Annotated in this window: 51 protein-coding genes (2 of these 51 running past the window's edge); 29 read left to right on the top strand and 22 right to left on the bottom strand. The window is 70.8% G+C overall.

Going from position 1 to position 56,361, the window contains the following annotated elements; all coding sequences use genetic code 11:
* Positions 1-716, top strand: partial view of an alpha/beta hydrolase gene (locus ABZ823_RS03030; RefSeq protein WP_361653043.1) — the 3' portion only. 145 nt of this gene lie to the left of the window's left edge; the window shows 716 of its 861 coding nt (coding positions 146-861); its start codon lies beyond the left edge, outside the window; the stop codon is at positions 714-716.
* 72 nt (positions 717-788) lie between these two features.
* Here ABZ823_RS03030 and ABZ823_RS03025 read toward each other — a convergent pair whose 3' ends face one another.
* The gene (locus ABZ823_RS03025) at positions 789-2,474 is read right to left on the bottom strand and encodes a glycoside hydrolase family 18 protein (protein ID WP_361653653.1); all 1,686 of its coding nucleotides are present in this window, start codon (positions 2,472-2,474) and stop codon (positions 789-791) included.
* A 350-nt stretch (positions 2,475-2,824) separates the two neighbouring features.
* Here ABZ823_RS03025 and ABZ823_RS03020 point away from each other — a divergent pair, with 350 nt between their 5' ends.
* The 15 genes from ABZ823_RS03020 (at position 2,825) to ABZ823_RS02950 (ending at position 16,543) form a co-directional block, all read left to right on the top strand.
* Complete coding sequence (locus ABZ823_RS03020) at positions 2,825-3,685, top strand: hypothetical protein (RefSeq protein WP_361653041.1); 861 nt, start codon at positions 2,825-2,827, stop codon at positions 3,683-3,685.
* Between the two features lie 94 nt (positions 3,686-3,779).
* Positions 3,780-4,493: a Flp pilus assembly protein CpaB gene (cpaB, locus tag ABZ823_RS03015; protein ID WP_361653039.1), complete on the top strand. Its 714-nt coding sequence runs from the start codon at positions 3,780-3,782 to the stop codon at positions 4,491-4,493.
* A gap of 105 nt (positions 4,494-4,598) precedes the next feature.
* Positions 4,599-6,212 (top strand): AAA family ATPase, encoded by a 1,614-nt coding sequence (locus ABZ823_RS03010; protein ID WP_361653037.1) that lies wholly within the window; start codon positions 4,599-4,601, stop codon positions 6,210-6,212.
* Complete coding sequence (locus ABZ823_RS03005; protein WP_361653035.1) at positions 6,209-6,610, top strand: TadE family protein; 402 nt, start codon at positions 6,209-6,211, stop codon at positions 6,608-6,610. Before ABZ823_RS03010 ends, ABZ823_RS03005 begins: the two co-directional genes overlap by 4 nt.
* Positions 6,611-6,627: 17 nt before the next feature.
* Positions 6,628-7,968, top strand: coding sequence for a CpaF family protein (locus ABZ823_RS03000; protein ID WP_361653033.1), 1,341 nt, complete (start codon positions 6,628-6,630; stop codon positions 7,966-7,968).
* Between the two features lie 25 nt (positions 7,969-7,993).
* A complete protein-coding gene (locus ABZ823_RS02995) occupies positions 7,994-8,941 on the top strand; it encodes a type II secretion system F family protein (RefSeq protein WP_361653031.1) in 948 nt (315 codons plus the stop codon).
* Between the two features lie 13 nt (positions 8,942-8,954).
* Entirely contained in the window at positions 8,955-9,863 is a 909-nt protein-coding gene (locus ABZ823_RS02990) for a DUF5936 domain-containing protein (RefSeq protein WP_361653029.1), read from the top strand.
* Positions 9,860-11,164 (top strand): histidine kinase, encoded by a 1,305-nt coding sequence (locus ABZ823_RS02985; RefSeq protein WP_361653027.1) that lies wholly within the window; start codon positions 9,860-9,862, stop codon positions 11,162-11,164. The genes ABZ823_RS02990 and ABZ823_RS02985 overlap by 4 nt, the downstream gene beginning before the upstream one ends.
* Entirely contained in the window at positions 11,157-11,888 is a 732-nt protein-coding gene (locus tag ABZ823_RS02980; RefSeq protein ID WP_361653025.1) for a response regulator transcription factor, read from the top strand. Before ABZ823_RS02985 ends, ABZ823_RS02980 begins: the two co-directional genes overlap by 8 nt.
* A 323-nt stretch (positions 11,889-12,211) precedes the next feature.
* Positions 12,212-12,820: a pilus assembly protein TadG-related protein gene (locus tag ABZ823_RS02975; RefSeq protein ID WP_361653651.1), complete on the top strand. Its 609-nt coding sequence runs from the start codon at positions 12,212-12,214 to the stop codon at positions 12,818-12,820.
* A 15-nt stretch (positions 12,821-12,835) separates the two neighbouring features.
* Positions 12,836-13,426, top strand: coding sequence for a hypothetical protein (locus ABZ823_RS02970; RefSeq protein WP_361653023.1), 591 nt, complete (start codon positions 12,836-12,838; stop codon positions 13,424-13,426).
* Between the two features lie 6 nt (positions 13,427-13,432).
* Positions 13,433-14,077, top strand: a complete 645-nt coding sequence (locus ABZ823_RS02965) for an OmpA family protein (RefSeq protein WP_361653021.1) — start codon at positions 13,433-13,435, stop codon at positions 14,075-14,077.
* Positions 14,078-14,178: 101 nt separating this feature from the next.
* Positions 14,179-14,754, top strand: a complete 576-nt coding sequence (locus tag ABZ823_RS02960) for a dihydrofolate reductase family protein (protein WP_361653019.1) — start codon at positions 14,179-14,181, stop codon at positions 14,752-14,754.
* A gap of 40 nt (positions 14,755-14,794) precedes the next feature.
* Positions 14,795-15,667 (top strand): LLM class flavin-dependent oxidoreductase, encoded by an 873-nt coding sequence (locus tag ABZ823_RS02955; protein WP_361653017.1) that lies wholly within the window; start codon positions 14,795-14,797, stop codon positions 15,665-15,667.
* A gap of 93 nt (positions 15,668-15,760) precedes the next feature.
* Positions 15,761-16,543, top strand: coding sequence for a class I SAM-dependent methyltransferase (locus tag ABZ823_RS02950; RefSeq protein WP_361653015.1), 783 nt, complete (start codon positions 15,761-15,763; stop codon positions 16,541-16,543).
* A 167-nt stretch (positions 16,544-16,710) separates the two neighbouring features.
* Here the strand turns inward: ABZ823_RS02950 and ABZ823_RS02945 are convergent, their stop codons facing one another.
* Positions 16,711-17,046, bottom strand: a complete 336-nt coding sequence (locus ABZ823_RS02945) for a DUF192 domain-containing protein (RefSeq protein ID WP_361653013.1) — start codon at positions 17,044-17,046, stop codon at positions 16,711-16,713.
* 650 nt (positions 17,047-17,696) lie between these two features.
* On the opposite strand from ABZ823_RS02945, the gene ABZ823_RS02940 reads away from it, so the two are divergent.
* From ABZ823_RS02940 to ABZ823_RS02925, 4 genes are all read left to right on the top strand, one after another.
* The gene (locus ABZ823_RS02940; protein WP_361653011.1) at positions 17,697-18,470 is read left to right on the top strand and encodes an isoprenyl transferase; all 774 of its coding nucleotides are present in this window, start codon (positions 17,697-17,699) and stop codon (positions 18,468-18,470) included.
* Between the two features lie 322 nt (positions 18,471-18,792).
* The gene (locus tag ABZ823_RS02935) at positions 18,793-20,118 is read left to right on the top strand and encodes a PhoH family protein (RefSeq protein ID WP_361653009.1); all 1,326 of its coding nucleotides are present in this window, start codon (positions 18,793-18,795) and stop codon (positions 20,116-20,118) included.
* Between the two features lie 396 nt (positions 20,119-20,514).
* Entirely contained in the window at positions 20,515-21,231 is a 717-nt protein-coding gene (locus tag ABZ823_RS02930) for a transglycosylase SLT domain-containing protein (protein WP_361653007.1), read from the top strand.
* A 172-nt stretch (positions 21,232-21,403) separates the two neighbouring features.
* Complete coding sequence (locus ABZ823_RS02925; protein ID WP_361653005.1) at positions 21,404-22,738, top strand: AI-2E family transporter; 1,335 nt, start codon at positions 21,404-21,406, stop codon at positions 22,736-22,738.
* A 112-nt stretch (positions 22,739-22,850) separates the two neighbouring features.
* Here the strand turns inward: ABZ823_RS02925 and ABZ823_RS02920 are convergent, their stop codons facing one another.
* On the bottom strand, positions 22,851-23,384 hold the full coding sequence (locus ABZ823_RS02920) for an alkyl hydroperoxide reductase (RefSeq protein ID WP_361653649.1): 534 nt from the start codon (positions 23,382-23,384) through the stop codon (positions 22,851-22,853).
* A 4-nt stretch (positions 23,385-23,388) separates the two neighbouring features.
* Positions 23,389-23,943, bottom strand: coding sequence for a peroxiredoxin (locus ABZ823_RS02915; RefSeq protein WP_361653003.1), 555 nt, complete (start codon positions 23,941-23,943; stop codon positions 23,389-23,391).
* A 158-nt stretch (positions 23,944-24,101) separates the two neighbouring features.
* Here ABZ823_RS02915 and ABZ823_RS02910 point away from each other — a divergent pair, with 158 nt between their 5' ends.
* Complete coding sequence (locus ABZ823_RS02910) at positions 24,102-25,058, top strand: LysR substrate-binding domain-containing protein (RefSeq protein ID WP_361653647.1); 957 nt, start codon at positions 24,102-24,104, stop codon at positions 25,056-25,058.
* Positions 25,059-25,138: 80 nt separating this feature from the next.
* Here ABZ823_RS02910 and ABZ823_RS02905 read toward each other — a convergent pair whose 3' ends face one another.
* From ABZ823_RS02905 to ABZ823_RS02890, 4 genes are all read right to left on the bottom strand, one after another.
* Positions 25,139-27,469 carry an ABC transporter permease gene (locus ABZ823_RS02905; protein WP_361653001.1) on the bottom strand — a complete coding sequence of 777 codons (2,331 nt, stop codon included), beginning with the start codon at positions 27,467-27,469 and terminating at the stop codon, positions 25,139-25,141.
* Positions 27,466-28,155, bottom strand: coding sequence for an ABC transporter ATP-binding protein (locus ABZ823_RS02900; protein WP_361652999.1), 690 nt, complete (start codon positions 28,153-28,155; stop codon positions 27,466-27,468). Before ABZ823_RS02900 ends, ABZ823_RS02905 begins: the two co-directional genes overlap by 4 nt.
* Positions 28,152-28,676 (bottom strand): PadR family transcriptional regulator, encoded by a 525-nt coding sequence (locus ABZ823_RS02895; protein WP_361652997.1) that lies wholly within the window; start codon positions 28,674-28,676, stop codon positions 28,152-28,154. The genes ABZ823_RS02900 and ABZ823_RS02895 overlap by 4 nt, the downstream gene beginning before the upstream one ends.
* A gap of 143 nt (positions 28,677-28,819) precedes the next feature.
* Positions 28,820-29,062 (bottom strand): hypothetical protein, encoded by a 243-nt coding sequence (locus ABZ823_RS02890; RefSeq protein ID WP_361652995.1) that lies wholly within the window; start codon positions 29,060-29,062, stop codon positions 28,820-28,822.
* Positions 29,063-29,405: 343 nt separating this feature from the next.
* Between ABZ823_RS02890 and ABZ823_RS02885 the strand changes: the two genes are divergently transcribed.
* Entirely contained in the window at positions 29,406-31,796 is a 2,391-nt protein-coding gene (locus ABZ823_RS02885; RefSeq protein WP_361652993.1) for a transglycosylase domain-containing protein, read from the top strand.
* A gap of 102 nt (positions 31,797-31,898) precedes the next feature.
* On the opposite strand, the gene ABZ823_RS02880 is transcribed toward ABZ823_RS02885, so the two are convergent.
* The 5 genes from ABZ823_RS02880 to ABZ823_RS02860 form a co-directional block, all read right to left on the bottom strand.
* A complete protein-coding gene (locus ABZ823_RS02880) occupies positions 31,899-33,362 on the bottom strand; it encodes a catalase (RefSeq protein WP_361652991.1) in 1,464 nt (487 codons plus the stop codon).
* A gap of 144 nt (positions 33,363-33,506) precedes the next feature.
* Complete coding sequence (locus ABZ823_RS02875; protein WP_361652989.1) at positions 33,507-35,648, bottom strand: SpoIIE family protein phosphatase; 2,142 nt, start codon at positions 35,646-35,648, stop codon at positions 33,507-33,509.
* Positions 35,649-35,922: 274 nt separating this feature from the next.
* A complete protein-coding gene (locus tag ABZ823_RS02870; RefSeq protein ID WP_361652987.1) occupies positions 35,923-36,615 on the bottom strand; it encodes a DUF402 domain-containing protein in 693 nt (230 codons plus the stop codon).
* A gap of 84 nt (positions 36,616-36,699) precedes the next feature.
* Positions 36,700-38,085, bottom strand: a complete 1,386-nt coding sequence (locus ABZ823_RS02865) for a class II fumarate hydratase (RefSeq protein ID WP_361652985.1) — start codon at positions 38,083-38,085, stop codon at positions 36,700-36,702.
* Positions 38,086-38,312: 227 nt separating this feature from the next.
* On the bottom strand, positions 38,313-39,980 hold the full coding sequence (locus ABZ823_RS02860) for a fumarate hydratase (RefSeq protein WP_361652983.1): 1,668 nt from the start codon (positions 39,978-39,980) through the stop codon (positions 38,313-38,315).
* A 190-nt stretch (positions 39,981-40,170) separates the two neighbouring features.
* Between ABZ823_RS02860 and ABZ823_RS02855 the strand changes: the two genes are divergently transcribed.
* Both ABZ823_RS02855 and ABZ823_RS02850 read left to right on the top strand, forming a co-directional pair.
* A complete protein-coding gene (locus ABZ823_RS02855) occupies positions 40,171-40,857 on the top strand; it encodes a DUF1707 domain-containing protein (RefSeq protein ID WP_361652981.1) in 687 nt (228 codons plus the stop codon).
* 162 nt (positions 40,858-41,019) lie between these two features.
* Positions 41,020-41,391 (top strand): WhiB family transcriptional regulator, encoded by a 372-nt coding sequence (locus tag ABZ823_RS02850; RefSeq protein ID WP_361652979.1) that lies wholly within the window; start codon positions 41,020-41,022, stop codon positions 41,389-41,391.
* Positions 41,392-41,492: 101 nt separating this feature from the next.
* On the opposite strand, the gene glpX is transcribed toward ABZ823_RS02850, so the two are convergent.
* Complete coding sequence (gene glpX, locus ABZ823_RS02845) at positions 41,493-42,527, bottom strand: class II fructose-bisphosphatase (RefSeq protein ID WP_361652977.1); 1,035 nt, start codon at positions 42,525-42,527, stop codon at positions 41,493-41,495.
* Positions 42,528-42,653: 126 nt separating this feature from the next.
* On the opposite strand from glpX, the gene ABZ823_RS02840 reads away from it, so the two are divergent.
* A complete protein-coding gene (locus tag ABZ823_RS02840; protein ID WP_361652975.1) occupies positions 42,654-43,175 on the top strand; it encodes a DUF4245 domain-containing protein in 522 nt (173 codons plus the stop codon).
* An 82-nt stretch (positions 43,176-43,257) separates the two neighbouring features.
* On the opposite strand, the gene ABZ823_RS02835 is transcribed toward ABZ823_RS02840, so the two are convergent.
* From ABZ823_RS02835 to xseA, 3 genes are all read right to left on the bottom strand, one after another.
* Positions 43,258-43,848, bottom strand: a complete 591-nt coding sequence (locus ABZ823_RS02835) for a malonic semialdehyde reductase (protein ID WP_361652973.1) — start codon at positions 43,846-43,848, stop codon at positions 43,258-43,260.
* 201 nt (positions 43,849-44,049) lie between these two features.
* On the bottom strand, positions 44,050-44,292 hold the full coding sequence (locus ABZ823_RS02830) for an exodeoxyribonuclease VII small subunit (protein ID WP_361652971.1): 243 nt from the start codon (positions 44,290-44,292) through the stop codon (positions 44,050-44,052).
* A gap of 9 nt (positions 44,293-44,301) precedes the next feature.
* The gene (gene xseA / locus ABZ823_RS02825) at positions 44,302-45,519 is read right to left on the bottom strand and encodes an exodeoxyribonuclease VII large subunit (RefSeq protein ID WP_361652969.1); all 1,218 of its coding nucleotides are present in this window, start codon (positions 45,517-45,519) and stop codon (positions 44,302-44,304) included.
* Positions 45,520-45,619: 100 nt separating this feature from the next.
* On the opposite strand from xseA, the gene ABZ823_RS02820 reads away from it, so the two are divergent.
* Both ABZ823_RS02820 and ppgK read left to right on the top strand, forming a co-directional pair.
* Positions 45,620-46,615, top strand: a complete 996-nt coding sequence (locus ABZ823_RS02820; protein WP_361652967.1) for a 4-hydroxy-3-methylbut-2-enyl diphosphate reductase — start codon at positions 45,620-45,622, stop codon at positions 46,613-46,615.
* A 319-nt stretch (positions 46,616-46,934) separates the two neighbouring features.
* Positions 46,935-47,681, top strand: coding sequence for a polyphosphate--glucose phosphotransferase (gene ppgK / locus ABZ823_RS02815; protein WP_361652965.1), 747 nt, complete (start codon positions 46,935-46,937; stop codon positions 47,679-47,681).
* Between the two features lie 57 nt (positions 47,682-47,738).
* Here ppgK and ABZ823_RS02810 read toward each other — a convergent pair whose 3' ends face one another.
* On the bottom strand, positions 47,739-48,416 hold the full coding sequence (locus tag ABZ823_RS02810; RefSeq protein ID WP_361652963.1) for a DUF6542 domain-containing protein: 678 nt from the start codon (positions 48,414-48,416) through the stop codon (positions 47,739-47,741).
* 203 nt (positions 48,417-48,619) lie between these two features.
* On the opposite strand from ABZ823_RS02810, the gene ychF reads away from it, so the two are divergent.
* A complete protein-coding gene (ychF, locus tag ABZ823_RS02805) occupies positions 48,620-49,708 on the top strand; it encodes a redox-regulated ATPase YchF (protein WP_361652961.1) in 1,089 nt (362 codons plus the stop codon).
* Between the two features lie 129 nt (positions 49,709-49,837).
* Here the strand turns inward: ychF and ABZ823_RS02800 are convergent, their stop codons facing one another.
* From ABZ823_RS02800 to ABZ823_RS02790, 3 genes are all read right to left on the bottom strand, one after another.
* On the bottom strand, positions 49,838-50,101 hold the full coding sequence (locus ABZ823_RS02800) for a type II toxin-antitoxin system RelE/ParE family toxin (protein ID WP_361652959.1): 264 nt from the start codon (positions 50,099-50,101) through the stop codon (positions 49,838-49,840).
* Positions 50,094-50,363: a type II toxin-antitoxin system Phd/YefM family antitoxin gene (locus ABZ823_RS02795; RefSeq protein ID WP_019434848.1), complete on the bottom strand. Its 270-nt coding sequence runs from the start codon at positions 50,361-50,363 to the stop codon at positions 50,094-50,096. Before ABZ823_RS02795 ends, ABZ823_RS02800 begins: the two co-directional genes overlap by 8 nt.
* A gap of 1,058 nt (positions 50,364-51,421) precedes the next feature.
* On the bottom strand, positions 51,422-52,039 hold the full coding sequence (locus ABZ823_RS02790) for an RNA polymerase sigma factor (protein ID WP_361652957.1): 618 nt from the start codon (positions 52,037-52,039) through the stop codon (positions 51,422-51,424).
* Between the two features lie 321 nt (positions 52,040-52,360).
* Here ABZ823_RS02790 and ABZ823_RS02785 point away from each other — a divergent pair, with 321 nt between their 5' ends.
* Positions 52,361-54,658 (top strand): peptidoglycan recognition protein, encoded by a 2,298-nt coding sequence (locus tag ABZ823_RS02785; RefSeq protein WP_361653645.1) that lies wholly within the window; start codon positions 52,361-52,363, stop codon positions 54,656-54,658.
* A 169-nt stretch (positions 54,659-54,827) separates the two neighbouring features.
* On the opposite strand, the gene ABZ823_RS02780 is transcribed toward ABZ823_RS02785, so the two are convergent.
* Positions 54,828-56,361 carry the 3' portion of an amino acid permease gene (locus ABZ823_RS02780; RefSeq protein ID WP_361652955.1) on the bottom strand. It continues 1,106 nt past the right edge of the window, so only the last 1,534 of its 2,640 coding nucleotides appear in the window; its start codon lies off the right edge, out of view — the gene reads right to left on this strand; the stop codon is at positions 54,828-54,830.

Below are 56,361 nucleotides of genomic sequence, written 5' to 3'. Positions count from 1 at the left end.
TGATCCGGCTGGATCTTCGGGGCACCGGCCGGTCGGCGGCCCCTGAGGACACCGCCTCCTACCGCTGCGACCGGCTCGTCGACGACGTGGAGGCCCTGCGCGAGCACCTCGGTCTGGACGGCATGGACCTGCTCGCGCACAGTGCCGGGGCCAACCTCGCAGCGTCGTACGCGAGCCGTCACCCGGAGCGTGTCGGCCGGCTCGCGTTGATCACGCCGAGTGTCATGGCCGTCGGTATCGCGGTCACGGGAGACGTCCGGCGTGAGACGGCACGGCTGCGCCGGCACGAACCATGGTTCCCGGCCGCCTACGCGGCCCTGGAGGAGATCGTGGCGGGCCGCGCCACGGGTGACCACTGGCAGGCCGTCGCCCCGTTCTTCCACGGCCGCTGGGACGAGCCGGCGCGGGCCCTCGAGGCCGCCGACGGCGAGCAGAAGAACAGCGAGGCGGCTGCCGCCTTCGGTGCCGAGGGCGCATTCGAGCCCGACGCCACCCGGGCGGCGCTCGCGGGGTTCGGGTCGCCCGTGCTGCTGCTCGGCGGGGAGGTCGACCTGAATGCTCCTCCCCGTGCGGTGGCCGAGTACGCCGCGCTCTTCCCGCACGCCGAGCTCGTCCTTCAGCCCGGGGCCGGTCACTACCCCTGGCTCGACGACGCCGACCGCTTCACGGCGACCGTCGAGGCCTTCCTGGCCCGGACGGCCGCACCGGCACCGTGAACCCGGAGCACCGGAAGGCGGACGCCCGGCCTCCGGAGGCCGGGCGTCCAAGGTGCGGTGTCAGGTGAGGAGTCAGGGCAGCGCGTGGACGTGCGGGCCCACCGTGCTGGACCAGGCGTTGCCGGCCGCCGCGTCCCAGTTCGTCGACCAGGCCATGGCGCCCCGCAGGTCGGGATAGGTCTTCGACGGCTTGAAGGAGCCGCAGCTCGTGGCCTTGGCCAGGCAGTCGAGGGCGTTGTTCACCACCGCCGGGGAGACATAACCGCTTCCCGCCCCGCTCGGCGAGGCGGGGACGCCCAGACCCACCTGGGACGGGGACAGTCCGCCCTGGAGCTGGACGCAGGCCAGAGCCGTCAGGAAGTCCACCGAGCCCTGGCTGTAGACCTTGCCGTCACAGCCCAGCATGGAACCGCTGTTGTAGTACTGCGTGTTGACGACCGTGAGGATGTCCTTGACGTTCAGCGCCGTCTGGAAGTAGGCGCTCGACGTCGACTGCATGTCGATCGTCTGCGGGGCCATCGTGATGACCAGCGACGATCCCGCCTTCGACGACAGTTGCCGCAGCGCCTGCGTCATGTACGTGGCGTTCAGACCGTTCTCCAGATCGATGTCCACGCCGTCGAAGCCGTACGTCTGCATCAGCGAGTAGACCGAGTCGGCGAAGTTCGCCGCCGACGCCGCGTCGCTCACCGACACCGTGCCGTTTTGCCCGCCGACCGAGACGACCACCTTCTTGCCGGCCGCGTGCTTGGCGGCGATGTCCGCCTTGAACCGGTCCACCGTGTAGCCGCCGAGGCCGGAGGAGTCCAGGGTGAAGGACACCGCGCCCGGCGTGCTCGTCGCGTCCGCGAACGCCACCGCGATGATGTCGTACTGCGACGGCACGTCCGAGAGCTTCTGCACCGTCGCGCCGTTGTTGAAGTTCTGCCAGTAGCCCGTCACCGCGTGCTTCGGCAGTCCCCCGCCTCCGCCGCCGCCGGACGAGGGGGCGGTCGTGGCCGTCACCGGTGCCGACTTCGGCGACTCGCCCGCCGCGTTCGTCGCCGTCACCTGGAAGGAGTACGACGTCGACGGGGACAGGCCCGTCACCGTGGCCGAGGTGCCGGTCACGGCGGACACCCTGGTACCGCCCTGATAGACGTTGTAGCCCGTCGCGCCCGACACCGTGTTCCAGGACAGGGAGGCCGACGAGGACGTGGTGGAGGAGACCGCGAGACCCGTGGGGGCCGCGGGCAGGGTGGGTGACGGGTCGCCCCCGCCGCCCCCGTCCGGGCCGAACACCGACACGTCGTCCGCGTAGTACGCCGCCTGGCCGTACCAGCCGTGCAGGTACACCCTCACCGAGGTCGTAGCGGCGCCGGTGGTGAAGGTCGTCGACAGCTGCTTCCAGCTCGGCGAGTCCGGCGTCCACGTCGAGACGTCCGTCGTGCCGGTGCCCGTCGCGCCCAGGTAGGTGTAGCCGCCCTGCACCCACGCGCTCAGCGTGTACGTCGAGTTGGGCCTGACCGCCACGGTCTGGGTGCACTGCGCGTTGTCCTGGCCCGCCGGGGCGGCCTTCAGCGCGGCCGTGCCGCCGTGCACCGGGGACGGCACCGTCGTACCGCTGCCGGCCGAACAGGTCCAGTCGGCGAGGCCGGACTCGAAGCCGGCGTTCTTCGCGTTGTTCAGGTCCGCGGCGGCCGCGTGCCCGGCGCCCAGGAAGGTGAGGGCGAGGGCGGCGACGGCGGCCCCGGCCAGGGTCCGTCTGCGGCGGAGCATGCCTGGTACGCGGTCCACTTGGGCCTCCGATGGGGGAGAGGGCAGGGGGGAGGGAGGGCACTGCGGAACGGTGGCCACCGCCTGATGAGATGAATTTGGTCCAGACCAATTCGGATGTCAAGGCCTCCGGCGCCGCCAACGCCCTTGGCCGAGCGCCGAGTTGCGGCATATGCGCCTACTCTGTGTGGATCATGCTCGCACCTTCGGTGAGATGATCTTCCGGATTCGGTGTTGAGCGGGGCATGCCGTGGATATGGTGCTGTTGCAGGACGATGCAAGAGGACGTCACAGGGGCCAACTGAGGCGGTGGTCGACCACCCCGCCGCAGTGAACGGGGTGGTGTTGCAGCCGTGCCGACCGCGATAGCCGTCACCAGTCCCGACCTGGTGCTCCCACCGCTCGACCGGCAGACGCCGCCCGCCGCGGTCCAGCCCCAGCCCACGCTCGAGCAGTCCCTGAACGGCATGCACGCCCTCATCGAGCAGCACGGGTACGTCATCGCGCTGCACGCCGCGTCGGGCGACGACCCGGCCGTCCAGCGGCTGCGCACCGTGCGCTCGGTCCTGGAGAGCGACCGCATCGCGCTGCTCGGCCTCGATCTGCCCCCGCTCGGGCTCGCCCTGCTCGCCCAGCAGCTACGCCGGCTGTCGGTCTGTGACTTCAGCCCGGGCGTACTGGCGTCGTCCGCACGGCTGCTCGCCCACTACGTCTACGCCGGTGCCCTCCTCGGCTCGGTCGCGAAGCTCGACCGCGTGCCCGTCTCGCTCGCCGCACACGCCAAGTCCTGGGCCTCGAACTCCCAGTTCGCCGTACTCGCACATCCCCGGCCGCAGCTCGTCCGCGTCGGGCAGGGGGAGTTACCGGGCCCTGAGTTCGGCACCCGGATGGTCGTCGCCTCCGGCCAGCCGCCCTCGGACTGGGTCACCGCCTCCCTCGCGCCCGCATGGCGCGTGCAGGGTGTGGCGACCGTGCCCCTGCCGAAGGACTCCGGGCGCTGGTGGGGGACCCAGCGGCTCGTGGAGTTCGCCGCGGGCCTGCACGACGTGTCCGTGCTCTACCAGCTCGTCTCGTCCGTACGACGCGAGGTGTGCCACTGGTGCGGCCTCGAACTCATCGGAGACCGCTGCGGCTTCTGCGCCGCACCCCTGCCGCCGCCCCCCGAACAGCAGCCGGTCGCCGCCGCCCGCGCACTGCCGCGGGGCGGCACATGAGCCCCGTGCGCACCACCGCTTGACCGCTGACCGTCCCCCTGGCCGGACAGCGGACCGCCCGACCGCTCGGCACGTCCCTTCGAGGTGAGATGTAGTGAACGCACGCCAGCGCCGCGGCGTCATCCTGCTGGTGCTCTCGGCGCTCGCCGCCGTCGGCGCCTTCGCCGGAGTCCTGTCGGTGATCCGCGACGTGAACTCGAAGGTGGGGCCGGAGGTCACGGCGTACCGGCTCAAGGGCGACATCCCGCCGTACCAGCCGCTGACGGCCGACCGGTTCCAGCAGATCTCCATGCCCCGGCGCTGGCTGCCCGCGACCGCGGTCACCAGCCTCTCGCAGATCCGCGGCAAGATCGCCGTGACCCGGCTGGAGAAGGGATCGCTGCTCCAGAGCGACATGATCGTCGACCGGCCCGCCCTCCAGGCGGGACAGCAGGAGATCGCGATCATGATCGACGCGTCCACCGGTGTGGCCGGCAAGATCGACCCCGGCTCGCGGGTCAACATCTACGCGACCTTCAAGGCGCAGAACGACAAGAGCAAGGACGAGTCCAAGGTCATCGTGACCAATGCCCGCGTCCTCGACGTCGGCAGGCTCACCGCCCTCGACCCGCAGCAGTCCAGCGACGAGCGCCGCCGCAACGCCACCGAAGCCGTCCCCATCACCTTCGCGCTCGACACGGCGGACGCCCAACGGGTCGCGTACGCCGAGTCGTTCGCCGAACACGTCCGGCTCGCCCTGGTCGCGGGCGGCTCCCAGACCACGGTCACGCCCGGCGACCGCACGTACACCCTCGACCAGGACAAGTAGGAGGCCACGCATGAGGTCCGTCCCGGTCCCCGGCGGTCCCGTCCGCAGCGGTCCCGCCCCCGGCGGCACTGTTCTCGGCGGTCCCGTCCTCGGGAGGTTGCGCCGATGACCATCCGCATCCTCCCCGCCGTCGGCGACCCCGACGCGATGCGCGCGCTCACACCCCTGATCGGCCAGCTCCCCGACGCCGAGCCCGCCCAACCCGTGCAGGACTCCACCGCCCTGCTCGACACCCTGGCGCGGCTGGCCGGCGAGTCCCTCGACGAACTGCCGGAGGTCGTGCTCGTCCACGAGCGGATCGGACCGGTCCCCGCGCTCGACCTGATCCGGGACCTGGTGATGCGGTTCCCGGCGGTCGGGGTCGTCCTCGTCACCGCCGACACGAGCACGGGCGTCCTCACCGCCGCTATGGACTCCGGCGCCCGCGGCATCGTCCCCCTCCCTCTCGGCTACGACGCCCTCGCCGAACGCGTCCAGGCCGCCGCCGCCTGGTCCGCAGGGATGCGCCGCCACCTGGGCAGCGGGGCCCCCGAGGTGTACACCGGCCCCGGCGGGACCGTGGTGACGGTGACCGGCGCGAAGGGCGGTGTCGGCGCGACGGTCACGGCCGTTCAACTGGCCCTCGCGGCACGGGCGTCGGGCCGTACGGTCGCCCTGGTCGACCTCGACCTCCAGTCCGGCGACGTCGCCTCGTACCTGGACGTGCAGTTCCGGCGCTCGGTCGCCGACCTCGCCGCGATCACGGACATCAACCCCCGGGTCCTCCAGGACGCCGTCTACGCCCACGACAGCGGTGTCGGGCTGCTGCTCGCCCCCGCCGAGGGCGAACGCGGCGAGGAGGTCACCGACCGGGTGGCCCGCCAGGTCATCGGCGCGCTGCGCTCCCGCCACGACGTGGTGATCGTCGACTGCGGCGCCCAGATGAACTCCGCGACCGCCGCGGCCGTCGAGGTCGCCGACCAGGCGCTGCTGCTCGTCACCCCGGACGTGGTCGCGGTCCGCGCCGCCAAGCGGATGGTGCGCCTGTGGGACCGGCTCCAGATCCGCAAGGCCGAGGAGACGCTCACGGTCGTCAACCGCCACTCACGCGGTACGGAGATCCAGCCGGCCCTCGTCGAACGCATCACCGGCACCAGGGTGGCCCGCGCCGCGGTCCCCGCGTCCTTCAAGGAGCTTCAGTCGGTCGTGGACGCCGGGCGCCTCCAGGACCTCGACGCCCGCTCCACGGTGAAGCAGGCGCTCTGCGCACTGGCGGCCGAACTGGGCCTGGTGACGGCGCAGGAGGGCGGGGGCGGACGGCGGCGGAAGGCGCCGTCGGACCGGGGAGCGCTGACCCTGTGGCGCAAGGGCGGGGACCGCGGCGCGGTCACCCTGGAGTTCGCCGGGATGTTCCCGCTGCTGCTGGTCGTGATGGCACTGCTGTGGGAGTGCGTCCTGTACGGCTACACGTACTCGCTGGCGGGCAACGCGGCAGACGAGGCGGCGCGCGCGGCCACGGCGGCCTATGCCGTGCACGGCGATGTGGCGGCGGCGTGCCGGTCGGCGGGGGCCGCGCATCTGCCGGGCGCCTGGAGCGGCGCGGACATCCACTGCGGGCAGGAGGGGCCGGTGATGAAGGCGACGATACGGGCGGACGTCCCCCTGTTCTTCCCGGGCGTCGTCCCGGGCTGGCCGGTGGAGGGAAGCGCGGGCGCGGCGCTGGAGGGGAACGGCCGATGAGGGCTCTTCCGCGCCGTACGGCGATCCCCCGGGGGCGGCGAACGCGCCGCTGCGACGACCGGGGCGTCTCCATGCTGGAATTCGCCGGCTTCCTTCCCATCCTCCTGGTCATCGGGATGGCCGCCATCCAGCTCGGCCTCATCGGCTACGGCATCAACCAGGCCGGCACCGCCGCCCGCGCCGCCGCCCGCGTCGCCTCCCAGAACGGGGACGGCGCCGCGGCGGGCACGGCGGCCGTCAGCGGCTGGCTGCGCCCGAGCGTCTACGCGCCCCGAGGCGCCGGCACGACCACCGCCAGGGTCACCGTCACCGTCCCCTCCGTCATCCCCCTCTTCGACGCCTGGCCCGTGACCCGCCACGCCACCATGCCCAACGACCCCGACTCCGCCACCCCGTAGAGGAGTTGACGACCGGTATGAGTCTGCGCTCCCGTATCGCCGCCCCCGACGACGGCGGAGCCGCCCGCGAGGACGGACACCTCGTCGTGGTCTACCGCGCCAAGCTCCTCGAAGAGATCGACCTCGCCGAGATGTCCGGCCTCGCGGCGGCCGAACGCCGGGTCCGCCTGGAGCGCGTCCTCGGCCACATCATCAGCCGGGAAGGGCCGGTCCTCTCCTCCGCCGAGCGCTCCCAGCTGATCCGCCGGGTGGTCGACGAGGCCCTCGGCCTCGGTGTCCTCGAGCCGCTCCTCGCCGACGCGTCCATCACCGAGATCATGGTGAACGGCCCCGACTCGATCTTCGTGGAGCGGGCGGGTCGCGTCGAACAACTCCCGCTGCGCTTCGCCTCCACCGAGCAGCTGATGCAGACGATCGAACGCATCGTCTCGACGGTCAACCGGCGCGTCGACGAGTCCAACCCGATGGTCGACGCCCGCCTGCCCACCGGCGAACGCGTCAACGTCATCATCCCGCCGCTCGCCCTGACCGGGCCCACCCTCACGATCCGCCGCTTCCCGCGTGCCTACACCCTCCCCGAGCTCATCGGCCTGGGCTCCCTCGACGAGCAGATGCTGATGCTGCTCGCCGCGTTCGTCCGGGCCCGCTTCAACCTCATCGTCAGCGGTGGCACGGGCACCGGGAAGACGACCCTCCTCAACGCCCTGTCGGGGCTCATCCCGGCGCACGAGCGCATCATCACCATCGAGGACTCCGCCGAACTCCAGCTTCAGCAGGAGCATGTGATCCGGCTGGAGTCCCGGCCACCGAACGTCGAGGGCAAGGGCCAGATCACCATCCGCGACCTGGTCCGCAACAGCCTCCGCATGCGGCCCGACCGCATCATCGTCGGTGAGGTCCGCGGCGGCGAGACCCTGGACATGCTCCAGGCGATGTCGACGGGCCACGACGGCTCGCTCGCCACCGTCCACGCCAACTCCGCCGAGGACGCCCTGATGCGGTTGCAGACCCTGGGCTCGATGTCCGAGGTGCTGATCCCGTTCGAGGCGCTCAAGGACCAGATCAACTCGGCGGTGGACGTGGTCGTCCAGCTCGCCCGGTACGCCGACGGCTCCCGCAAGGTGGTCGAGATCGCCCTCGTGGTCTCCCACGGCCGGGAACAGTTCCGCGTCGCCACCGTGTCCCGTTTCGTCCCCCAGCCCCTCGCGGCCGACCGGATCGTCCGCGGCCGCTTCGAGCACCTCCCACTGCCCCGGCCGGTCGCGGAGAAGCTGTACGTCGCCGACGAACCGCTCCCGCCCGCCTTCGGCGTCGCGGAGGCCATCGACCCACTGAACACGCGGCAGGCCCTCGGATGACCCCCGCTCACGTCAGGAGCGCGCCATGAACGACCCCGCCCTCCTCGCCCTCGGCGCCACCGTCCTCACCGGCACGCTCGCCGTCGCGGGCGTCCACCTGTTCGCCTCCGGACGGGCCCAGCGGCAGGCGCTCGTCGACCGGCTCTCCGGCAACCCGGCGGGCCCCCCGCGCACGGCGGCCGGCCGCGTGCGGCGCTTCACCGCCGTCGACCGGCGGCTGCGCCGCACCCGTCTGGGCCGCATCCTCCAGCTGCGCCTGTCGGCCACGGGACTCGATCTGACGCCGGGGGAGTTCTTCACCTACGTCGCCGCCGTCGTCGTCGCGCTCTGGCTGATCGCGGCGTCGACGCTGGCGCCCTTCTTCGGCCCCCTTGCCGCCCTGGTCGGCGTCTGGAGCGCGGCCGTCTTCCTCAACTGGCAGCGCCAGAAACGCATCGAGGCCTTCATCAACCAGCTCCCGGACGTGGCCCGCCTGCTGGCCAACGCCACGGCCGCCGGCCTCGCCCTGCGCACCGCCCTCGCCATGGCCGCGGAGGAACTGGAGGCCCCGGCCGGCGAGGAACTGGCGCGCGTCGCCGACCAGCTGATGCTCGGCCGCTCGATCGACGACGCCCTCGGCGAACTCGCCGAGCGTCTGCCCTCCCGCGAACTGATCGTCCTGGTCACCACGCTCGTCCTCGCCAACAAGGCGGGCGGCTCGGTCGTCAACTCGCTGCGCAACCTCACCCAGACCCTGGAGGACCGCAAGGAGACCCGGCGGGAGGTCCGCACCATGCTGTCCGAGGTCAACGCGACGGCCTTCACGGTACCGCTGCTGGGCCTCGGCTCCCTGGTCCTGGTCAACTCCTCGAACGAGGGCGCCCTCGCCCGTGTCACCGGCTCCCCGCTCGGCCAGGGGCTGGTCCTTGTCGCGCTCGGCCTCTACATGGCCGGCTTCTTCGTCATCCGCCGTCTCGGCAAGATCGAAGTCTGAGGAGGGGCCTGCGATGACCGCCATGACCGGGATGCTGCCCCTGCTCCTCGCCCTGCTGACGGCCGTCTCCGTCACCGGGATCCTCCTCGGCATCCGTATGATCCGCGCCGACGCGAAGCTGCCGAGCGACCTGGCGCTCGCACTGGAGGTGGGCGCCACTCGGGTCTCCAAGGCGGGCTCGGCGGTCGACCGCCTCGGCATGCGGTTCGCCCCGCTCGTGCTGCGCCTCATGGGGCCGCGCCGCGTCGACGCCAAACGCCGCCGCATCGACATGGCCGGGAACCCGGGCGGCCTCACCCTTCAGCGGTACGCCGCACGCCGGGCGGTGTACGGCGTCTTCGGCCTGGTCGTGGGCCTGATGTTCCTCTCGAACGGACAACTGCTCTTCGCCGCGCTCACCTTCGCCTTCGGCCTGCTCGCCGCGGACGCCCTGATCTGGCAGGCCATCCGCGAACGCAAGGAGGTCATCGACCGCACGCTGCCGGACTTCCTGGACGTCCTCGCGGTCGTCGTCTCGGCAGGTCTCGGCTTCCGCCAGGCGCTGGACCGGGTCGCCGAGAAGTACGAGGGGCCCTGGGCGGACGAACTGCGCATCACCCTGCGCCAGATGGACATGGGCGTCAGCCGCCGGCAGGCCTTCGACGAACTGCGCCGCCGCAACTCATCCGAGCAGGTCGCCCAGTTCGTCTCCGCCCTCCAGCAGGGTGAGGAGCTGGGCTCCCCGATCGCGGAGACGCTGATCCAGCTGGCCACCGACATGCGGCGCACGGACGCCCAGAACGCCCGCCGCCGCGCGGCCAAGACGATCCCCAAGGCCACGCTGGTCACCCTGGTCTTCATGCTCCCGGCGACGATGATCCTCATCGCCACGGGCATGTTCCTGGGCGCGGGGACGGATTTCGGTTCGATCCTGGGCCGATGATGCGCAGCCGGACCGGTCACCCCACCCCCGGGTACCTGGAGGACGACGCCCCGCCGCCCGCCAGCGTCCGCCTCCAGCTGGGCGCACTCCAGGCCCTGTGCCGCCAGACCGTGGCCGTACGCCTCGCCATGGTCGTGATCGGAACCCCGTTCGCCCTGTCCCACACGCCCTCCGGCGCCCCCCGCTACGCCGTCCTCGCGGCCGCCGTCCTCGGCGTGATGACGTCGTACGCCCTGCTGCGCGACTGGGACCGCGTCGGCCCGCGCCTGCTCGCGCACCCGACGCTCATGGCGCTGGACCTGCTCTTCGTCGCCACCCTCCTGCTGACCGCGTCCCCGGCCTCCCCGCTCGCCTACGCCACGGTCTGCACACCCCTGCTGTCCGGCCTGCTCTACGGCTGGCGCGGCGCCGGCGTCCTCACCGGTCTGCAACTGGCCGTCGTGCTCGCGGTGTTCCGCGCCTGGGAGCACCGCCCCGGCGCCGGTGTCAGCACCCTCCTCATCGCCGGGTTCTGCGCCGCCGCGGGCGTCATCGGGGTGACCCTGCGCAATCTGATGTTCCGCTTCGGCGCCGCCAGCGAGGCACTGTCGGAGGCGAACGCCCGTCTCGCGGCGACGGAGGCCGTCGAATCCGAACGCGCCCGGCTGGCCCGGGAGATGCACGATTCGGTCACGAAGACCCTGCACGGACTGGCGCTGGCCGCGGAGGCGCTCGCCGCCTCGGCCGAGAACCACGACCCCGCAACGCTCAAGCGCCAGGCGAGACTGGTGGCCGACGCGGCACGCCGCGCCGCGACGGAGTCCCGCGACCTGCTGTCGGACCTGCGCCACCGCACCCACTTCACGACGGGACGCTTGGACCTGGCCGCCGAACTGACCGTGCGGGCACGGCAGTTCTCCGCCCGCGACGGCGCCGAGACCGACCTGAGGCTGCCGGACACCCCGCTGATGCTGCCGTACGCGACGGCCCACGACGTGCTGTCCATCGTCTCCGAGGCACTGGAGAACACCCACCGCCACGCCCGTGCCACCCGCGTACGCATCGAACTCGAAGCCTCCGGCGTCGCGGCGTTCGATCTGCGCATCGGGGACAACGGTGTCGGCCTGCCCCCGACGGCCGTGCCCGAGAACCTGGCGAAAACCGGCCACTTCGGCCTGCTGGGCATGGCGGAACGCGCCGCCTCCCTGCGTGGCCGCCTCCGCCTGGGCCGCTCACCGCTCGGCGGCGCCGAGATCCATCTGCACATCCCCGTTCCCGCCCCCGCTCCCCACCGCCCCCAAGAGGAGGCCGCCCATGCCTGACCAGGCACTTCCCGGTCCGCCGCTGCGCGTCCTCGTGGCCGACGACAACCCGGTCGTACGGGCGGGCCTGACCGCCCTGCTGTCCGTCCACGGTGACATCGACGTGGTGGCGGAGGCGGCCGACGGCGAGCAGGCCCTCGCGTACGCCGCCCGGCACCACCCGGACGTCGTCCTCCTGGACCTCCGTATGCCCGGCACGGACGGCCTGACCGCGCTGCCCCGACTGGCCCGTACGGCCCCCGTGATGATGCTCACGTACAGCGGGGAACCCGAGGTCGTGGCGGAGGCGCTGCGCCGCGGGGCCTCCGGCTATCTCGTGCACGGCGAGTTCACTGCGGCCGAACTGGTCGCCGCGGTGCGGGATCTGCGGCAAGGGCGCCACCCTGTCTCGTCTTCGCTCGGAGTTTCCTACGAACCGAAACGAAGCACTTCGCACCTGCAACCGCCTGTGGCACATTCGTCGAAGGCTCGGCCCGCCCGCACGGGGGGCCTGCGGCGCCGTGCCGCGGGATGGCTGGACTTCGGCCTGAGCTCCAGGGAGGTGGAGGTCATGGATCTCATCGCGGCCGGCATGAACAACCGGCAGATCGCCGCCGCCTGCTTCATCAGCGAGAAGACGGTCAAGAACCACATCAACCGCATCTTCGCGAAGCTGCACAGTTCTTCGCGCAGCGAGGCGATCGCCCACTGGCTGGGGACGGCCCGGGAGGGGTGGAGCCGATGACCCGTCCGGCGTACGGAAGTTGGGCCCCTGGACCCACTCCCGGTGAGGACGCTTTCACGTACGGTGCGTGGGTTGGTCGTAGCCGCATCGGGCGGGAGGGCAGGGGCCGTGGTGACAAGGACGAGGCACAGGATCGGCACGTGGAAGCGGACCGTGGCATCCCGGATGCGGGGGGCCGGACGGGATGCGGGGGCCGGGTTCGTGGAGTACGCCGGGCTGATGATCATCATTGCCGGGATCTTCACAATGATCGACGGCCTCGGACTCGACGGCGCGATCTCGGGGGCGATCATGAATGCGGTGACCAACGTCATCGGCGGCGGCTGACCCCTCCACGCCGACTCACAGACAGCGGACAGACGCTCCCCCTCTACATCTGGCTAACGGGGATCCTGCTGTTCGCCGCGATCGCTTTCTTCGTCTTCGCCCAAGCAGCGTCCGCCCGCAATGGAGCTCAATCCGCGGCGGACGCTGCTGCGTTGGCAGCCGCACAGGACTCTCGCCAGGAGTTGATGGCGGGCCTGCAGGGCGCCATCGGAAAGAATGACGACTGGCTGAAGTGGCTTCGAGGCGAAGGCCTCCAGGGCACGGGAGCGAGCGCCGCGGCCGAGCGGCTGGCCGCCGACAACGACTCGACCGTACAGGGCGGCGCCGTCCCCACCACCGTCAATGGCTTTCCCGGATACCAGGTGGAGATCGAGACCCGCTACACGGTGGGGAAGTCCATCATTCCGGGCACGGAGACACGGCACGCGAGGGCCGAGGCCGTCGCGGTGATTGAACCGCGCTGCATCGTCCCGTCGGACGCCGATCCGAAAAAGCCCGTCCATCTCGACTGTGACGGCCAGTCCGTGGACGTCGACCCCGCACATTTTGGTTCGGACGACCTTCCTGACGCGTCCGTGCTGTTCTCTGTGCATCTGGCCAAATGAAAGGAAGCCGTACCGATGGACTTTCCGCGCACCATGAGGGGCCGCAGGGTGCTGAGCGCGGTCGCGATCACGACCGGGCTGGTCCTCACGGTGGCCGGTTGCGGTGGGGGAAGTGACGGTAAGTCGGACAAGGGAGCATCGGCTTCGTCGGCACCCGCCCGAAGCGGTGGCGGCGACCAGGAGCAGTCCCAGGCGCCTCAGCCGGACACGGTACTCGCCGAGGTCAAGGGAGAGAACGGACTGGCGCTGACGGTGACCTCCGCGAAACGTGACAACGGGGGCTTCGTCACCGTCGAAGGGACCGTCACTAACAACACGGGCACGCTCTGGGTGGCTGCGAGCTGGCGCGGTGACGAGCGGGAGCTGGCCAGGAACGGTGGATCCATCGCCGGGGCCAGCCTGATCGATCAGAAGGGCAAGAAGAAGTACCTGATCCTCCGCGACACCTCGGGACGCTGCCTCTGCACGCAGTTCACCGGCGGAGTCAGGGAAGGGGCGACCGCGCAATGGTTCGCCCAGTTCCCCGCCCCACCCGAAGGCACCGACACCGTCGACTTCCAGGTCGGTGCCATGCCCCCCGCCTCCATCGAACTCTCCCGGGGGTGAACGGCCATGCCCCTCCCCCTCCGTGCCGTCACCGCCCTCTCCCTCCTCACCGTGCTGGGGCTCGCCGGTGGCCCCCCGGCCGCCGCCGATGACAGTCCCAGCGCGCCCCCCGGTACCGTCACCACCTCGCCGCCACCGACCGTCGACCCCGGCAGCCCGGGGCTGAAGCTCTCCGACGGGGCCACCCTCGCGCCGGCCAAGGTGCTCGACATCAAGTCCGTCGTGGAGGACCTCGGCGGTGAGGAGCGCCGTGAGGACACCAACGAGAACGTCACGTTCGCGCTCCAGGCGGAGGTGCTGTTCCCCAAGGACAGCAACAAGCTGAACCCGGAGGCCCGCTCCCGCATCGACGCCATCGCGGACGAGATAAGGAAGCAGAGCGCCACGAACGTCCGCGTCTTCGGCTTCACCGACAACCTGGGCTCGTACGCCCATGGCCTGGTCCTCTCCAGGAAGCGCGCGGAGGCGGTCCACGACCGGCTGGCCGCGCGCCTGGGCGGGACCGTCACCTTCGAGGTGCGCGGCTACAGCGAGGACTACCCGATCGCCGACAACTCCACGGAGGAGGGGCGCCGCAAGAACCGCCGCGTGGAGGTGTCGTTCCCCAGGGGGGAGCCCTCCTCGGGTTCGGCGGGTACCGCCGGGGGCTGAGCTCCGGGTGCGAATCACCCGGAGCAGCCTCCCCCTGCGCGCGGCGCCGCTGCGCGATGCTCGTGCCGTCCGGATGGTCGGCGTCGGAACCGGGAGCTGCCATGAGAAAGATCGTCCTGATGATGTCCATGTCCCTGGACGGCTTCATCGAGGGCCCGAACCGTGAGATCGACTGGCACCTTGTCGACGACGAACTGCACCAGCATTTCAACGACGTGCTGAAGGAGATGGGCGCGTTCCTGAACGGGCGTGTCACCTACGAGCTCATGGCCGATTTCTGGCCCACCGCGGACGCCGATCCGCACCGCTCGGGGCCGATGATGGAGTACGCCCGGATCTGGCGGAACATGCCGAAGGTCGTGTTCTCCCGGACGCTCCAGCACGCGGGCTGGCACACCACCATCGTCAGGGAGGTCGTGGTGGAGGACGTCCTCGCGCTCAAGGCGCAGGAGGGCGGCGACCTCGCGCTCGGCGGTGCCGCACTGGCCGCCGAGTTCCTGCGGCACGACCTGGTGGACGAGTTCCGGGTGTACGTCCATCCGATCCTCGTCGGCCGCGGGCAGCGCCTCTTCGCCGAGTCCGACGAGCTGACCGCCCTGCGCCTCATCGACTCCCGCCGGTTCGGCAACGGTGTCGTGCTGCTGCACTACGAGCGCCCCAGGGAAGGCGGCCGTTAAAGGTGTTGTGCGCTCCGGGCCCGCTCGGTAGGAAGGCCGCATGACTGGACTCGGTGCCTTGTTCCGGCCGCAACTGCCCCCCGAGCGGCTGCACGCGTTGGCCCGGCTGGCCGACGAGTCGGCCCTCGAGGAGCTGTGGCTGTGGGAGGACTGCTTCCTGGAAGGGGGCGTCTCGGCCGCGGCCGCCGCGCTCGCCTGGACCGAGCGGCTGCGCGTGGGCATCGGACTGCTGCCCGTCCCGCTGCGGAACGTCGCGGTCACCGCGATGGAGGCCGCCACGCTGGAGCGCATGTTCCCGGGCCGGGCGGTCCTCGGCGTCGGGCACGGCGTCCAGAGCTGGATGGGACAGGTCGGCGCCCGTGCCGAGTCGCCCCTGACGCTGTTGCGCGAGTACCTCGACGCCCTGCGGGCCCTGCTCCGCGGCGAGCGCGTCACCACGGACGGGCGGTATGTGAGGCTCGACGCCGTCGCGCTGGACTGGCCGCCCGCGGAGCCGGTCCGCGTTCTCGCCGGGGCCACCGGACCGCAGTCGCTGCGGCTTTCCGGGCAGGCGGCGGACGGGACGGTCCTGACCGCGTCCACCACGGCTGAGGGCGTACGGCGGGCCCGCGCCCTCATCGACGACGGGCGGGCGGCGGCCGGCCGTACCGACCCCCACCACGTCGTCGTCTACCTGCTCACCGCCACCGGCCCGGACGCTGCTGCCCGCCTCAGGGCCGAGCTCGACGCGACGGGCCTGGGTTCCGTGCCGGACCTCGGTGTCGCGGGGGACGCGGGCGCCGTCGCCAAGGCCGTCCGGCGGCTGGCGGAGGCGGGTGCCGACACGGTGGTCCTCCAGCCCACGGGCGACGAGCCGGACCCCGAGGGCTTCGTACGGTTCGCGGCCGGGGAAGTCCGCCCGCTGGTGCCGTAGTCCGCCCCTCGGCGGTGCCAGGCAGGAGCCTGGGCGGTCCCGACGCCGTTATTCGGTCGCGCCCCCGGGCCGGGCGCTGAAAGCATCGCCCGTGTGAGCGGCGACCGTACGTTCGAAGAACTCGTCCGGGAAGCCGTCGACGCCTCCGTCGACGGCTGGGACTTCTCATGGTTCGAGGGAAGGGCGACGGAGGAGCGGCCACCGTGGGGTTACGCGCGTTCGATGGCGGAGCGGCTCGCGCGCGCCTCCGCCGCGCTCGACATCCAGACCGGCGGAGGAGAGGTCCTGGCCTCGGCCCCGACCCTGCCGCCGGTCACCGCCGCCACCGAGGGCTGGCCGGCCAACGTCGCCCGGGCCACCGCCCTGCTCCATCCGCGTGGTGCGGTGGTCGTCGCCTCGCCCGAGGACGCGCCGCTGCCCTTCGCGGACGCCGCCTTCGACCTCGTCACCAGCCGGCACCCGGTGCGGACGTACTGGCGTGAGATCGCTCGTGTCCTGCGCCCCGGCGGCACGTACTTCTCGCAGCAGGTCGGCCCGGCGAGCGCGTTCGAGGTCGTCGAGTACTTCCTCGGGCCGCAGCCGGAGGAGGTCCGCGGCGCGCGGGATCCCAGGCACGCGCGGGCAGAGGCCGAAGCGGCCGGTCTCGAGGTCGTCGACCTCCAGGAGGCCCGGCTGCGTATGGAGTTCCACGACATCGGCACGGTCGTCCACTTCCTGCGCAAGGTGATCTGGATGGTGCCCGATTTCACCGTGGAGCGGTACGAGCCCCGTCTGCGGTCCCTGCACGAGCGGATCCGCTCCGAGGGACCCTTCGTCGCCCACAGCACCCGCTTCCTGGTCGAGGCCCGTAAACCCGGGGCACAGGAGTCCCCGTGAGGGGGCGAGCGCCCGGGGTTTCCACATCGTTATCGAGCGCGGCTCGCGTCGCCCGTGCGGCTCACGTTAAGTTCAGACCAAGGTAATTCGCGTGAGCAAAGCTGCGCGGGCGGTACCGCGCAGTGGAGGGGGCTGCGCGGTGCCCTGCTCCCGGGGCCGACGCGCCGTCAGACGTCCCGAAGGGCGATGCGGCTTCCGCGTCGTACGCCCCAGTGCTCCATCGCTCCGGCCTCCGCCTCCAGAACGTGGCGCGCCCACGGACGAGGCAGGCCGATCCGCCCCGGCCGCATGCTCCTCACCGCCACCACCCGCAGGTTCCGGTCCAGATACGCGACGTCGATCGCGAACCGCATCCCCAGGGTGTGCACCGCGCCGGCCGGGCTGAGCAGCAACGCGCCCTCGATCCCCTCGCGTCCGAGCAGCCCGCGCCGCCGGTCGCGCGCCGACCGGGCGACCTCCAGGGGTACCGGTGCGATCGCCTCCGCCGTCGTGAACGTGGCCATGGCGGCCACGTTAGCGGCGGCGTCAAGTTGCCGTTCCTCGCGCGGGTCACCCACCTGGAGTACGCCGCACGGTGTCCTCACTTGCCCCACCATGCTACGCACATCCCTTAGATCCCCTTGGATCCCTCGGGATTCGGCCGGTTTTCCTTGGAATCCCCCGTGATTCGGCCATGATTCGGTGCGGAATCAACGCCTCCGGGGCCACCAGGGCGTCGCCGGATGATTTCGGAGAGTAGTTGTGGCCCGCCAATGCAGGCGCCGGCCCTTACGAAGGGTTATGGTGGAAACCCCCCCTCGGGCCGGTCCGTCTCCCCCCCACGGACCGGCCCGTTTCTCTTGCCCCCTCCGGCGCCCCTGGGCCGGCCCCGGCCGCCCTCGGCAGGGCAGGGCATGACCCGCCCTTCGGCCGGGAAACCGTATGAGCGTGGCGCACCCACCGACCCCCGCGCCGGGCGTGCGCATCGCGCCCGGCGGCCCGGAAGAGGCGATTGCGGAGCCGCCGTTCACCGGTGCGGCGCCGGGGCGGGCCGCCGACACCTGTGGGCGGAGCCCCGGTTGTGCGGGGGTAGGCTTCGCCTCCGGGGGCCGCCATCCGACGGGAGCGCACCCGCCCGCACCTGTCTGATCCGCACGGAGGGGCTGACAATCACGTGAACCTGCGCGACAAGCTGCGCGGCCTGCTGGTCAGGTTGTACGCACGCCGGGTGGAAGGCCACCTGGACCACGCTCAGGTGCCCAAGCACATCGGCGTCATCATGGACGGCAACCGGCGCTGGGCGAAGGCGGCGGGCTCCACCACGGCACAGGGCCACCAGGCCGGCGCGGACAAGATCGAGGAGTTCCTCGGCTGGTGCGCCGAGACGGACGTCGAGGTCGTCACCCTCTGGCTGATGTCGACGGACAACCTGAACCGGCCGAAGGAGGAGCTGGTCCCGCTCCTGGGCATCATCGCGGACACCGTGCGCTCGCTCGCCGCCGACGGCCGCTGGCGTGTGCACCACGTCGGCGCGCGCGACATCGTGCCCGCGCATGTGCAGACCGCGCTGAAGGAGGCCGAGGAGGCCACGGCGCACATCGACGGGATACTCGTGAACGTCGCCGTCGGGTACGGGGGCCGCCAGGAGATCGCCGACGCCGTCCGCTCGATGCTCCTCGAGGCCCACGAGAAGGGCACCTCGATGGAGGACCTCGCCGAGTCAGTGGACGTGGACCTGATCGGCCGGCACCTCTACACCAGCGACCAGCCGGACCCCGACCTCGTCATCCGGACCAGCGGCGAGCAGCGGTTGTCCGGTTTCATGCTGTGGCAAACGGCCCATTCGGAGTACTACTTCTGCGAGGTCTTCTGGCCGGCCTTCCGCAAGGTCGACTTCCTGCGCGCACTGCGTGACTACGCGGCGCGACACCGCCGCTACGGCGGCTGAGCACCCCCCGGTCACCCGATCGGGTGCCCGCCGGGAGGGGGACGTCACGAGGAGTTCACCGGGGCGCCGCCGTACGCCCTGGCATGGCAGCGCGTGTTCGAGGGCATAAACGAAACAGGTCGACACCCGAACCACGGGTGTCGTATCTCAGCGGGCGGCTCGGGGTCGTCCGCCCGGGAGGCCCTTTGCACCAGCCCGACCGTGCGGTCACCGTACGGAGGAAGCGGCGGAGGGCCGGTTCCCGGCCCGTGCATCGAGGCCGGCAACCGGTCCAGTTCCTTCTCGTCGCTCCCCGACCTCATCCGAGGGGGTACGTCCTTCCGTGGTGACCAGCACAAAGCGCCGCAAGCTCGACCGGCGCACCTACGTTCTCGACACCAGCGTCCTGCTGGCCGACCCGAATGCCATGAGCCGCTTCGAAGAGCACGAGGTCGTGCTCCCGGTGGTCGTGGTCACGGAGCTGGAGGCCAAGCGGCACCATCCCGAACTCGGCTACTTCGCCCGGCAGGCCCTGCGCCTGCTCGACGACTACCGGGTGCGGTACGGCCGTCTCGACGCCCCCCTTCCGATCGGGGACCTCGGCGGGACCCTCCGGGTCGAGCTCAACCACTCGGACCCCAGCGTGCTGCCCACCGGCTACCGCCTGGGTGACAACGACTCCCGCATCCTCGCGGTCGCCCGCAACCTCCAGGCGGAGGGGTTCGACGTCACCGTCGTGTCGAAGGACCTCCCGCTGAGGATCAAGGCGTCCTCGGTCGGGCTGCTCGCCGAGGAGTACCGCGCGGAGCTGGCCATCACGGACTCCTCCGGCTGGACCGGCATGTCCGAACTGACCCTTTCGGCCGAACAGGTGGACATCCTCTTCGAAGAGGGGCACGTGCATGTCCCCGAGGCCGCCGACCTGCCCGTGCACACCGGCCTGACGATCCAGTCGGAGCGGGGCAAGGCACTGGGCCGTGTCACGGCGGAGGGCGACGTCCGTCTCGTGCGCGGGGACCGGGAGGCGTTCGGCATCAAGGGCCGTAGCGCCGAGCAGCGGATCGCCCTGGACCTGCTGCTGGACCCGGACGTGGGGATCGTGTCGATGGGCGGCCGGGCCGGGACCGGCAAGTCCGCGCTGGCGCTGTGCGCGGGCCTGGAGGCGGTGCTCGAGCGCCGGCAGCACCAGAAGGTGATGGTCTTCCGGCCGCTGTACGCGGTCGGCGGGCAGGAACTCGGCTATCTGCCCGGCACCGAGGCCGAGAAGATGAGCCCCTGGGCGCAGGCGGTCTTCGACACGCTGTCCGCGGTCACCACCCGCGAGGTCATCGAAGAGGTCACCGCGCGCGGGATGCTGGAGGTCCTCCCGCTCACACACATCCGCGGCCGTTCGCTGCACGACGCCTTCGTGATCGTGGACGAGGCCCAGTCCCTCGAACGGAATGTGCTGCTGACCGTTCTGTCCCGGATCGGAGCGAATTCCCGGGTCGTTCTGACGCATGACGTGGCCCAGCGGGACAACCTGAGGGTGGGCCGGTACGACGGAGTCGTCGCCGTCGTGGAGAAACTGAAGGGGCATCCGCTTTTCGCGCACGTCACGCTGACGCGGTCCGAGAGGTCCCAGATCGCGGCCCTTGTGACCGAAATGCTCGAAGAGGGGCAGATCTGAACCCCACGTCCAACGTGAGGTAATCACCCACCCATTGGCGCCGCCCGGCAAAGGTCCAGAGCCTAGCCGGGCGGCGCTTTGGTGTGCGGCTATTTCCGTGAATCCCTTGGGCCAAACGAGGTGTGAGCTTTCACACTCAGCGCAGAATTGCCACCCGGCGTCCGGTTACGGCAGAGTCTCACTCCTGTCAGGCCCCGCATACGACACAGCTGTGCCCCCAGCGGTACTGCACAACCGAAGCACCAGAACTCCATAGAGCCGTCGTATGCCGCCCGAGCACCATGCGGCGCTTCCTTCACGGAAGTTGCCCACCGGGCCCGTGCCTCCCGTGACCCCGCAGTTGGGAGGCCAGCGTCAGGGGCACGATTGCGTCCGCCAGGGTCACCGAAGCGGGCGATGCTGGAAGGAAACCGTGTGAGCCGGATTTCGGTCCGGGGATTCGCAGTGGCCTCGGCCACGGCGGTCACCGCTGTCGGCGCCGTCACCGGTGTTGCCTCGGGCAGCACTGGACAGCCCTCGATCGACGCCGAGGCGACGGCCAGCGAGACGACGCTCCTCGCGGACATACCCGCGGGACAACAGGCCCAGGTGCAGACCGCGTCGCTGACGCAGCAGGCCGACGCCCAGGCCATCGCCGCGGACGCGAGCGCCAAGAAGGACGCCGAGGAGGCGGCCCGCAAGCAGGCGGCCGCGGACGCGGTGGCCAAGCAGAAGGCCGCTCAGGCGGCCGAAGAGGCGGCCAAGGCCCGCAAGGAGGCCGAGGCCAAGGCCAGCCGCGACGCGAGTCGTGACGTGTCCAGCTTCCCGGTCCAGAGCTCCTACTCGGTCGCGCAGATCCAGGCGATGGCGCGTCAGATGGTGGGGGCCGGTCAGTTCCAGTGCTTCAGCAACATCGTCGACCACGAGTCGAGCTGGAACTACCGGGCGGTCAACGCCTCCTCCGGCGCCTACGGTCTCTTCCAGGCTCTGCCCGGCTCCAAGATGTCGTCCGTCGGCGCCGACTGGCAGACCAACCCGGCCACGCAGATCAAGTGGGGCCTCAACTACATGAACGGCCGGTACGGCAGCCCGTGTGAGGCCTGGTCGTTCTGGCAGGCCAACCACTGGTACTGAGCCGCTGGTCCGCCCGCGGCCGGTCACTCAACCTCACGCAGCCCCTCACCGTCTATGGGTGAGGGGCTACGGCCGTTTACGGCCACCGGCGCCCGCCATGTACGGTCTGAGACGACGACTCCAGGGGGGAGTGGTGGGAGGCACCCGGGGACACGGGGGAAGAGGACGGATCATGTCGCAAGTGCCAGGCTGGCTGGCTCGGATCGGGAGCGGGCTCACCCACATGAGTGAGCGGCTGGACGAGCGCCGCGCCGAGGTGGCGAAGGAGCACACCGAGCCCGACCCACCCCCCGCGGTGGACCACGTGCCGCCGCCGGCGCCCGCCGCGCAACAGCCGCGCCCGCACCCCGTGGAGGCGGTGCCGTGGGGTGTGCGGGTCGCGGCCGAGGCGGGCTGGCGGGTGCTCGTCCTCGCGGGCACGGTCTGGGTGCTGATGCGGGTCATCAGCGCCGTGCAGCTGGTGGTGCTCGCGTTCGTGTGCGCGCTGCTCATCACGGCGCTGCTCCAGCCGACCGTGGCGCGACTGAGGCGTCACGGTGTGCCGCGGGGGCCGGCGACCGCGCTGACCGCCATCCTCGGCTTCGTCATCATGGGGCTGATCGGGTGGTTCGTGACCTGGCAGGTCATGGAGAACATCGACTCGCTGTCCAACCAGATCCAGGACGGCATCGACGAGCTGCGCAAGTGGCTGCTGCACAGCCCCTTCCACGTCACGGACAAGCAGATCAACGAGATCGCGAAGAACCTGCGGGAGGCGATCGGCGCCAACACCGACCAGATCACCTCGGCGGGCCTCGAGGGCGTGACGGTGATCGTGGAGGCGCTGACCGGCATCCTCCTGACGATGTTCTCCACCCTCTTCCTGCTCTACGACGGCAGGCGCATCTGGGAGTGGACGCTGAAGCTGGTGCCGGCCGCGGCGCGGCCGGGAGTCGCGGGCGCGGGTCCACGGGCGTGGCGCACGCTGACCGCGTATGTGCGCGGCACGGTGATCGTGGCCCTGATCGACGCGATCTTCATCGGCCTGGGGATCTACTTCCTGAACGTCCCCATGGCCGTGCCGCTCGCCGTGTTCATCTTCCTGTTCTCCTTCATCCCCCTGGTGGGTGCGGTGGCATCGGGCGCGCTGGCGGTGGTGGTGGCGCTGGTGACGCAGGGCGTCTTCACCGCCATCATGACGCTGGTCGTGGTGCTCGCCGTCCAGCAGATCGAGGGCCACGTCCTGCAACCGTTCATCCTGGGCCGGGCGGTGCGGGTCCACCCGCTGGCGGTGGTGCTGTCGGTGACGACCGGCGGGATGGTCGCCGGGATCGGCGGAGCCGTGGTGGCCGTACCGCTGGTGGCGGTCACGAACACCGTGGTGGGCTATCTGCGGTCGTACGCGAGCGGCTTGGTGGCGCCGCCCGGCCAGCGGACGGACGACGGCTCGACGGCGCACGCGGACCCGGAGGAACCACCGATGGAGGAACCGCCGATGGAGGAAGCCTCCGCGTCGCCGTCCGCGTAGCGGCCGGGTGCTTCCGGCGCGCCGCGCGGGCATGCGAAAAGGGGCCCGCACCCGGCCGATGCCGGGTGCGGGCCCCTTCGCGTGCGGCCGCTGCTCGGCCGCGGTCAGGCCATCACTCGGCCAGGACCGCCTCCGCGTCCAGCGTCACGCCGACCGCCTGGACCACCGAAGCGATCTTGAAGGCCTCCTGGATGACCTCACGCTCGAGGCCCGCCTTGCGGAGGACCTGCTCGTGGGAGTCCAGGCACATACCGCAGCCGTTGATCGCGGACACGGCGAACGACCACAGCTCGAAGTCGACCTTGTCGACCCCCGGGTTGCCGATGACGTTCATCCGCAGACCCGCGCGCAGGTTGCCGTACTCGTGGTCCGAGAGCAGGTGGCGCGTGCGGTAGAAGACGTTGTTCATCGCCATGACGGCAGCCGCGGACTTGGCCGCGGTGTACGCCTCGGGCGTGAGGTTCGCCTTCGCCTCGGGCTCCAGCTCACGCAGCACGATCGGCGAGCGCGAGGCGATCGCCGTCGCCAGCACCGTGCCCCACAGCTGCTGGGCCGGCAGGTCCGAGTTGCCGATGACCGAGCCCAGGTTGAGCTTCAGGTCCTTGGCGTAGTCCGGCAGGGCGTTCTTGAGCGAGTCCAGGGACATCGGGTCACTCACCAGCCAGCAGCTTGACCGGGTCCAGGGTCTCGTCGCCCTTGCTCCAGTTGCAGGGGCAGAGCTCGTCGGTCTGGAGGGCGTCCAGGACCCGCAGGACCTCCTTCGGGTTCCGGCCGACGGAGCCCGCGGTCACCATGGTGAACTGGATCTCGTTGTTCTGGTCCACGATGAAGACGGCGCGCTGCGCGAAGCCGTCCTCACCCTCGATGCCCAGGGCGCGCATCAGCTCGTGCTTCGAGTCGGCCATCATCGGGAACGGCAGCTCACGCAGGTCCGGGTGGTCCTTGCGCCAGGCGTGGTGCACGAACTCGGAGTCGCCGGAGAAGCCGAGGATCTGGGCGTCACGGTCGGCGAACTCGTCGTTGAGCTTGCCGAAGGCCGCGATCTCGGTCGGGCACACGAAGGTGAAGTCCTTGGGCCATGCGAAGACGATCTTCCACTTGCCCTCGTAGGTCTTGTGGTTGATCTGCTCGAACTCCTTGCCCGTCTCCAGCGAGACGCAGGCGGTCAGGTCGAACTCGGGGAACTTGTCACCGACAGTGAGCACGCGCTCTCCTTGCAGCACAGAAACACCTCTGAGGCAAGGTGTTTCTCATGGGTTGGACGATTCCGATCCTGGCACAGGGTCGATTGATTCGGGAAATAGCTACACTCGGTCATGTTGATCGGTGAGGACTATCAGTGACCATCAGTAAGGGGTATGCCATGGCCGGTGCCAAGCCCCATGGGCGCCGCCAGCCCAGTCTCGCCCAGCTGCGGGCCTTCGCCGCCGTCGCGGAGCACCTCCACTTCCGGGACGCCGCCGCCGGGATCGGCATGAGCCAACCCGCGCTGTCGGGCGCCGTCTCCGCCCTGGAGGAGGTGCTCGGCGTCACACTGCTGGAGCGCACCACCCGCAAGGTGCTCCTCTCGCCCGCCGGCGAGCGTCTCGCCGTACGGGCCAAGGCGGTGCTGGACGAGGTCGGCGCGCTCATGGAGGAGGCCGATGCCGTCCGGGCGCCCTTCACCGGGGTACTGCGGCTCGGGGTGATCCCGACCGTAGCGCCGTACCTGCTGCCCACCGTCCTCGAGCTCGTCCACGACCGCTATCCGGACCTCGACCTCCAGGTCCACGAGGAGCAGACCGCCAACCTGCTCGACGGACTCACCAGCGGCCGCCTGGACCTGCTGCTCCTCGCCGTGCCCCTGGGAGTGCCCGGTGTCGTCGAACTTCCCCTCTTCGACGAGGACTTCGTGCTCGTCACCCCGCTCGGCCACTGGCTCGGCGGACGGGAGGGGATACCCCGGGAGGCGCTGCGCGAGCTGAATCTGCTGCTCCTGGACGAGGGGCACTGCCTGCGGGACCAGGCCCTCGACATCTGCCGGGAGGCCGGCCGTGAGGACGCGCCCGTGACCACGACCGCCGCCGGTCTGTCCACCCTCGTCCAGCTCGTGGCCGGCGGCCTCGGCGTGACCCTGCTGCCGCACACCGCCCTCAAGGTGGAGACCACCCGCAGCAACCAGCTCCTGACCGGCTACTTCGCGGACCCGGCCCCGACCCGCCGCGTCGCCTTGGCGATGCGCGCGGGAGCCGCCCGGGGCGCCGAGTACGAGGAGCTGGCCCAGGCGCTGCGGGGCGCCCTGCGCCCACTGCCGGTACGGGTGCTCGAAGCCGATGCCTGACCGCCCCCGGGCGGCCCGCCGGTGAACGCGTGCGGGCCCCTCCCCCGGCAGGGGAAGGGGCCCGCGGGGCCGGCCGGCGGTCACTCGGTGCGCAGGCCGTCCGGCCGCATCAGCCGCAGCAGCGGCGGCAGGCTGAGCACCGTCACCAGCAGCGCCACTCCCGCCCCAATGCCGGTCATCGTCAGCACGCTCGCCCAGTCCACGGTCACCGACGCGGCGGACATCCTCAGCAGGATCGCGCCCAGCACCAGTCCGACCGCCGACGCCAGCAGCAGGCCCAGCGCGATGGGTATCGCCGTCTGCCACAGCACCGACAGACTCAGGGTGCGGCGCCGGGTGCCGAACGCGACCAGCGACGACAGCAGCTTCTTGCGCTCACGCAGCTGCTCCAGCTGGGAGACCAGCAGGCTCGCGCCGATCAGCGCCAGGACGCAGGTGGCGCCGACGAACAGCCCGGTGCGGATGGAGGTGAACCGGTGGGACTGCTCGGAGGCCGCCCACACCATGACGTCCGCCCGTACATCGACCCGCGCCGCCGTGTTGCGTGCGTACTCGCGCGCGTCCGGCACGGACTCGTCGAGCGACAGATAGATCTGCCCGCTGACCGACGCCGCTGCCCGCTCGGGCAGCGCGCCCGGCGTCATCAGGATGCCGCCACGCCTCACCCCGGTGGGGTCCTTGACCGACTGGGCCTGCTTCAGGCCGCCCGGCACGGTCCAGGCGACCTCGGCGTTGCGCTCGTCGCCGTAGGACGGGGCGAGGTACAGCGTCCGGCCCGGCTTGGCCAGCTTCGGAGTATAGGTGTCGTACTCCCCTCCCAGCACGGCGAACACATCACCGTCGCGGCACGAGGGCAGCATGGCCAGCTCGCGCAGGGCGGCACAGTCGCCGACGTTGAGCTCACTGGTCATGGAGGGGTCCTTGCGCCTTTCGCCGAGGCTGCCGTCGGACAGGGCCGTGACCTTCCGTACGCCCTTGGTGGCGGCGAAATCCCGGGCGGCCGCGCCGACCGGCACGCCGTCCGGCAGGCGCACCTGCAACTGGGCCCGTGACAGGTCGTTCCGTGACTGCCTGGTGTAGTCGCCCGCGACGCCGGAGAACAGCATCTGCAGGGCGATCGCGCCTGCCACCGCCACCGCGATCCCGTTGACCATGCGTGCCGCCGTGCCGCTGCTCAACTGAAGCCTGCGCACCGCCAGTTGCCAGGACACCCCGCCTGAGTTCAGCCGGGCGACGACGGCCTCGACGACCCACGGCAGCAGCGCGGTCACACCGACCAGCAGCAGCAGGACACCGCCGATGACCAGGTACTCGTTGAAGTCGCCGTTCGTGCGCCCCTTCCCCACCATCGGGTAGAGCATCGCCAGGCCGCCGAGCGGCAGCAGCAGCCGCCACCACAGCCGGCGCCGCGCGGGCTTCGCCGCGCGCACCACGCCGAGCGGCTCGATGACCACGCTCCGCAGCGCGAACAGGGTGACCATGACCGCGGCCGCCGGTACGGCGACCGCGACCAGCAGGGCCAGCGAGGGGGAGGGGTTCAGATAGCCGGGGAAGACGCTGACGCCGAAGACCTCGGCGGACCCGGCTGCCTGCCGGCCCACCAGGAAGAAGACCGTGCCGAAGAGCAGCCCGAGCAAAGACCCCGCGAGCGCCTCACCGGCGGCGATGCGCCGGGTCATCCCGCTGTCGGAGCCGATCAGGCGCAGCGCTGCGAGTCGCCGGTCCCGCCGCTCGCCGCCGAACCGCACGGCCGCCGCGATGAACACGCCGACGGGCATGAGCAGCACCACGAAGACCACGAGCATCAGCAGGAGGAGGACCGGGTCGGCCTTCTCCTTGGTGGGATGGAGATCACCGAACATGTCGATACGGGCCACGCCCGGTGGGGCGATCTTCGCGGCGAGGCCCTCGGCCCCCGCGTAGTAGGCGAGTTCGTGCGAGCCGATGAGCCCGCTCTCCCCGATGGTGCCGACGATCCGGTACGGCAGGCGGTCCCGCAGCAGCCGTCCCTCACCGGACGCGAGCAGGTCCTTCAGCGCGGGGGAGACCACCATCTGGCCCGGCTTCGGGAAGCTCTCCAGGCCGGGCGGCAGCGGCGCGCGAGCACCCTCGGGTTCCATCACCCGTCCGCGGACGTCCCTCTGGTGGTACGTGGTGTCGATGTCCGCGATCACCAGGGTGTTGTCGCCCTTGGGCATCGTCTCCTGGCTGTAGGTGTGGTCCGCGCGCGCCTTCTCCCGGTCCGCGCGCACCGCCACGGCGTCGGGGATGGCGGTGGTGAGCAGCAGCAGCGCCACCCCGAGGCCGACGCCGACGGCGGTGAGCAGCAGCCGGACCCACCCCTCGCGTCCGCCCGTGAACGCGAACCTCACCCCCATGGCCAGGTCCCTGGACCTCCCCCAGGCCTTCATACGATGCGCTCCATGTCCCGGGACTTCCCGTCCCGTACGACGATCTCGCGGTCGGAGTACGCGGCGACGCGTGCCTCGTGCGTGACCAGTACGACGGCCGCGTTGGTGGAGCGGGCCGCCTCGGTGAGCAGCTCCATCACGCGCTCGCCGTTGAGGGAGTCCAGCGCGCCCGTGGGCTCGTCCGCGAACAGCACGCGCGGGCTGGTGACCAGGGCACGGGCGACGGCGACGCGCTGCCCCTGACCGCCGGAGATCTCACCGGGCCGCTTCTTGGCGAGGTCGTCGACCTCCAGCCGTGCCATCCAGGACAGGGCGTTCCGCTCGGCCTCCTTGCGCGAGGTGCCGTTCAGCCGCAGCGGAAGGGCCACGTTCTCCACGCAGGTCAGCTCGGGCACCAGCTGTCCGAACTGGAAGACGAACCCGAACTCGGTGCGCCGCAGCAGGCTGCGCTCGGCGTCGCTCATGCTGGCCATCTCATGGCCGTTGTAGGTGATCGAGCCCGAGTCGGGCGGCACGATCCCGGCCAGGCAGTGCAGCAGGGTCGACTTGCCGGACCCGGAGGGGCCCATCACGGCGACGATCTCGCCCGGGTGGATGGAGAACTCGGCGCCGTCCAGGGCGACGGTCGGCCCGTACGCCTTGCGCAGGTCCTCGGCGGCGAGCAGCGAACCGGGGGGAGGAGTCACTTGGCCACCACCTGGGCGAGCTTGTCGAGGCGCGCCGCGGTCAGCTCCAGCCAGCGCAGATCGGCCTCGAGGTGGAACAGGGCGTGGTCGCAGATCAGCTGGTCGGCCAGATCGCCCTTGCGCTTGCGGTCGGTCAGGATCCGCATCATGCGCAGGTGCTCGGCGCGCTGGGTGTCGAGGATGTCGGCCGCGTCGCGGTGCGTCAGCAGGGCGAGGACGATCTTGGTGTAGAGGGTCGACTGGAGATACGGCTCGGGCTTCTCGGGGGTCGCGAGCCACCGCTGTACGTCCGTGATCCCGGCTTCGGTGATCGCGTACCGCTTGCGCTCGGGCCCGCCGCCCGCCTCGATCCCGTCGACTTCGACGAGTCCGTTCTTCAGCAGACGGGACATCGTCGAGTAGACCTGGCCGTAGTGCAGCGGCCGGTCATGACCGAACTTCTCGTCGAAGGCCCGCTTGAGGTCGTAACCGTGGCGGGGCCCGGACTCCAGGAGTCCTAGGAGCGTGTGACCGATGGACATGGGGAGCACTCTACACACGGCGTATACACCTGGCGTATACATCGCGCGTATAGATCTTGGTCCTGGGAGTGTACGGCCTGGTGGGGACCGTTTGTCACGGTTCTGCTACGCGGCCGGACGCCGTCCTGTCTCCGGCCGCCGCTCTACGTCTCGGGTCCGTCCGGCGTCGGCGGCCGGCCTCGCCGGGGGATCGGCTTGGCTCCGCCGGGCAGGCGCCCGGCCTCCGCGAGGGCGCGCCGCAGCAGGAACTCGATCTGCGCGTTGGCGGAGCGCAGTTCGTCCGAGGCCCAGCGGGCCAACGCCTCGTACACCGACGGATCCAGCCGCAGCAGCACCTGCTTGCGCTGCCGGCGCTGGGGGGCCGAGCCCCCGGAGGAAGCCGTCACCGGTGGAGGGACCCGGTGTTGAGCACGGGCTGCGGTGCCCGGTCGCCGCACAGCACCACCATCACGGGCGTGTCGGCGGTGGTGGAGGCGTCTTGTGTCGACATGGTCGGTCTCCCCCGTTTCCCTGCTTAGCTCGGACCTAGCCAGGTGCTAGCACATTATCCGCCCCTGGCAACCTTCCACGCCTCCTGCTCGTCGGTTCCGATGGGACAGGTGCGGATTGTCACGTCCGTAAAGAGGGGTATCGCCGCCCCTTTGTCCTACCCGGCGGTGTTAGCTTTCTGAGCTGACCAGAGCCAGGTGCCTGTGCGACAGCCGAGAAGGAAGCGGAGCGGATCGACTCATGGGACGAGCGGAAGAGAGACGAGCGCGGCAGCGCAGTGGCCGCCGCGCGGCGCCCAAGCGCTCGTCCGGTACGGCCGGGACCACGACTTTCGCCACCTCCGGGACCCCGGGGCCCACCGGCACCCCGCCGTCCGGCGGCCGAGCCGCCACGCGCAGGGGCGGGAAGGGCGGCAATGCCAAGACCGGGAGGAGCGGCATACGCAGGTTCTTCACCTGGAAGAGGGTCCTCGGCTCGCTCTTCGGCTTCGTGCTGCTGGTCATGGGCGCGTTCGTGCTGCTGTACGTCCTGACCCCCATCCCGGCGGGGAACGCCACCGCCAAGCTGCAGAGCAACGTCTACAAGTACGCCGACGGCACGATCCTCACCCGCACCGGCGAGATCAACCGGGAGAACGTCGACCTCGCCCAGGTGCCCAAGGCCGTCCAGCACACCTTCGTCGCCGCAGAGAACAAGACCTTCTACAACGACTCCGGCGTCGATCTGAAGGGCACGGCCCGCGGTCTGCTCAACACCCTCTCCGGCAAGGGCGCCCAGGGTGGTTCGACGATCACCCAGCAGTACGTCAAGAACTACTACCTGAACCAGAACCAGACCGTCACGCGCAAGCTGAAGGAACTGGTCATCTCGCTGAAGCTGGACCGCAAGAAGTCCAAGGACTACATCCTCGCGGGCTACATCAACACCAGCTACTACGGCCGCGGCGCCTACGGTATCCAGGCCGCCGCGCAGGCGTACTACCGCAAGGACGCCAAGGACCTCACGGTCGAGGAGGGCGCGTACCTCGCCTCCCTGCTCCAGGCGCCGAACCAGTACGACTGGGCCCTCGCCAGCGACACGGGTAAGAGGCTCGTGCAGAACCGCTGGAACTACGTCCTGAACAACATGGTGCAGATGCACTGGCTGGACCCGGGCCGGCGTCAGGCCATGAAGTTCCCGGTCCCGAAGGCGCCCAAGGGGGCGCCCGGCATGCAGGGGCAGACCGGCTACCTGGTGGACGCGGCCAACGCCGAGCTGGAGAGGCAGCTCGTCACCCAGGGCACCGCCTCCTCCCTCGGTGACGCGGAGGCGCTGGTGAAGGCCGGCGGCTGGACCATCACGGTCAACATCGACAAGAAGAAGCAGAGTCAGCTGGAGCAGGCGGTCAAACAGCAGCTGACCAGCAAACTGGACCCGAAGAAGCGTTCCGTCGACGGTGACGTCCAGCCCGGGGCCGTGTCGGTCGACCCGAAGACGGGCCGGGTGCTCGCCATGTACGGCGGCGTGGACTACTTCAAGCACTTCCGCAACAACGCGACCCGCCGCGACTACCAGCCCGCCTCCACCTTCAAGCCGCTGATTTTCGCGGCCGCGCTGGAGGAGCAGGCCAAGACGCAGGACGGCCGGGCGATCACCGCGAACACGATCTACGACGGCACGAGCGGCCGTCCCGTCAAGGGCAGCACGATCCCCTTCGCCCCGCCGAACGAGGACAAGCGGGACTACGGCAACATCACCGTCCAGACGGCGATGAACAAGTCCGTGAACTCGGTCTTCGCGCAGATGGGCGTCGACGTCGGGATGCCCGAGGTGCTGAAGGTCGCGAACTCGCTCGGGATGGACACCAAGGGCCTGCCGGCCGTGCCCGCCCAGACCCTCGGCAGCATGGGCGCGAGCCCGCTGGAGATGGCCGGTGTCTACGCCACCCTCGACAACCACGGCCGCAAGGTCACCCCGGCGATCATCAAGTCGGCCGAGCACAAGGACAGCGCGGTCCACCTCCCCGACCCGATCGGCAGCCAGGTTCTCAGCCGCACCGCCGCCGACACGGTCACCTCGGTGCTCACCGGCGTGGTCGACGACGGTACGGCCCAGACGTCGGTCCGGGCGAACCCGGCGCGCCGCGGACAGCAGGTCGCGGGCAAGACGGGCACGTCCGACAACAACAAGTCGGCCTGGTTCACCGGCTACACGCCCGACCTGGTCACCTCCGTCGGCCTGTTCGGCGAGAGCGCCAAGAACGGCGCCCAGGTCGGCCTGACGGGTGCCACGGGCCTCATCCCGGGCAGCGGCCGCATCAACGGCGGCGGGTACCCGGCGCAGATCTGGGCCGCGTACACCTTCGACGCGATGGGCGAGGTCAGCGCGTTCAACCTGGAGACCACGCAGGGCGCGGCGGTCCAGCCGAGCGTGACCCCGACCCCGACCCCGACCCCGACCCAGTCGCCCACCAGCACGCCGTCGTCGACGCCGACCACGCAGAAGCCGACGTCACAGCCGCCGACGACCTCGGCACCGCCGACCCCGACCCAGACGCCCACCCAGACGCCGACGACGAACGCGCCGAGCACTCCGGTCACCACGCCGCCGACGACTCCGCAGAACCCGTTCCATACAAACGGACAGCCCTAGCCAGGGGATTTCGTTCGGATCGGCCCGCGGCGTCCGGTGCAGGGGGTTTCCAGCGCGAGGGCGCCCGGTGGACCCCCACCGGGCGCCCTCGCGTCGTAGGCGTCAGGCGCCGTTGACGTTGTTGGCGATGCGGTCGCCGACCTCCTTGTCGATGTTGCGCCAGTACTGCAACGCGCGGTCCATGACCGGGCGGGAGACACCCTGGAGCAGGTGCCCGGTGACGTTGGAGACCAGCCGGTCGCGGGCCGCCTCGTCCAGGACCTGGCGGACCATCGTGTGCGCCTGGCCGAAGTCGTCGTCCTCGCGGTGCAGCCGGTACGCCTCCCGCACCATCTCGCCCGCCGTCTCCCAGCCGGCGGGGTCGCCGAACTGCTGCACGGCCGCGGCCGGACCGCCGTAGGAGTTCGGCGCGTACGGCCTCGCGGTGCGCGCGGGCTCGTAGCGCATCGGGCCGTCCTTGGCGTAGGAGCGCACCTCCACGCGCGGCCGGTTGGGCGGCAGCTGGGTGTAGTTCGGGCCGATGCGATAGCGGTGGGTGTCCGGGTACGAGAAGAGCCGGCCGAGCAGCATCTTGTCCGGGGACGGGCCGATGCCCGGCACCATGTTGGACGGCTCGAACGCGGCCTGCTCGATGTGGACGAAGTAGTCCTCGGGGTTCTTGTCCAGGGTCATGCGGCCGACCTCGATCAGCGGGTAGTCGCCGTGCGGCCACACCTTGGTCAGGTCGAACGGGTTGAACCGGTAGTCCGGCGCGTCGTCGAACGGCATCACCTGCACATACATCGTCCAGGACGGGTTCTCGCCGCGCTCGATCGCCTCATACAGGTCGCGGCGGTGCAGGTCGGCGTCCTTGCCCGCCAGCTCGTCGGCCTGCTCCTGGGTGAGGAAGTCGATGCCCTGGTCGGTCTTGATGTGGTACTTGACCCAGAACTTCTCGCCGCCGCCGTTGATCCACATGTAGGTGTGGGAGGAGTAGCCGTTCATGTGGCGATACGTCTTCGGGACGCCCCGGTCGCCCATCAGCCACGTCACCTGGTGCGCGGACTCGGGGGAGAGGGTCCAGAAGTCCCACTGCATGTCGTTGTTGCGCAACCCGGTCACCGGGTGGCGCTTCTGGGAGCGGATGAAGTCCTGGAACTTCATCGGGTCGCGGACGAAGAAGATCGGGGTGTTGTTCCCCACCAGGTCGTAGTTGCCGTGTTCGGTGTAGAACTTCAGCGCGAAGCCGCGGGGGTCGCGCCAGGTGTCCGGGGAGCCCAGCTCACCGGCGACGGTGGAGAAGCGCGCGAGCATCTCCGTGCGCTTGCCGGGCTGGAAGAGGACAGCCTTGGTGAACTGGCTGACATCGTTGGTGACTTCGAAAGTTCCGTACGCGCCACTGCCCTTGGCGTGCACCACCCGCTCGGGGACCCGCTCCCGGTTGAACTGGGCCATCTTCTCGATCAGATAGTGGTCCTGGAGCAGGATCGGGCCGTTCGAGCCCACGGTGAGCGAGTGCTCGTCGCTCTCGGCCGGGATGCCTGAATTGGTGGTGGTGTAGGGAACCGACTGGGGTACCTGGGTCACGAGCGTCCTCCCGTCGTGCAAGGGGTCGGTCAGGTCGCTTCGGTCACCCCAGCAGTCAACTCCGCTGACCGGATGTCGGCAACATTTGGACGGGGTCCACTTTCGGTTCGCTTCCGGGCGGCGGTCCGGCCCTGGCGGCCGGACCTACCCCCGATTCAGCTCGAACCAGACGACCTTCCCGGTGCTCAGCCGGGTGGCGCCCCAGCGCCGGGCCAGCCGATTCACCAGGTAGAGCCCGCGACCTCCCTCGTCCGTGGCCCGCGCCTGCCGCAGCCGCGGAAGCTGCGGCACGTCGTCACCGACCTCGCAGCGCAGCACATCGGTCCGCAGCAGACGCAGCGTCACCGGCCGTGACGCATAGCGCACGGCATTGGTCACGACCTCGCTGACCAGCAGCTCCACCGAGTCCGTCAGCTCCTCCATGCCCCAGCGGGCGAGCGCCCGCCGGGCCAGGCGCCGGGCCCGGCCCGGGGCCGCGTCCTCCGGCTCGAGGTACCAGTACGCGACATCGCTCGGCGCGATCCCGTCGAAGCGGGCGGCGAGCAGCGCGATGTCGTCGTCCCGGTCGCCGGGGCCGAGCATGTCCAGCACCTCGTCGCACAGCGCCTCCAGCGGCGGCGGATGGTCCGCGCCGGTGAGCCGGGCGGTCGCGGCGAGCTTCTCCCGCAACTGTTCTATACCGGTCCACACGTCCCGCAGCCGGGACTCCACCAGCCCGTCGGTGTACAGCAGCAGGGTCGCGCCCGCCGGGGCGTCCAGCTCCACCGCCTCGAAGTCCACCCCGCCCACGCCGATGGGGGCGCCCGCCGGCACCCGCAGCACCTCCGCCCGGCCGCCCAGATGCAGCAGCACCGGCGGCGGGTGCCCGGCGTTGGCGATGGTGATCCGGTGCGCGACCGGGTCGTACACCGCGTACAGGCAGGTCGCCATACGGTCGGTGCCCAGCCGCTGGGCCTGCTCGTCGAGGTGGTGCAGCACCTCCTGCGGCGGCAGGTCGAGCCCGGCGAGCGTCTGGGCCGTCGTCCGCAGCTGCCCCATGATCGCCGCGGACGTCATGGAGTGGCCCATGACGTCGCCCACGACGAGCGCCACCCGGCTGCCGGGCAGCGGAATGGCGTCGTACCAGTCGCCCCCGACCCGCGCGGTCTCGGCGGCCGGCAGATAGCGGGACGCGAGCCGCACACCCGTCGGGTTCGGCAGGGTCTCCGGCAGCATCGTGCGCTGGAGCTCGTCGGCGATGTACGCCTCGCGGCCGTACAGCACCGCCTTGTCGATGCCGAGCGCGCTGTGGGTGGCCAGTTGCGCGGCCACCAGCAGGTCGTCCGCCTCGAACGCCGGCCGCTCGGGGCGGCGCAGGAACAGGGCGGCGCCGATCACCCGGCGCCGCCCCCGCAGCGGCGCCAGGATCGCACGCTGACCCGGCGGGATCGTGAGGTCGTCGCCGAGCAGCTCCGGAAGCGCGGCGCGGGCGGCGGGCGCGTCCGCGAACACCGGCCGCACCCCGCGCAGCACCTCGGCGAGCGCACCGCCCGGCCGGACCTCGCACAGTTCGTTGCTCCGGTCCGCGAACCCGGAGCTCTCCACCACCGGCACCGGCAGGATCCCGTCCTCCAGGTCCCGCTCCTGCGGAATCCTGTCGGTGCGCCGCAGCCGCAGCACCAGGGGCCCCGTGGGCCGCTCGTCCCCCACGGGCAGCGGATCGCGCAGATAGACGAGGATCGCGTCCGAGAAAGTCGGAACGGTGGCCCGGCACAGGCCCATCACGATCTCGTCGAGGTCTATGCCGCGGGCGATCCGCCGGGTAGCGGCGCCCACGAACCGCAGCCGGTCCCCGTCGCGCCGCATCGGCATGGGGCCGTGCAGCGGCGTCTGACCCCCTTTGCGCCGGTCCTTGCCCCCGGGCAGGGCCGGGGCGCGGTCCTGCCCGGCACCCGGCTGGACGGGAATGCCGCCCTCGGGCACGGGACGCGGCCGGTGCGCGTCCGGCTCGTCGGCGGCCGGCTGGGAGTGCTCGGTGCCGTCCGCCGCGGGCAGCGGGCTCGGCGCACCGCCCTGGTTGCCCGACGCTCCGTGCTGGGCGTGGGCGCAGGACAGGGGCACCGACGGAGCGGCGGGCACGCCGCCCGCCCGCGTCTGTGCGGGTAACGCGGGGCCCGGCGGGGTGGCCGGTGCCGAAGGCAGCGGCTCCGGGGTACGCAGGAGCGCCCCGCGGGGGTCCGCGGGGCCGGCGCCCGGCTGGGGGCGCTCATGGGAGGTCGGGTGCTCCGTCACGCGTGTCGAATCCATCCGTCCGGGGCTGCGCGCCGTGCGTGCAGTTCGTCCCGCCGAGAAGCCGATACCCGGAATGCGTGCCCCAGGAACGGAATTCCCGCATGGTCACAGGCCGTCGCCGGTCCACCCGACGCCCGAGCCGTCCCTGTGTGGCCCTCGTACCCCTCGCTCACGTCCTGCCGCCCCTCGGTGACGTTCGGTCAAACCCAGCGCATACTGCGGGAGTTGCTGTGCTGTGCCCTTGCGGAGGACGATCCTACGGTTGTACCGCGGGGGCGCAACAAGGGTCTCATGAGGCCGTGTACACGGGCATGCGGTCCCAGTCCTCCGGCAGCGAGGGCACCGACCAGGACGGATCCGGGCGCCAGTGCTGCCAGCCGTCCGAGAAGGGCGCTCCCCACGCGCGGATCACCTCCACCGCCGACCGCCCCGCCGCCCGCACCCGTTCGGCCTGCCGCGCGTCCATCAGACCGTCCCGCTGCGCCTGCGCGAACTCGTCCTCGTCGCGCCAGCCCCAGCTGCGGTCGGGGTAGACGCAGATGTCGAGGAAGTGGTCCTCGGAGTCGACCCCGCCGGCCCAGCGCGCCAGCGGCTCCTCCAGATTCACGTACCAGTTCTTGAACCGCCAGCCCGGCTCCCAGAACAGCCACACCGACCAGGGTTCGCCCGGCCGTGCCAGCTTGAGCACGCCCGTACCGAACCAGCGGTCGCGCTGCACGGTCCGCGCTTTGGTGTAGCGGGACTCCAGCGGCTCGGCGTGCAGCGGTGTGCCGTCGGCGAGGACCGGCTTGACGCACCGGGTGCCGGGGGCCAGCCACACGGCGAGGAGTTCCTCGTCGTCCCTGACCACGGTGACGGGCCGCGCGATGTGGAAGCGCGGGCCGGCGTTCTCACGGTACCGCCAGAGGATCCGCTGCCCCGGTGCCCAGTACGTCGTCGACCCGCCCGCTTCCACTCGTCTCACCGCTCCACCGTCTGCCATGCACAGATATTAGGTGCCCCAGGCATACGACGCCGCTGCGGCCGTCACGGTTCGCACCACGGACCGATGAGCCGGCGCGAGACGTCAGGGGTGCGTCATCCGCAGGACATCGAGGGCCTCGTCAAGCTGCTCGAGCGTGAGGTCGCCGCGCTCGACATAGCCTGACTCCAGGACGACTTGACGGATCGTCTTGCGTTCGGCGAGCGCCTTCTTCGCGACCTTCGCGGCCTCCTCGTACCCGATGTACTTGTTGAGCGGGGTGACGACGGAGGGCGACGACTCGGCGTACTCGCGGGCGCGTTCCCGGTGGGCGACGACGCCGTCGACGGTCCTGTCGGCCAGCAGCCGCGAGACGCTTGCGAGCAGCCGGATGGACTCCAGCACATTCTTCGCCATGACCGGCATCATGACGTTCAGTTCGAAGTTGCCGGAGGCGCCCGCGGTGGCGATGGTCGCGTCGTTGCCGATGACCTGTGCGGCGACCATGAGGACCGCCTCGGGGATCACCGGGTTGACCTTGCCGGGCATGATCGAGGACCCCGGTTGCAGATCGGGCAGGGCGATCTCGGCCAGTCCGGTCCGCGGCCCGGAGGCCATCCAGCGCAGATCGTTGGCGATCTTGGTCAGTCCCACGGCGATGGTCCGCAGCTGCCCGCTGGTCTCGACGATCCCGTCGCGCGCGCCCTGGGCCTCGAAGTGGTTTCGGGCCTCGGTGAGCGGCAGCCCGGTGGCCCGGGCGACCTCGGCGATCACGGCGGCGGAGAAACCGGGCGGGGTGTTGATCCCGGTGCCCACCGCCGTGCCGCCGAGGGGGAGTTCGGCGAGGCGCGGCAGTGAGGCGTTCAGCCGTTCGATGCCGTATCGCACCTGCGCGGCATAGCCGCCGAACTCCTGGCCGAGGGTCACGGGCGTGGCGTCCATGAGATGGGTCCGCCCCGACTTCACGACATCGGCGAACTCTTCGGCCTTGCGTTCGAGGGCGGTCGCGAGGTGGTCCAGGGCGGGGACGAGGTCGCGGCTGACGGCGGCGGTGGCGGCGATGTGCAGGGAGGACGGGAAGACGTCGTTGGACGACTGGGACGCGTTCACGTGGTCGTTGGGATGGACGTCCCGGCCGAGCCGCTCGCTCGCGAGGGTGGCGATGACCTCGTTGGCGTTCATGTTCGACGAGGTCCCGGACCCGGTCTGGAAGACGTCGACCGGGAACTGGTCGTCCCACCGCCCGGCGGCGACCTCGGCGGCGGCCTCCTGGATGGCCTCGGCGAGGTCCTTGTCGAGCACGCCCAGCTCGGCGTTGACCTTGGCGGCGGCGGCCTTGATCCGTGCCAGCGCCTCGATGTGCGCGCGCTCGATCCGCTGCCCGGAGACGGGGAAGTTCTCCACCGCCCGCTGGGTCTGGGCACGCCACTTGGCGTCGACGGGGACCTTTACCTCACCCATGGAGTCGTGCTCGATGCGGTATTCGCTCATACCGGGTACAGCGCGGGAGGGGAGGCGGTTGTTCCGGGGCTGGGCCGGATGGGGGCCCTGAAGAGCCCGTTCGAACTTGTGGCGTTCGAGGACGAGACCGTCGTCAGGCCGGAAGGCGTCCGCAGAGGCGCCCCGGCGGGGTCGAAGGGGGGAGCCCCTGAGGACGGGAGGGGACGGGAAGGGCAGGGGCGGCGGGGGCGAAAACCGTCCCCGCCGCCCCGAAGGAACTACGCCAGCCCCGGGCCCCGCACCGGGATGCTGGTGAACGTCGGCTGGGGAGCGGGGTTTTTGAAGAAGTCGTTGCCCTTGTCGTCCACGACGATGAACGCCGGGAAGTCCTCGACCTCGATCTTCCAGACGGCCTCCATCCCGAGCTCCTCGTACTCGACGACCTCGACCTTCTTGATGCAGTCCTGGGCGAGGCGGGCGGCCGGGCCGCCGATCGAGCCGAGGTAGAAGCCGCCGTGGGACGCGCACGCGTCCGTGACCTGCTTGTTCCGGTTGCCCTTCGCGAGCATCACCTTGGAACCGCCCGCCGCCTGGAACTGCTCCACATAGGAGTCCATGCGGCCGGCCGTCGTCGGACCGAACGAGCCGGACGCGTAGCCCTCGGGAGTCTTGGCCGGGCCCGCGTAGTACACCGGGTGGTCCTTCAGGTACTGCGGCAGCTCCTCGCCGCGGTCCAGCCGCTCCTTGATCTTGGCGTGCGCGATGTCGCGCGCCACGACCAGCGGTCCGGACAGCGAAAGCCGGGTCTTCACCGGGTACTTGGTCAGCTCGGCGAGGATGTCGTCCATCGGCTGGTTGAGATCGATGCGTACGACGTCACCGTCCTGCTCCAGGTGCTCGTCCGTCGTCTCCGGCAGGAACCGCGCAGGGTCCGTCTCCAGCTGCTCCAGGAACACGCCCTCGGCCGTGATCTTCGCGACCGCCTGGCGGTCGGCCGAGCAGGAGACCGCGATGGCCACCGGGCAGGACGCGCCGTGGCGCGGGAGGCGCACCACGCGTACGTCGTGGCAGAAGTACTTGCCGCCGAACTGCGCGCCGATCCCGATCTTCTGCGTCAGCTCGAAGACCTTCTCCTCCAGTTCCTTGTCACGGAATCCGTGGCCGAGTTCGGAGCCCTCGGCCGGCAGCTCGTCCAGGTAGTGCGCGGAGGCGTACTTCGCGGTCTTCAGCGCGTACTCGGCGCTGGTGCCACCGACGACGATCGCCAGGTGGTACGGCGGGCAGGCGGCCGTGCCCAGCGAACGGATCTTCTCCTCGAGGAACCTCATCATGGAGGCCTCGTTCAGGACGGCCTTCGTCTCCTGGTAGAGGAAGGACTTGTTGGCGCTGCCGCCGCCCTTCGCCATGAACAGGAACTTGTAGGCGCCGCCGTCCGTCGCGTACAGCTCGATCTGGGCGGGGAGGTTGGAGCCGGTGTTCTTCTCCTCCCACATGGTGAGGGGGGCCATCTGCGAGTACCGGAGGTTGAGCTTGGTGTAGGCGTCGTAGATGCCGCGGGAGAGCGCCTTCTCGTCCTCGCCCTCGGTGAGGACGTTCTGTCCGCGCTTGCCCATCACGATCGCCGTGCCGGTGTCCTGGCACATGGGGAGCACGCCCGCCGCCGCGATGTTCGCGTTCTTCAGCAGGTCCAGCGCGACGAACTTGTCGTTCGCGGACGCCTCCGGGTCGTCGATGATGCGGCGCAGCTGCGCGAGGTGCGCGGGCCGCAGATAGTGCTGGATGTCGTGGATCGCCTCTTCGGCGAGCTTGCGCAGCGCCTCCGGCTCGACCTTGAGGAACGTACGCCCGCCGGCCTCGAAGGTGGAGACACCCTCGGAGGTCACCAGCCGGTAGGGGGTGGTGTCCTCCCCCTGGGGGAGCAGATCGGTGTACGCGAACTCAGGCATCGCAGCCCATTCCTCACTCGACAGATGGTGCCCGCCTCCGTTGGCGGGCGCTCACCAGCGTAGAACCTGCCGTCGGGGCCGAACCTGTGAGGTAGGGCTCAGTACCGGCGCCCTCCCGGACCGTAACGGTTTTCCCCGGGCCGGCGACCGGGGGTAGTCGCGATCTATCGCGTTTGGGTACGCTGCTGCCGTGGACCTTCAGAAGCAGACCGGACCGCGCGTCGCCGAGCTGCGCGCCTCGGACGCCGACCGTGACCGCATCGCCGACATGCTGCGCGACGCCCTCGCCGAGGGCCGCCTGACCGCGGAGGAGCACGCCGAGCGCGTCGAGGGGGTGCTCAACGCCAAGACGGTCGGCGAGCTGGAGGTCTTCATCCGGGACCTGCCCGCCGCCCACCAGGGGCGCCCGGGCGCGGCGCACACCTACGCGCCGAACCGCCCGACGGCCGGCGCCATCCCGCCCGAGGCCGACGAGAACGTGGTGGCGGTCTTCAGTGCGTCCGTGCGCAAGGGCCGCTGGCGTGCCGGGCGCCGGCTGCGTGTGTACTCGGTGTTCGGCAGTGTGGTGATCGACCTCAGTGAGGCGATCTTCGAGTACCAGCAGGTCGTGATCAAGGCGGTCTCGGTCTTCGGTGACGTCCAGATCCGTGTCCCGGAGAACGTGTCGCTGCGCGGCACCGGCGGTGGGGTCCTCGGCAACTTCGAGGTGCAGACGCTGGACTCGGAGGACTCGCAGGCACCCGTTGTCTACGTCGACGGCTGGGCCGTCCTGGGCAACGTCGAGGCACGGCCCAAGCGGGGCAAGCTGGTCGCGGACATCCTGGACCGGGTCTCGGGCAAGGTGGACCGGGCTTTGCGCAAGCGCCTGGACCGTTGACGGTTGTGAATCCGGTCGCGTCGGTGCGGGCCTGCCTCGCATCGGTGGCCTCAACGGCCCCTGGTATGCCAGCGGTTCGGAACTGAGTGCATAGGCGCGCGCACAGCGGGTAGGCCTTGCTGCATCGTCTCTCGCTCGCGAAGCCGTCGTCAGGAGTAGACCGTGCTGCAATCGCCGCATTCATCCTTGCAGGTCGCTGACGTTCCGCACCAGCGGGTGCCAGTGCGCGACAGGGATCAGGACGCCCCGTGGCACACGGAGGCGGTGTGCCGGCGTGACGAGGCCGGCCTGTTCTTCGCCCCCTCCAAGGAACCCACCGCGGCCCGGCTGTCCCGTGAGGAGGCGGCCAAGCGTGTCTGTGCGCGCTGCCCGGTGATGGTCGAGTGCCGGGAGCACGCGCTGTTGCAGCCCGAGCCGTACGGGGTGTGGGGCGGTCTGACCGCCGCGGAGCGCCGTGTGGTGCTGGCCCGGCGCCGGCGCCGCGAGATGGAGCTGAAGAAGGCGGCACGGGGGACGATAGCGGCGGCCGGCTGAGGAAGCGTGCGAAAGGGGCGCCCCCTCCGCACCGGGGGCGCCCCTTGAGTATCGGCGGGCAGGCCCCGGGCCGGGGCCCTCGCCCGCTTCCCGCGGCCGGACTACTTCGCGCGGTCGAAGTCGATCGCGCTGTACGCGCGCAGCTTGCTCAGCCGGTGCACCGAGTCGATCCGGCGGACCGTACCTGACTTGGAGCGCATGACGATCGAGTCGGTGGTGGCCGTCTCGGAGCGGTAGCGCACACCGCGCAGCAGCTCGCCGTCGGTGATGCCGGTGGCGACGAAGAAGACGTTCTCGCCGGAGACCAGGTCGTCGGTGGTCAGCACCCGGTCGAGGTCGTGCCCCGCGTCGAGGGCCCGCTGCCGCTCCTCGTCGTCCTTGGGCCACAGCTTGCCCTGGATGGTGCCGCCGAGGCACTTCACGGCGCATGCGGAGATGATGCCCTCCGGGGTGCCGCCGACGCCGAGCAGCAGATCGATGCCGGTCCCTTCGCGCAGCGCCAGGATCGAGCCGGCGACATCGCCGTCCGAGATCAGCTTGATGCGCGCGCCGGTCTCCCGGACCTCCTTGATGAGGCCCTCGTGGCGCGGCCGGTCGAGGATGACGACGGTGACGTCCTCCGGCGTCGAGTTCTTGGCCTTGGCGACCCGGCGGATGTTCACCGACACGGGGGCGTCGATGTCGACGAAGTCGGCCGCCTCGGGGCCGGTGACCAGCTTGTCCATGTAGAAGACGGCGGACGGGTCGAACATGGTGCCACGGTCGGCGGCGGCCAGCACCGCGATCGCGTTCGGCATGCCCTTCGCCGTGAGCGTGGTGCCGTCGATCGGGTCCACGGCGATGTCGCATTCCGGACCGGTCCCGTCGCCGACCCGCTCCCCGTTGAAGAGCATCGGGGCCTCGTCCTTCTCCCCTTCGCCGATGACGACGACGCCGTTCATCGACACGGTGGAGACGAGGGTCCGCATGGCGCGTACGGCTGCGCCGTCGGCGCCGTTCTTGTCGCCGCGGCCGACCCAGCGGCCCGCGGCCATGGCGGCGGCCTCGGTGACCCGGACGAGTTCCAGGGCGAGGTTCCGGTCCGGGGCCTCGGAGGGGACTTCGAGCTCGGACGGCAGGTGATGATTCTCGGTCATCGGAGCGCACCTTTCTGATACGACGACGGCCGGATGAGGGCGATGCCCCGACTCTATCGTTGAGCCGACAAAATGAGCAGGGGGCCCCACGGATGAGCAGACCGCTGTACCTGCGACGATAGGGGCGTGGCAGGTACGAAAGGCAAGCGGCAGACGGTCCGGGACATGCTCCTCTCCCTGGCCCTCATCGGGCTGATGGCGGGCGTCATCTATCTCTTCATCCCCCATGACGACCACGCTCCCGCACTCAAGCGGGTGGACTACCGCGCCGAGCTGCTCTCGGCACGCCGGGCGGCGGCCTATCCGGTGGCGGCGCCCGAGGGCCTGGCGGAGACCTGGAAGGCCACCTCGGTGCGCTACCAGGACGACCCCTACGACGCCTGGCACCTCGGTTACCAGGACCCCGAGGGTCAGTACGTGGCCATCGAGCAGTCGACTCAGCGGGCGGCCGCGTTCATCGACGACGCCAGCCAGGGCGCGCACGAGACGAAGGTCACGCAGAGCATCGGCGGGCAGACCTGGCAGCGCTACACGGGCGGCCGCTACGACGCGCTCGTCCTGCACGGCAAGGGCTCCACCACCGTGGTGACGGGCACGGCGTCGTTCGCTCAGCTGACGAAGATGGCTCAGGCGCTGCGGACGGGCTGAGCCCCTGCGGGCGCCGGCGCGCGAGCATGGGACAGGGCCCCGGCGCCATTGACGGGGCCCTGTCGCCTCCCTGCCGAAGGCGTCAGACCGTGGTGACGACCTGCTCGAAGCCCAGGCGCGGGGAGCGCGGGTACCAGGCGTCCTCGCCCGGCTTGCCGATGTTGACCACCATCAGCGGGGTGTGGTCGTCGTCCAGGAACTCCTTGCGGAGGCCCTCGAAGTCCAGGCCGGTCATCGGGCCGGCGGCGAGGCCGGCGGCGCGGACGCCGATGATGAAGTACGCGGCCTGGAGGGTGGCGTTGAGCACGGCGCTGTTCTCACGCACCGAGCGGTCGCCGAAGAAGGCGTCCTTGGCCTGAGGGAAGTGCGGGAAGAGGTGCGGCAGCTCCTCGTGGAACTCGTTGTCCGCCGAAAGGATCGCGACCAGCGGCGCCGTGGCCGTCTTGGCCCGGTTGCCCTCCGCCATGTGCTGGACGAGGCGCTCGCGGGCCTCGGCGGAGCGGACCAGGGTGATGCGCAGCGGCGACTGGTTCATCGAGGTCGGGCCGTACTTGACCAGGTCGTAGATCGCCTGGAGCTGCTCGTCGGTCACCGGCTCGTCGGTGAAGGTGTTGGCCGTGCGGGCCTCGCGGAACAGCAGGTCCTGTGCCGCGGGGTCAAGTGCGAGGGACATGGGTGGGAACTTCCTCGAGATGGCGCTGGATCCCGGGGGATCGGCTTGCGGCATCGACACTAGAGCCGAAGAGGTTCAAGCTTCAACCATAGTCTGTCCGAGGTGATCGGCTTCACAGGGACCCGGAGGCTTCACGGTCCCTGAGGCTTCCCGGGGACCCGGAGGCGACGAGACCGCCCGGGGCGCGGGCACGCGGCCGGTTCACTCGTCGCCGTCGGCGCCCCCGGCCTCCGTGCCCTCCCGCTCCTCGGCCAGCGCGGCGTCCAGCCGCCTGCGGGCGCCCTCCAGCCAGGTGCGGCACACCTTGGCAAGCGCCTCGCCCCGCTCCCACAGCGCCAGTGACTCCTCGAGCGTCGTGCCTCCGGCCTCCAGGCGCCGTACGACCTCGATCAACTCGTCCCTCGCCTGCTCGTACCCGAGTGCCTCGTCCGTCTTGCTGGTCATGCGCTCTCCCTAAGATCCCTGGTTGTCGGCCCGTACCGTGAACGCGCCCTCCGCGACCCGCGCCCGCAGGGCCTCGCCCGCCGCCACGTCGTCCGGCGACCGGACCACGTGCCCGTCGGCCTTCTGCAGCACCGCGTACCCTCGCTGGAGCGTCGCGGCCGGTGACAGGGCCACCACGCGCGCGTGGGTGTGCGTGAGCTCCGAGTCGGCGCGGTCGAGCAGGTGCCTCAGCGTGCGCCGGCTGCGGTCGGCCAGCGAGGAGATCTGATCCGCCCGCTCGTCGACCATCCGGTGCGGGTCCTCCATGCAGGGCCGCGACAGCGCGTGCGCGAGCCCCCGCTCCTCGCGTTCGACGAACGCCAGTGCGCAGCGTCGCGCCCGGTCCCGTAGCTCCCGCACGCGCTGAAGCTCCTCGCCGACGTCCGGAACGACCTTCTTGGCCGCGTCGGTCGGGGTGGAGGCGCGCAGGTCGGCGACGTGGTCGAGCAGGGGATTGTCCGGCTCGTGACCGATGGCCGACACCACCGGCGTACGGCAGCCCGCCACCGCCCGCACGAGCTGCTCGTCGGAGAACGGCAGCAGATCCTCCACGCTGCCACCGCCGCGCGCCACGATGATCACATCGACGTCCTCGAGCGCGTCCAGCTCCTTCACGGCCTGGACGACCTGAGGCACGGCGTGCACCCCCTGCACGGCGACGTTGCGCACCTCGAAGCGGACGGCGGGCCAGCGGTGCCGCGCGTTCTCCAGCACATCGCGCTCGGCTGCCGAGGCGCGGCCGCAGACGAGCCCGATGAGCTGCGGCAGGAACGGCAGCGGTTTCTTGCGCTCGGGTGCGAAGAGTCCCTCCGCCGCAAGGGACTTCTTCAGCTGTTCGAGCCGCGCCAGCAGCTCGCCGACGCCCACGGGCCGTATCTCGGCGGCGCGCAGGGACAGCTGGCCCCTCGGCGCGTACCACTCCGGTTTGGCGTGGACGACCACCCGGGCGCCCTCCCGCACGACATCGGCGACGGCGTCGAACACCTGGCGGTAGCAGGTGACGGCGACGGAGATGTCGTACGACGGATCGCGCAGCGTGAGAAAGACGACGCCGGCGCCGGGCCGCCGCGACAGCTGGGTGATCTGCCCCTCCACCCAGATCGCCCCGAGCCGGTCGATCCACCCCCCGATGAGCCGCGAGACCTCGCCGACCGGCAGGGGTGACTCCGCGGACGTGTTCACAGCCATGCGCCCGAGCGTAACCGCCGGGTCCGACAACGGTGGTCGGCACAACCTCTCCCCAAGGAGGCGATCTACGACCCCCCGGCGCGGCCTTACGATGGTGCGCATGACCGCTTCGTCTGGCCGCCGTGTCCTGCTCGCCGCCCCCCGGGGCTACTGCGCGGGTGTCGACCGTGCCGTGATCGCCGTCGAGAAGGCCCTCGAACAGTACGGGGCCCCGATCTACGTCCGCCACGAGATCGTCCACAACAAGTACGTCGTGCAGACCCTGGAGAAGAAGGGCGCGATCTTCGTCGAGCAGACGGAGGAGGTGCCGCCGGGCAACATCGTCATGTTCTCCGCGCACGGTGTCGCGCCCACGGTCCACGAAGAGGCCGAGCGCGGCCGGCTCGCCACCATCGACGCGACCTGCCCCCTGGTCACCAAGGTCCACAAGGAGGCGGTCCGCTTCGCCAAGGAGGACTTCGACATCCTCCTGATCGGGCACGAGGGTCACGAAGAGGTCATCGGCACGTCCGGTGAGGCCCCGGACCACATCCAGCTCGTGGACGGCCCCGAGGACGTCGCGAAGGTCGAGGTGCGCGACCCCTCCAAGATCGTCTGGCTGTCCCAGACCACCCTGTCGGTCGACGAGACCATGGAGACGGTCGACGCCCTCAAGGAGAAGTTCCCGCAGCTCGTCTCCCCGCCCAGCGACGACATCTGCTACGCCACGCAGAACCGCCAGCTCGCGGTGAAGCAGATGGGCGCCGAGGCGGACCTGGTGATCGTGGTCGGCTCCCGGAACTCCTCGAACTCCAAGCGGCTGGTCGAGGTCGCCAAGATCGCGGGCGCGCGCGAGGCGTACCTCGTGGACTTCGCCGACGAGATCGACGAGGCATGGCTGGAGGGCGTCTCCACGGTCGGCGTGACCTCGGGCGCATCCGTCCCCGAGGTCCTGGTCGAGCAGGTCCTCCAGTGGCTCGCGCAGCGCGGCTTCGAGGACGTCGAGATCGTCAAGGCGGCCGAGGAGTCCATCACCTTCTCGCTGCCGAAGGAGCTCCGCCGCGACCTGCGCTCGGAGGCCGCGGCCCTGCTGGAAGAGCGCACCGGCGAGAAGTGACGGCGCCCGGGGCGCACGGCACCGAGTGGTGACGCCCCGCGGCGTGCCGCTCGGCGATGTGCCGAGGCCCACGGTCGTCGAGGTGTGGGTGCACCGGTCGACGATGTGCGGCGGTGCGCGCGGCCCTTGATGTGCCGCCGTCGCACCGGCCGTCGAGGTGTGGGGGTGCGCGCGGCCGTTGTCGTGCCGCCGTCGCACCGGCCGTCGAGGTGTGGGCGTGCACCGGTCCATGACCTGCCAAGGGGCGTCGGGCGGTGGCGGCGCGGCGGAGGCGGATGCCGGGAAGAGGCCGTCGGCCGCAGGACGTACCGTGGTGCCCATGCAGATCTTCGGCGTGGACATCGGCGGATCCGGAATCAAGGGCGCTCCCGTGGACCTGGACCGGGGCGAGCTCACGGAGGAGCGCTTCAAGGTGCTCACTCCGCACCCGGCGACGCCCGAGGCGGTGGCCGACGGCGTGAAGGAGGTCGTCGAGCACTTCGGCTGGAGCGGCCCGGTCGGCGTCACGTTCCCCGGAGTGGTCACCGGGGGCTCCACCATCCGCACGGCGGCCAATGTCGACAAGCGCTGGATCGACACCGACGCGCGCGCCCTGTTCGGGGAGCGGCTCGGCGGCCTGCCCGTGACCGTGCTGAACGACGCGGACGCGGCCGGTGTCGCCGAGATGCGGTTCGGCGCGGGCCGCGACCGGCGGGGCACCGTCATCGTGCTCACATTCGGCACCGGCATCGGCAGTGCCCTGTTCACCGACGGGGTGCTCGTCGCGAACACCGAGCTGGGCCACCTCGAACTGAACGGCCACGACGCCGAGAAGCGTGCCTCCTCCAAGGCCAGGGAGGACCACGACCTGACGTGGGAGCAATGGGCGAGCCGGGTGCGGAGATACCTCGCCCACGTCGAGATGCTGTTCTCCCCGGAGCTGTTCGTCATCGGCGGCGGCGTCAGCCGCAAGTCCAACAAGTTCCTGCCACTGATCGAGGGCATCAAGGCGGAGATCGTCCCGGCGCAGCTCCAGAACAACGCGGGAATCGTGGGCGCGGCCATGAGGGCGGCGGACACGCGGTAGCGGCAGCCGCGGGGCCGGAGTGTCCGCTCCTGCCGGCCCCGTCGACGGACCGCGCCGTCAGGCAGGCCGGCGGCGCTGCGCCACCCGCCTGCGCATCATGCGCACTCGGCGCACGGTCGCGATGACACCCGCGATGAGCGTGCCTCCGTAGAGCCAGCCCGCCTGGGTGGCGAGCGCGGTGACCACTGCCACCAGGCGCCCGCCGAGGCCGCCGCCGCCGTCGGTCAGGGGCAGCAGGCCGACGGAGAAGGCGATCGGCACCACGACCGGCGCGATCACCAGGTCCCCGCACCGCACCCACAGTGCGGTCAGCATGCACACCGGCAGGAACAGCACGCCGTAGGCGGTGAGGGACGAGCCGAACAGCGACCGGTCCAGACACCCGAGCGCGAGCATCACGGCCCCGCAGAACAGTCCGCCGCCGAGGCCGGTCAGGCGGGGGCCGCGCAGCGGCGGTGCCGCCTGGTCGGCCGGCGGCGCGTTCCGTCGTGCCGCGGGATGCCGTGGGGGGCCGCCGTTGCCCCGGGCGGACGGCCGGGCTCCGGCGACACGGTCCCGCCCGTCCGGCCGCGGCGGTCCCTCGGCCGTCTCGGGCCGGTTCGGGATGCCGGGAGGGAAAGGGCGGGCAGGCGTGCTGGGCCGCACCGTCCCGGCTCCGCCGCGTCTGCCCTGCGGGGGGAGGGGTGCGCCGCGTCGCGGTCCGTGGTGCTGGGGTCGCGTCCTGTGTTGCTCCACCGCACCAACTTAGGTCGGTTTATGTGCGGAATGACCTCTGAGACACGCCGTTGTCGCAAGCTTGGCCAAGCGTTCGATACGTCGCCGGGGCGGGGTCCGGTACGCCGTAGACTGGTGGATCGGCCCGCACACACTCCTGACGGACCCGGGCCCCCACCGCCCAGTCCAGTCCAGTTCCACTCTCACGTACGGGAAGTCGCAACGTGTCGCTCACGATCGGAATCGTCGGTCTGCCCAACGTCGGCAAGTCGACCCTGTTCAACGCCCTGACCAAGAACGACGTGCTGGCGGCCAACTACCCGTTCGCCACGATCGAGCCGAACGTCGGTGTCGTGGGTGTCCCGGACGCCCGTCTCGCGAAGCTGGCCGAGATCTTCAAGTCGGAGCGGGTCCTTCCCGCGACCGTCGACTTCGTCGACATCGCGGGCATCGTGCGCGGTGCGAGCGAGGGCGAGGGCCTCGGCAACAAGTTCCTCGCGAACATCCGCGAGTCGGACGCCATCTGCCAGGTCATCCGCGCCTTCAAGGACGAGAACGTCGTGCACGTGGACGGCAAGGTCTCGCCGAAGGACGACATCGAGACGATCAACACCGAGCTGATCCTCGCGGACATCCAGACCATCGAGAAGGTCCTCCCGCGCCTCCAGAAGGAGTCGCGGATCAAGAAGGACGTCGCCCCGAAGGTGAAGGCCGTCGAGGAGGCGAAGGAGATCCTGGACAAGGGCGACACCCTCTTCGCGCACGGCATCGTCCAGGGCAGCGAGCGCGCGGAGCTGCTGCACGACCTGCACCTGCTCACCACCAAGCCGTTCCTCTACGTCTTCAACGTCGACGAGGACGAGCTGATGGACGACGACTTCAAGGACGACCAGCGCGCACTGGTCGCCCCCGCCGAGGCGATCTTCCTGAACGCCAAGCTGGAGGCGGACCTCGCCGAGCTGGACGAGGACGAGGCCCTGGAGCTCCTCGAGTCGGTCGGCCAGCACGAGCCGGGCCTCGCGACCCTGGCCCGTGTCGGCTTCAACACCCTGGGCCTTCAGACGTACCTCACGGCGGGCCCGAAGGAGTCCCGCGCGTGGACGATCAAGAAGGGCGACACGGCCCCCGAGGCGGCCGGTGTCATCCACACCGACTTCCAGAAGGGCTTCATCAAGGCGGAGGTCATCTCCTTCGAGGACCTGGTCGCGGCCGGCTCGGTGGCCGACGCCCGCGCCGCGGGTAAGGCCCGCATGGAGGGCAAGGACTACGTGATGCAGGACGGCGACGTGGTGGAGTTCCGCTTCAACGTGTGATCGCAGCGTCACCGCACGCTCGATGATCCGTCGAGCGTGCAGGTCAGAAGGGGTCGGCTCCTGGGGGGAGTCGGCCCCTTCGTCGTCACCGTGCCGGATGGGTTCCGGATATTCCGACGTCATCCGGAATCAGGAGTCGTAAACAGCGGAGCGGTGCCCTACGTGCACGACCCACACCACCAGCGCTCCGTTGTCGATCGTGTATACGACGCGGTAGTCGCCGACGCGCAGTCGACGGCGCTCTGGCTGCGACACGAGCGCCGTGGTGTTGAAGCCGAGGGGGTCGCTTTCCAGCTCGGTCAGCTTGGCAAGGATGCGGAGCGCCATGTCGCGAGGGATCTTCCGAAGCTCGGCCCCCGCCTCGGGCCGGAAGACGGTTCGGTACTCACTCACCGCGAGCCAGCGTCTCCCTCATGATGTCCTCGATCGGGATGCCGGGTGCCGGGTTGGCCATGCGCTCGTCGATGATCCGGTTGATCTCACGCTCTTCCCATTCCTGGTACTTGCGCAGCACCTCAATGGAGACGACGGCGGCGACTTCCTTGCCCCGGCGCGTGATGACGGTGGGTACGTCGTCGCGATCGGCGCGCTCCACTACCTCGGCCAGATGTGCGCGCACATCACGGATGGACTCTATGGGCAGCGGCTGAGTCATGAGCCCAAGGGTACCGAGTGTGCCATGTGTACACAACGTGTCGCCGGGGCGGGCGAAGGGGACCGGCCCGGTGGAGGGAGCCCCGGAAGATGCCGGCGGGTGCGTAGGCAGCGGCCCAGCGTCTGGCCCCGGGCTGATCCTGTGCTGAACCGGATCAACCAGCAGCACGTCTTCACAGGTCACAGCGTCGCCATCGACGTTCCGCTGAAACGTCTGAGCGGATGGAGTGACGCCACGTCGCTGACCGCGGCACGTCAGTCGCGCTGCGACCGCTGTCCCTCACCCTTGTGGTCCGTCCGTCCGGGCTTGGTGTCGCCGGGCTTGTGGGTCGGCTTCACGGTTTCCTTGTCCGCTCCGCCCGTCACGGCCTGCGACAACTGCTCGGCACAGTAGGCCGCGAGGTTGTCCTCGCCGTCGGCCGCTTCGATCAGCCGTTGCCAGGCGGGCGAGTTCAGTGCTCTGCCGTGGTCCTTAACCGACGGGTACGCGCGGCAGTGGGTCTGGATGTCCTTCGCTGTGGGCGGACGGTGCGGCGAGGTGGAGGGAGTGGGTTCGCCGGGCTCCCCCCTCCGGTACCGGCGTGGAGGGCTGGGGTGCCGTCGGCGACGGAGGCCGTCGTGCCGGCGTCCCCTCCGGCGCGTTTCCGGAGGAACCGGGCGACCCGATCGCCGCGACCGCCACACTACCCAGAGTCAGGCCGACGGCGAAGAGGGCGACGAGGGCTTTCGCTGAGCGCCGGGCCGGACGGGGCCGCGCCCGCCAGTCGTCCCGTCTGCGGGTCCGCGCCCCCTGGTGCACCCCCGCGTCCCGAGCCGCGCGGAAAGCGGCCACGGCCCGCTGCTCGCCCGGTGCCTCAGGGGCATCGGCGCGCAGCGCACGGCCGAGCGCCGCTTCGAGCCCGGGCGCATCGGCCGTGCTGTCCACGGGGGGCACGTGGCCGGCCGCGCCGGCGCGTCGGCGAGCTCCTGCTTCGCCATCGCTGTGCCGGTCGCGCATACCTATGTCCATTCCCGCGTGCTCGTTGCTCGTTTGTCTTACGTAACCGTCGCCGTCGCTGCTCATTTCGACTGCCTCAGCGTCTGGGACCCCTTCCCCGTCACACCCGCGACGCCGAGTTGGCGGGCCAGCCGTTTCAGCCCGCGGTGGGCGGCCGTGCGTACCGCGCCGGCCCGCTTGCCGAGGACACGCGCGGCGGCCGGGCCGTCGAGGCCGACGACGACGCGGAGCAGCACCGCCTCCGCCTGGTCGCGGGGCAGGCTGCGCACCAACTGCAGGGCGCGTGCGGTCGAGAGTGCTTCGAGCACCTGGTCCTGGACGGTGTCCGGCCCCGGCATTTCCACGGAATGGAGATCGAGACTGGCGGGCACGGGACGGCTGCGGCGGCGGCGCAAGTGGTCCAGGGCGCGGTGGCGGGCGATGGTCGCGCTCCAGCCGCGAAAGCCGGCACCGTCTCCCTTGAACCGGCCGAGGTCCCGCGCGATCTCGAGCCAGGTTTCGGAGGCGACGTCCTCGGCGTCCTCCCCGACGAGTCCGCGGACGTAGCCCAGCAGGCCGGGTTGCACCATCCGGTACACGACCGCGAACGCGGCCTCGTCGCCGTCTCGGGCCCGCGCGACCGCGGCTCCCAGCTCCGCGTCCCGCGCCTGAGCGCTGCGAAGCTCGCCTCCCTGACTCAAAGCCCGTCCCTGTCCGCACCGGTTCGTCGAGCGCGCGGCGGTAGGCCCACGTTGCGGTGCCTCGGGCCCCTGGCCACCCCCACTTGATCGTCAGCGCCGGGTTTCACGGAAACGTCACAGCACCCGGCCGGTATCGATCGCGGTGATATGCGTCACTACCGCGGGTTTCCCCGTGATGTTTGGTGGTCCACGTGCGCTGGAGGGGCGGGTGACCCGTGTGACAGGTGTGCCCGACGTGACTTTTTTCCGTGGCCTGTGGGCCTTCTGTGGGGTGGGATAGTCGTGGGTCGTCGTACGTCGCATGCGTACAGACCGTTGAGCCTGAAGCGGCGGGCGTGGCTGACGCTCGGTGCGGTCGTCCTGGGCGGCGGGGGTGTGGTGACCTATGCGGTCGCCAGCCCCTCCGACCATGGCGCTGTGGGCCGGGCCAAGCGGCCGGTGAAGGTCTACGGCCTCGCCCTGAAAGGCACCGAAGAGGGCAGGCGGGAACTGTCGCGCACGGACACCGAGCAGTTCTCGATGGTCGGCGTCTCGTGGACCGGAGGCACCAAGCGGATCCACGGTACGGCGCAGGTGCGCACCCGCAGCCGGGAGAGCGGCTCGTGGAGCGCCTGGCAGAACCTCGAAGTGAACGTCGACCCGCTGGAGAAGCCCGGTCCGCGCGTGCGCGGCGCCTCCGAGCCGCTGTGGGTCGGGCCGTCCGACGGCGTCCAGGTCCAGGTCGTCCGCAAGAACGGGACGCCCGGCGTTCTGCCCAAGGGACTCCAGGTCAACCTGGTGGACCCGGGAGTGGTGACCGACGCCGAGGCCAAGGCCGGCACCGGGGCCGAGCCGGCCGCGTTCGTCGAGGAGACGAGCCCCGGAGCCACGCCCACGGACCCGGCCGCACCCGGCGAGAGCGCCACCGCCACGCCGACGGACGGCCAGACCACCACGCCCCCGGATCCGACCGACACCGCACCCCCGGCCCCGACCGACACCGCACCCCCTGCTCCGACCGACACCACGCCCGAGGCGACCCCCACCGACTCCGGGTCCGCCTCCCCCACGACGAGCGCGTCGGCCAGTGCATCGGCCACCGTGCCGTCGGCGCCGCCGTCCACCGTGCCCGAGCCGCCCATCACGGCACGTGCCGACTGGGGCGCGGACGAGTCGATCAGCCCTGAGGCGCCGGAGTACAACACGGACGTGAAGGCCGTGTTCGTCCACCACACCGACGGGGCCAACGACTACTCCTGTGCCGACTCGGCGTCGATCGTGCGGAGCATCTACGCGTACCACGTGCAGGTCGAGGGGTGGAAGGACATCGGCTACAACTTCCTGGTCGACAAGTGCGGCACGCTCTTCGAGGGCCGCAAGGGCGGTGTGAACCTGCCGGTGTTCGGCGCGCACACCTACGGTTGGAACCGGGAGTCCGCGGCGGTCGCGGTGCTCGGTGACTACACCTCCACCAGCGCCTCCGACGCCGCGCTGGCCTCGGTCGCCCGCCTGGCCGCCTGGAAGCTCGGCCAGTACGGCGCCGATCCCGCCGGGACCACGCAGCTCACCGCGGGCGCCAGCCAGAAGAACTACTTCAGCACCGGCTTCACCGCGGGCAGCAAGTACACCTTCAACCGGATCTCCGGTCACCGTGACGCCTACAACACCGAATGCCCCGGCGGACTGCTCTACGACCAGCTGCCGACCATCCGGGCCTGGGCGGCCGGCCCGGTGCAGGGCCTGAAGGTCACCTCGGTCGGCGGCGCAAGCCTTTCGGGCTCGACGTACTACACCAAGGGCGGCATCACCGTGGGTTGGACCGCCACCACGCCGGCCTCGCTCATCTCCGGCTTCCAGCTGCTGGTCGACGGCAAGGTCGCCGCGACGGCCTCCGGCACGGCCACGTCCGCGAGCGCCACCCTGCCCCTGGGCAGCCACAGCGTCGCCGTGCGGGCTGTGCACCAGTCCGGCAAGACCGCGACCAGCGGCACGCTCGGCGTCGTGGCGGAGACGACCGCACCGACCTTCACCACCGCCCCGCAGCTCTCCCTGCGTACCGGCACCGTCGACACCAGCGCCGTCCCGGTCACCCTCGGCTGGAAGGCCACCGACGACAAGGCCCTGCGGGAGGTGAGGCTGCTGTCCCCCGCCACGGCCACCTTCGGTCCGACCACCACCAGCTCCAGCCGCACCGCGAAGTCCGGCACCGCCACCACCTGGTCGATGAGGGCCTACGACTACGCCGGCAACTACCGCACGTCCTCCCCGGCCTACACCCCGTCGATCCTTCAGGAGAGCTCCGCCATCAAGTCCGGCAGCTGGACCACCCGTTCCTCCACCAGCTACCTCGGCGGCAAGTCCTACTCCAGCGGTTCCAAGGGTGCCGGCCTCACATGGACCTTCACGGGCCGCTCCGCCGCCTGGGTGGTCTCCCGCGCCTCCACCTCCGGCCAGGCCTACGTCTACGTGGACGGCACCAAGGTCGCGACCGTCGACCTGAAGTCCTCCACCACGCAGTACCGGCAGGCGATCTGGACCAGGTCCTGGTCCGGTAGCGCCAAGCACACCGTCAAGATCGTCGTGGTCGGCACCAGCGGCCGTCCCACCGTCACCACCGACGGCCTCGTCTACATCAAGTGACCCCGACTCTCCGGACGGTGGCCGCCCACCCCGGCCCGGTGTACGCGGAACCGCGTGCACCGGCCGGCGTGGCGGCCCCTCGGGCTCAGCCTGCTCGAAGGGGCATGGCCTGTGCCCGCGCGGTGTGAGGCGCCAGGTCGCAGGGCGGCCCCGGACAACCGCGGGAGGCTCAGTGCGGCGAGTGGTCCGGGGGCAGGGCCTGCTCGGCCCAGATGGTCTTGCCGGTGGGGGTGTAGCGGGTCCCCCAGCGATGGGTCGTCTGGGCGATGATGAACAGGCCCCGGCCCCCTTCGTCGTCGCTGGCGGCGTGGTGCAGATTCGGGGCGCTGTGCCCGGTGTCGGAGACCTCGCAGATCAGGGACCGGTCGCGGATCAGCCGCACCTGGATCGGTCCTCCGACGTAGCGGATGGCGTTGGTGACCAGCTCGCTGAGGACCAGCTCGGTGGTGAAGACCAGGTCCTCCAGCCCCCACTCGTCGAGCTGTTTGCCGACAGTGGTACGGATGACGCCGACCGCCGCCGGATCCGGGGCCAGCTCCCACTGGGCGAACTGCTTCTGGTCGAGCATCCGGGTGCGCGCCAGGAGCAGTGTCGCGTCCTCGTCCACTGGCCCGGGCAGCACCGTGGCCACCACCTCGTCGCACAGCTCGCTCAGGGGCCGCCGGTGATCGGCGAGTACCCGGGCGAGCTGGGAGAGCACGGTGTCCGGATTGTCCGCCGCCTGGAGGAGGCCCTGCGAGAACAGGGCGATGAGGCTGCCGGGATGCAGCTGGAGTTCGGTGCTCTCATACGGCGGCCCGGGCACCCCGAGCGGCGGGCCGGGCGGCAGCCCCGGACAGTCGGCGGTGCCGGTGAACGGTTCCACCACCATCAGCAGAGACTGGCCCGCGTGCGCCAGGCTGCACCGTCCCGAGACGGGGTCGTACACCGCGTACAGGCAGGTCACCCCTCTGGCCTCGTCGGTGTGCGCCCGGGAGCGGCCCCGCTCGTGGGCCGCCCCCCGTTCGTGCGCGGTCTGCTCGACCAGGTCGTCGAGACGCGAGAGCAGCTCGTCCGGGGCCAGGTCCAGCCGGGCCAGGACCTGCACGCCCGTGCGCAGGCGCCCCATGGTGGCGGCGGCCCGCAGGCCGCCGCCGAGCACGTCCCCGACGACCAGGCCGACCCGGGTGCCCGACAGCGGGATGACGTCGAACCAGTCACCGCCCACACCGGACCCGCTGTCCGCGGGCAGATAGCGGCTCTCCGCCTCCAGGGCGGTCACCGAGGGCAGGGCGCGCGGGAGCAGGTTCCGCTGGAGTTTGAGGGTGGCGGAGTGATCCCGGGTGACCACCAGCATCAGCAGGAAGCCGAGCAGCAGGGCGCCCAGGCCCACGACCGTGGCCCCGCCCGTGCGTCCGATCAGCGGCAGGTCGATGGGGGTCGCGTCGAACCGGGGGTTCGCATAGACGTCGAAGGCGGCGTAGAGGAACAGGAAGAGCATGGTCAGCCCGCCCAGTCCCGGCAGCACGCCCTTGAAGACGAGGTCCCGGGCGCTGTGGGTGAGGACCTTGCGGTAGTACCAGACGCAGGCGAAGCCGGCGAGCCCGTAGTAGAACGTGATCGCGAGGCCGACCGCGTCGATCGAGTCGGCCAGGACGTTCCGGCTGAACACGGTCAGGATGATCAGGACGACGATCGAGAGCGCGCCCATGCAGACCGTCGAC

It is taken from the genome of Streptomyces sp. NPDC047079 (assembly GCF_040643755.1).
Lineage (GTDB): Bacteria > Actinomycetota > Actinomycetes > Streptomycetales > Streptomycetaceae > Streptomyces.
The sequence above is the reverse complement of the archived record's forward strand: the minus strand, read 5'-3'. Positions and strand labels throughout refer to the sequence as shown.

What these genes read in the sequence shown, in the direction of transcription:
- ABZ823_RS02835 (WP_361652973.1), bottom strand. Translation starts at nt 43,848, where the DNA reads ATGTCCCTCGCACTTGACCCCGCGGCACAGGACCTGCTGTTCCGCGAG.
- ABZ823_RS02970 (WP_361653023.1), top strand. Translation starts at nt 12,836, where the DNA reads ATGGACTTTCCGCGCACCATGAGGGGCCGCAGGGTGCTGAGCGCGGTC.
- xseA (WP_361652969.1), bottom strand. Translation starts at nt 45,519, where the DNA reads ATGGCTGTGAACACGTCCGCGGAGTCACCCCTGCCGGTCGGCGAGGTC.
- ABZ823_RS02905 (WP_361653001.1), bottom strand. Translation starts at nt 27,469, where the DNA reads ATGAAGGCCTGGGGGAGGTCCAGGGACCTGGCCATGGGGGTGAGGTTC.
- ABZ823_RS02965 (WP_361653021.1), top strand. Translation starts at nt 13,433, where the DNA reads ATGCCCCTCCCCCTCCGTGCCGTCACCGCCCTCTCCCTCCTCACCGTG.
- ABZ823_RS02955 (WP_361653017.1), top strand. Translation starts at nt 14,795, where the DNA reads ATGACTGGACTCGGTGCCTTGTTCCGGCCGCAACTGCCCCCCGAGCGG.
- ABZ823_RS02925 (WP_361653005.1), top strand. Translation starts at nt 21,404, where the DNA reads ATGTCGCAAGTGCCAGGCTGGCTGGCTCGGATCGGGAGCGGGCTCACC.
- ABZ823_RS02980 (WP_361653025.1), top strand. Translation starts at nt 11,157, where the DNA reads ATGCCTGACCAGGCACTTCCCGGTCCGCCGCTGCGCGTCCTCGTGGCC.
- ABZ823_RS02830 (WP_361652971.1), bottom strand. Translation starts at nt 44,292, where the DNA reads ATGACCAGCAAGACGGACGAGGCACTCGGGTACGAGCAGGCGAGGGAC.
- ABZ823_RS02875 (WP_361652989.1), bottom strand. Translation starts at nt 35,648, where the DNA reads ATGGATTCGACACGCGTGACGGAGCACCCGACCTCCCATGAGCGCCCC.
- ABZ823_RS03025 (WP_361653653.1), bottom strand. Translation starts at nt 2,474, where the DNA reads ATGCTCCGCCGCAGACGGACCCTGGCCGGGGCCGCCGTCGCCGCCCTC.
- ABZ823_RS02795 (WP_019434848.1), bottom strand. Translation starts at nt 50,363, where the DNA reads ATGACTCAGCCGCTGCCCATAGAGTCCATCCGTGATGTGCGCGCACAT.
- ABZ823_RS02995 (WP_361653031.1), top strand. Translation starts at nt 7,994, where the DNA reads ATGAACGACCCCGCCCTCCTCGCCCTCGGCGCCACCGTCCTCACCGGC.
- ABZ823_RS02865 (WP_361652985.1), bottom strand. Translation starts at nt 38,085, where the DNA reads ATGAGCGAATACCGCATCGAGCACGACTCCATGGGTGAGGTAAAGGTC.
- ABZ823_RS02920 (WP_361653649.1), bottom strand. Translation starts at nt 23,384, where the DNA reads ATGTCCCTGGACTCGCTCAAGAACGCCCTGCCGGACTACGCCAAGGAC.
- ABZ823_RS02960 (WP_361653019.1), top strand. Translation starts at nt 14,179, where the DNA reads ATGAGAAAGATCGTCCTGATGATGTCCATGTCCCTGGACGGCTTCATC.
- ABZ823_RS03010 (WP_361653037.1), top strand. Translation starts at nt 4,599, where the DNA reads ATGACCATCCGCATCCTCCCCGCCGTCGGCGACCCCGACGCGATGCGC.
- ppgK (WP_361652965.1), top strand. Translation starts at nt 46,935, where the DNA reads ATGCAGATCTTCGGCGTGGACATCGGCGGATCCGGAATCAAGGGCGCT.
- ABZ823_RS03005 (WP_361653035.1), top strand. Translation starts at nt 6,209, where the DNA reads ATGAGGGCTCTTCCGCGCCGTACGGCGATCCCCCGGGGGCGGCGAACG.
- ABZ823_RS02885 (WP_361652993.1), top strand. Translation starts at nt 29,406, where the DNA reads ATGGGACGAGCGGAAGAGAGACGAGCGCGGCAGCGCAGTGGCCGCCGC.
- ABZ823_RS02985 (WP_361653027.1), top strand. Translation starts at nt 9,860, where the DNA reads ATGATGCGCAGCCGGACCGGTCACCCCACCCCCGGGTACCTGGAGGAC.
- glpX (WP_361652977.1), bottom strand. Translation starts at nt 42,527, where the DNA reads ATGACCGAGAATCATCACCTGCCGTCCGAGCTCGAAGTCCCCTCCGAG.
- ABZ823_RS02820 (WP_361652967.1), top strand. Translation starts at nt 45,620, where the DNA reads ATGACCGCTTCGTCTGGCCGCCGTGTCCTGCTCGCCGCCCCCCGGGGC.
- ABZ823_RS02990 (WP_361653029.1), top strand. Translation starts at nt 8,955, where the DNA reads ATGACCGCCATGACCGGGATGCTGCCCCTGCTCCTCGCCCTGCTGACG.
- ABZ823_RS02870 (WP_361652987.1), bottom strand. Translation starts at nt 36,615, where the DNA reads ATGGCAGACGGTGGAGCGGTGAGACGAGTGGAAGCGGGCGGGTCGACG.
- ABZ823_RS02860 (WP_361652983.1), bottom strand. Translation starts at nt 39,980, where the DNA reads ATGCCTGAGTTCGCGTACACCGATCTGCTCCCCCAGGGGGAGGACACC.
- ABZ823_RS02945 (WP_361653013.1), bottom strand. Translation starts at nt 17,046, where the DNA reads ATGGCCACGTTCACGACGGCGGAGGCGATCGCACCGGTACCCCTGGAG.
- ABZ823_RS03000 (WP_361653033.1), top strand. Translation starts at nt 6,628, where the DNA reads ATGAGTCTGCGCTCCCGTATCGCCGCCCCCGACGACGGCGGAGCCGCC.
- ABZ823_RS02895 (WP_361652997.1), bottom strand. Translation starts at nt 28,676, where the DNA reads ATGTCCATCGGTCACACGCTCCTAGGACTCCTGGAGTCCGGGCCCCGC.
- ABZ823_RS02910 (WP_361653647.1), top strand. Translation starts at nt 24,102, where the DNA reads ATGGCCGGTGCCAAGCCCCATGGGCGCCGCCAGCCCAGTCTCGCCCAG.
- ABZ823_RS02930 (WP_361653007.1), top strand. Translation starts at nt 20,515, where the DNA reads ATGCTGGAAGGAAACCGTGTGAGCCGGATTTCGGTCCGGGGATTCGCA.